The sequence below is a fragment of the Pseudoflavonifractor sp. HCP28S3_F10 genome (assembly GCF_052065415.1).
Classification (GTDB): domain Bacteria; phylum Bacillota; class Clostridia; order Oscillospirales; family Oscillospiraceae; genus Pseudoflavonifractor_A.
The window spans coordinates 1-54823 of sequence record NZ_JBQHUB010000011.1; the positions used below are offsets into that span (position 1 = coordinate 1).

Annotated in this window: 59 protein-coding genes and 5 tRNA genes; 19 read left to right on the forward strand and 45 right to left on the reverse strand. The window is 60.4% G+C overall.

Annotated elements, in window-relative coordinates; genetic code table 11:
- Positions 1-322: 322 nt before the first annotated feature.
- From ACTNBZ_RS06420 to ACTNBZ_RS06435, 4 genes are all read left to right on the forward strand, one after another.
- On the forward strand, positions 323-1327 hold the full coding sequence (locus ACTNBZ_RS06420) for an ornithine cyclodeaminase family protein (protein ID WP_441208846.1): 1005 nt from the start codon (positions 323-325) through the stop codon (positions 1325-1327).
- A 37-nt stretch (positions 1328-1364) separates the two neighbouring features.
- Positions 1365-2540, forward strand: coding sequence for a MalY/PatB family protein (locus tag ACTNBZ_RS06425; RefSeq protein ID WP_441208847.1), 1176 nt, complete (start codon positions 1365-1367; stop codon positions 2538-2540).
- Positions 2537-3451, forward strand: coding sequence for a DMT family transporter (locus tag ACTNBZ_RS06430; RefSeq protein ID WP_441208848.1), 915 nt, complete (start codon positions 2537-2539; stop codon positions 3449-3451). The genes ACTNBZ_RS06425 and ACTNBZ_RS06430 overlap by 4 nt, the downstream gene beginning before the upstream one ends.
- 150 nt (positions 3452-3601) lie before the next feature.
- Entirely contained in the window at positions 3602-4306 is a 705-nt protein-coding gene (locus ACTNBZ_RS06435; RefSeq protein ID WP_441208849.1) for an FCD domain-containing protein, read from the forward strand.
- A 330-nt stretch (positions 4307-4636) separates the two neighbouring features.
- On the opposite strand, the gene ACTNBZ_RS06440 is transcribed toward ACTNBZ_RS06435, so the two are convergent.
- From ACTNBZ_RS06440 to ACTNBZ_RS06455, 4 genes are all read right to left on the reverse strand, one after another.
- Complete coding sequence (locus ACTNBZ_RS06440; protein ID WP_441208850.1) at positions 4637-5743, reverse strand: threonine synthase; 1107 nt, start codon at positions 5741-5743, stop codon at positions 4637-4639.
- A gap of 47 nt (positions 5744-5790) precedes the next feature.
- On the reverse strand, positions 5791-6846 hold the full coding sequence (locus tag ACTNBZ_RS06445) for a threonine aldolase family protein (RefSeq protein ID WP_441208851.1): 1056 nt from the start codon (positions 6844-6846) through the stop codon (positions 5791-5793).
- Between the two features lie 65 nt (positions 6847-6911).
- Positions 6912-8468 carry an AbgT family transporter gene (locus ACTNBZ_RS06450; protein ID WP_441208852.1) on the reverse strand — a complete coding sequence of 519 codons (1557 nt, stop codon included), beginning with the start codon at positions 8466-8468 and terminating at the stop codon, positions 6912-6914.
- 33 nt (positions 8469-8501) lie between these two features.
- On the reverse strand, positions 8502-9809 hold the full coding sequence (locus ACTNBZ_RS06455; protein WP_441208853.1) for an amidohydrolase: 1308 nt from the start codon (positions 9807-9809) through the stop codon (positions 8502-8504).
- A gap of 173 nt (positions 9810-9982) precedes the next feature.
- Here ACTNBZ_RS06455 and ACTNBZ_RS06460 point away from each other — a divergent pair, with 173 nt between their 5' ends.
- A complete protein-coding gene (locus ACTNBZ_RS06460; RefSeq protein ID WP_441208854.1) occupies positions 9983-10927 on the forward strand; it encodes a LysR family transcriptional regulator in 945 nt (314 codons plus the stop codon).
- Positions 10928-11217: 290 nt separating this feature from the next.
- Here ACTNBZ_RS06460 and ACTNBZ_RS06465 read toward each other — a convergent pair whose 3' ends face one another.
- From ACTNBZ_RS06465 to ACTNBZ_RS06515, 11 genes are all read right to left on the reverse strand, one after another.
- The gene (locus ACTNBZ_RS06465) at positions 11218-12384 is read right to left on the reverse strand and encodes a foldase protein PrsA (RefSeq protein ID WP_441208855.1); all 1167 of its coding nucleotides are present in this window, start codon (positions 12382-12384) and stop codon (positions 11218-11220) included.
- Between the two features lie 73 nt (positions 12385-12457).
- A complete protein-coding gene (gene pgsW, locus ACTNBZ_RS06470; RefSeq protein ID WP_441208856.1) occupies positions 12458-13558 on the reverse strand; it encodes a poly-gamma-glutamate system protein in 1101 nt (366 codons plus the stop codon).
- 9 nt (positions 13559-13567) lie between these two features.
- Complete coding sequence (gene pgsC, locus ACTNBZ_RS06475) at positions 13568-13996, reverse strand: poly-gamma-glutamate biosynthesis protein PgsC (protein ID WP_441208857.1); 429 nt, start codon at positions 13994-13996, stop codon at positions 13568-13570.
- Positions 13993-15081: a poly-gamma-glutamate synthase PgsB gene (pgsB, locus tag ACTNBZ_RS06480; protein WP_441208858.1), complete on the reverse strand. Its 1089-nt coding sequence runs from the start codon at positions 15079-15081 to the stop codon at positions 13993-13995. The genes pgsC and pgsB overlap by 4 nt, the downstream gene beginning before the upstream one ends.
- Before the next feature lie 85 nt (positions 15082-15166).
- On the reverse strand, positions 15167-16339 hold the full coding sequence (locus tag ACTNBZ_RS06485) for a hypothetical protein (RefSeq protein WP_441208859.1): 1173 nt from the start codon (positions 16337-16339) through the stop codon (positions 15167-15169).
- Positions 16340-16355: 16 nt separating this feature from the next.
- The gene (locus tag ACTNBZ_RS06490) at positions 16356-16529 is read right to left on the reverse strand and encodes a hypothetical protein (protein WP_441208860.1); all 174 of its coding nucleotides are present in this window, start codon (positions 16527-16529) and stop codon (positions 16356-16358) included.
- Between the two features lie 3 nt (positions 16530-16532).
- Positions 16533-17870, reverse strand: coding sequence for a hypothetical protein (locus tag ACTNBZ_RS06495; protein ID WP_441208861.1), 1338 nt, complete (start codon positions 17868-17870; stop codon positions 16533-16535).
- 74 nt (positions 17871-17944) lie between these two features.
- Positions 17945-18625 (reverse strand): DUF6305 family protein, encoded by a 681-nt coding sequence (locus ACTNBZ_RS06500; protein ID WP_441208862.1) that lies wholly within the window; start codon positions 18623-18625, stop codon positions 17945-17947.
- Positions 18626-18735: 110 nt separating this feature from the next.
- On the reverse strand, positions 18736-20586 hold the full coding sequence (locus tag ACTNBZ_RS06505; RefSeq protein ID WP_441208863.1) for a dipeptidase: 1851 nt from the start codon (positions 20584-20586) through the stop codon (positions 18736-18738).
- Positions 20587-22011: 1425 nt separating this feature from the next.
- Complete coding sequence (gene feoB / locus ACTNBZ_RS06510; protein ID WP_441208864.1) at positions 22012-23418, reverse strand: ferrous iron transporter B; 1407 nt, start codon at positions 23416-23418, stop codon at positions 22012-22014.
- A 26-nt stretch (positions 23419-23444) separates the two neighbouring features.
- Positions 23445-23729 (reverse strand): FeoA family protein, encoded by a 285-nt coding sequence (locus tag ACTNBZ_RS06515; protein WP_441208865.1) that lies wholly within the window; start codon positions 23727-23729, stop codon positions 23445-23447.
- Between the two features lie 108 nt (positions 23730-23837).
- On the opposite strand from ACTNBZ_RS06515, the gene ACTNBZ_RS06520 reads away from it, so the two are divergent.
- The 8 genes from ACTNBZ_RS06520 (at position 23838) to ACTNBZ_RS06555 (ending at position 27253) form a co-directional block, all read left to right on the forward strand.
- Positions 23838-24272 (forward strand): metal-dependent transcriptional regulator, encoded by a 435-nt coding sequence (locus ACTNBZ_RS06520; protein WP_441208866.1) that lies wholly within the window; start codon positions 23838-23840, stop codon positions 24270-24272.
- Positions 24250-24921 (forward strand): C40 family peptidase, encoded by a 672-nt coding sequence (locus ACTNBZ_RS06525; RefSeq protein ID WP_441208867.1) that lies wholly within the window; start codon positions 24250-24252, stop codon positions 24919-24921. The genes ACTNBZ_RS06520 and ACTNBZ_RS06525 overlap by 23 nt, the downstream gene beginning before the upstream one ends.
- A 158-nt stretch (positions 24922-25079) precedes the next feature.
- Entirely contained in the window at positions 25080-26591 is a 1512-nt protein-coding gene (locus ACTNBZ_RS06530; protein ID WP_441208868.1) for a carbohydrate-binding domain-containing protein, read from the forward strand.
- Positions 26592-26724: 133 nt separating this feature from the next.
- Positions 26725-26798 (forward strand) — tRNA-Gly (locus tag ACTNBZ_RS06535).
- A gap of 3 nt (positions 26799-26801) precedes the next feature.
- Positions 26802-26878: transfer RNA gene (locus ACTNBZ_RS06540), tRNA-Arg, on the forward strand.
- A gap of 43 nt (positions 26879-26921) precedes the next feature.
- Positions 26922-26998, forward strand: a tRNA-His gene (locus tag ACTNBZ_RS06545).
- A gap of 65 nt (positions 26999-27063) precedes the next feature.
- Positions 27064-27138 (forward strand) — tRNA-Gln (locus tag ACTNBZ_RS06550).
- A gap of 39 nt (positions 27139-27177) precedes the next feature.
- Positions 27178-27253: transfer RNA gene (locus ACTNBZ_RS06555), tRNA-Lys, on the forward strand.
- A gap of 196 nt (positions 27254-27449) precedes the next feature.
- On the opposite strand, the gene ACTNBZ_RS06560 is transcribed toward ACTNBZ_RS06555, so the two are convergent.
- The 16 genes from ACTNBZ_RS06560 to ACTNBZ_RS06635 form a co-directional block, all read right to left on the reverse strand.
- Positions 27450-28211 (reverse strand): sigma-70 family RNA polymerase sigma factor, encoded by a 762-nt coding sequence (locus tag ACTNBZ_RS06560; protein WP_441208869.1) that lies wholly within the window; start codon positions 28209-28211, stop codon positions 27450-27452.
- Positions 28212-28229: 18 nt separating this feature from the next.
- Positions 28230-28421, reverse strand: coding sequence for a hypothetical protein (locus ACTNBZ_RS06565; RefSeq protein WP_441208870.1), 192 nt, complete (start codon positions 28419-28421; stop codon positions 28230-28232).
- 25 nt (positions 28422-28446) lie between these two features.
- Positions 28447-28713: a hypothetical protein gene (locus ACTNBZ_RS06570; RefSeq protein ID WP_441208871.1), complete on the reverse strand. Its 267-nt coding sequence runs from the start codon at positions 28711-28713 to the stop codon at positions 28447-28449.
- Between the two features lie 68 nt (positions 28714-28781).
- Entirely contained in the window at positions 28782-29627 is an 846-nt protein-coding gene (locus ACTNBZ_RS06575) for a hypothetical protein (RefSeq protein WP_441208872.1), read from the reverse strand.
- A 16-nt stretch (positions 29628-29643) separates the two neighbouring features.
- Complete coding sequence (locus tag ACTNBZ_RS06580) at positions 29644-30078, reverse strand: capsid assembly scaffolding protein Gp46 family protein (RefSeq protein ID WP_441208873.1); 435 nt, start codon at positions 30076-30078, stop codon at positions 29644-29646.
- 160 nt (positions 30079-30238) lie between these two features.
- Complete coding sequence (locus tag ACTNBZ_RS06585; RefSeq protein WP_441208874.1) at positions 30239-30421, reverse strand: hypothetical protein; 183 nt, start codon at positions 30419-30421, stop codon at positions 30239-30241.
- Positions 30418-30795: an ImmA/IrrE family metallo-endopeptidase gene (locus ACTNBZ_RS06590; RefSeq protein WP_441208875.1), complete on the reverse strand. Its 378-nt coding sequence runs from the start codon at positions 30793-30795 to the stop codon at positions 30418-30420. Before ACTNBZ_RS06590 ends, ACTNBZ_RS06585 begins: the two co-directional genes overlap by 4 nt.
- A 43-nt stretch (positions 30796-30838) precedes the next feature.
- Positions 30839-30979 (reverse strand): hypothetical protein, encoded by a 141-nt coding sequence (locus tag ACTNBZ_RS06595; RefSeq protein WP_441208876.1) that lies wholly within the window; start codon positions 30977-30979, stop codon positions 30839-30841.
- Complete coding sequence (locus ACTNBZ_RS06600; protein WP_441208877.1) at positions 30976-31158, reverse strand: hypothetical protein; 183 nt, start codon at positions 31156-31158, stop codon at positions 30976-30978. The genes ACTNBZ_RS06595 and ACTNBZ_RS06600 overlap by 4 nt, the downstream gene beginning before the upstream one ends.
- Positions 31155-31352, reverse strand: coding sequence for a hypothetical protein (locus ACTNBZ_RS06605; protein ID WP_441208878.1), 198 nt, complete (start codon positions 31350-31352; stop codon positions 31155-31157). Before ACTNBZ_RS06605 ends, ACTNBZ_RS06600 begins: the two co-directional genes overlap by 4 nt.
- Positions 31353-31582: 230 nt before the next feature.
- On the reverse strand, positions 31583-31849 hold the full coding sequence (locus ACTNBZ_RS06610) for a hypothetical protein (RefSeq protein WP_441208879.1): 267 nt from the start codon (positions 31847-31849) through the stop codon (positions 31583-31585).
- A gap of 13 nt (positions 31850-31862) precedes the next feature.
- On the reverse strand, positions 31863-32141 hold the full coding sequence (locus ACTNBZ_RS06615; protein WP_441208880.1) for a hypothetical protein: 279 nt from the start codon (positions 32139-32141) through the stop codon (positions 31863-31865).
- A 273-nt stretch (positions 32142-32414) separates the two neighbouring features.
- Positions 32415-32681, reverse strand: coding sequence for a DUF6291 domain-containing protein (locus tag ACTNBZ_RS06620; protein ID WP_441208881.1), 267 nt, complete (start codon positions 32679-32681; stop codon positions 32415-32417).
- Positions 32678-32968 (reverse strand): hypothetical protein, encoded by a 291-nt coding sequence (locus ACTNBZ_RS06625; RefSeq protein ID WP_441208882.1) that lies wholly within the window; start codon positions 32966-32968, stop codon positions 32678-32680. Before ACTNBZ_RS06625 ends, ACTNBZ_RS06620 begins: the two co-directional genes overlap by 4 nt.
- Positions 32965-33201 (reverse strand): helix-turn-helix domain-containing protein, encoded by a 237-nt coding sequence (locus tag ACTNBZ_RS06630; protein WP_441208883.1) that lies wholly within the window; start codon positions 33199-33201, stop codon positions 32965-32967. Before ACTNBZ_RS06630 ends, ACTNBZ_RS06625 begins: the two co-directional genes overlap by 4 nt.
- A gap of 3 nt (positions 33202-33204) precedes the next feature.
- Positions 33205-33405 (reverse strand): helix-turn-helix domain-containing protein, encoded by a 201-nt coding sequence (locus ACTNBZ_RS06635; protein WP_441208884.1) that lies wholly within the window; start codon positions 33403-33405, stop codon positions 33205-33207.
- A 146-nt stretch (positions 33406-33551) separates the two neighbouring features.
- On the opposite strand from ACTNBZ_RS06635, the gene ACTNBZ_RS06640 reads away from it, so the two are divergent.
- On the forward strand, positions 33552-34085 hold the full coding sequence (locus ACTNBZ_RS06640) for a helix-turn-helix domain-containing protein (protein ID WP_441208885.1): 534 nt from the start codon (positions 33552-33554) through the stop codon (positions 34083-34085).
- A gap of 422 nt (positions 34086-34507) precedes the next feature.
- On the forward strand, positions 34508-35680 hold the full coding sequence (locus ACTNBZ_RS06645) for a tyrosine-type recombinase/integrase (protein ID WP_441208886.1): 1173 nt from the start codon (positions 34508-34510) through the stop codon (positions 35678-35680).
- Positions 35681-36222: 542 nt separating this feature from the next.
- Here ACTNBZ_RS06645 and ACTNBZ_RS06650 read toward each other — a convergent pair.
- From ACTNBZ_RS06650 to ACTNBZ_RS06675, 6 genes are read right to left on the reverse strand one after another with little or no spacing between them, the layout of a single operon-like run.
- On the reverse strand, positions 36223-36942 hold the full coding sequence (locus tag ACTNBZ_RS06650; protein WP_441208887.1) for a GntR family transcriptional regulator: 720 nt from the start codon (positions 36940-36942) through the stop codon (positions 36223-36225).
- Between the two features lie 12 nt (positions 36943-36954).
- The gene (locus ACTNBZ_RS06655; protein WP_441208888.1) at positions 36955-38112 is read right to left on the reverse strand and encodes an NAD(P)/FAD-dependent oxidoreductase; all 1158 of its coding nucleotides are present in this window, start codon (positions 38110-38112) and stop codon (positions 36955-36957) included.
- The gene (locus ACTNBZ_RS06660; protein ID WP_441208889.1) at positions 38102-38380 is read right to left on the reverse strand and encodes a (2Fe-2S)-binding protein; all 279 of its coding nucleotides are present in this window, start codon (positions 38378-38380) and stop codon (positions 38102-38104) included. Before ACTNBZ_RS06660 ends, ACTNBZ_RS06655 begins: the two co-directional genes overlap by 11 nt.
- A 1-nt stretch (position 38381) precedes the next feature.
- Entirely contained in the window at positions 38382-38822 is a 441-nt protein-coding gene (locus tag ACTNBZ_RS06665; protein ID WP_441208890.1) for a 4Fe-4S dicluster domain-containing protein, read from the reverse strand.
- Positions 38806-39909, reverse strand: a complete 1104-nt coding sequence (locus ACTNBZ_RS06670) for an NAD(P)/FAD-dependent oxidoreductase (protein WP_441208891.1) — start codon at positions 39907-39909, stop codon at positions 38806-38808. The genes ACTNBZ_RS06665 and ACTNBZ_RS06670 overlap by 17 nt, the downstream gene beginning before the upstream one ends.
- Positions 39906-40223 (reverse strand): (2Fe-2S)-binding protein, encoded by a 318-nt coding sequence (locus ACTNBZ_RS06675; protein ID WP_441208892.1) that lies wholly within the window; start codon positions 40221-40223, stop codon positions 39906-39908. Before ACTNBZ_RS06675 ends, ACTNBZ_RS06670 begins: the two co-directional genes overlap by 4 nt.
- A gap of 299 nt (positions 40224-40522) precedes the next feature.
- Here ACTNBZ_RS06675 and ACTNBZ_RS06680 point away from each other — a divergent pair, with 299 nt between their 5' ends.
- Positions 40523-41461 (forward strand): helix-turn-helix domain-containing protein, encoded by a 939-nt coding sequence (locus tag ACTNBZ_RS06680; protein ID WP_441208893.1) that lies wholly within the window; start codon positions 40523-40525, stop codon positions 41459-41461.
- 60 nt (positions 41462-41521) lie between these two features.
- On the opposite strand, the gene ACTNBZ_RS06685 is transcribed toward ACTNBZ_RS06680, so the two are convergent.
- From ACTNBZ_RS06685 to ACTNBZ_RS06700, 4 genes are all read right to left on the reverse strand, one after another.
- A complete protein-coding gene (locus ACTNBZ_RS06685) occupies positions 41522-42937 on the reverse strand; it encodes an amidohydrolase family protein (protein WP_441208894.1) in 1416 nt (471 codons plus the stop codon).
- Between the two features lie 23 nt (positions 42938-42960).
- Positions 42961-43440 (reverse strand): hypothetical protein, encoded by a 480-nt coding sequence (locus tag ACTNBZ_RS06690; RefSeq protein ID WP_441208895.1) that lies wholly within the window; start codon positions 43438-43440, stop codon positions 42961-42963.
- The gene (gene brnQ, locus ACTNBZ_RS06695; protein ID WP_441208896.1) at positions 43433-44761 is read right to left on the reverse strand and encodes a branched-chain amino acid transport system II carrier protein; all 1329 of its coding nucleotides are present in this window, start codon (positions 44759-44761) and stop codon (positions 43433-43435) included. The genes ACTNBZ_RS06690 and brnQ overlap by 8 nt, the downstream gene beginning before the upstream one ends.
- A 153-nt stretch (positions 44762-44914) precedes the next feature.
- On the reverse strand, positions 44915-45085 hold the full coding sequence (locus ACTNBZ_RS06700) for a DUF362 domain-containing protein (RefSeq protein ID WP_441208897.1): 171 nt from the start codon (positions 45083-45085) through the stop codon (positions 44915-44917).
- A gap of 211 nt (positions 45086-45296) precedes the next feature.
- Between ACTNBZ_RS06700 and ACTNBZ_RS06705 the strand changes: the two genes are divergently transcribed.
- Both ACTNBZ_RS06705 and malQ read left to right on the forward strand, forming a co-directional pair.
- Entirely contained in the window at positions 45297-47795 is a 2499-nt protein-coding gene (locus tag ACTNBZ_RS06705; protein ID WP_441208898.1) for an ATP-dependent Clp protease ATP-binding subunit, read from the forward strand.
- A 162-nt stretch (positions 47796-47957) separates the two neighbouring features.
- Complete coding sequence (malQ, locus tag ACTNBZ_RS06710; RefSeq protein WP_441208899.1) at positions 47958-49445, forward strand: 4-alpha-glucanotransferase; 1488 nt, start codon at positions 47958-47960, stop codon at positions 49443-49445.
- Positions 49446-49513: 68 nt separating this feature from the next.
- Here the strand turns inward: malQ and ACTNBZ_RS06715 are convergent, their stop codons facing one another.
- From ACTNBZ_RS06715 to ACTNBZ_RS06725, 3 genes are all read right to left on the reverse strand, one after another.
- Positions 49514-50740 (reverse strand): aspartate kinase, encoded by a 1227-nt coding sequence (locus ACTNBZ_RS06715; protein ID WP_441208900.1) that lies wholly within the window; start codon positions 50738-50740, stop codon positions 49514-49516.
- 128 nt (positions 50741-50868) lie between these two features.
- Entirely contained in the window at positions 50869-52080 is a 1212-nt protein-coding gene (locus ACTNBZ_RS06720) for a homoserine dehydrogenase (RefSeq protein WP_441208901.1), read from the reverse strand.
- A gap of 39 nt (positions 52081-52119) precedes the next feature.
- On the reverse strand, positions 52120-52563 hold the full coding sequence (locus ACTNBZ_RS06725) for an ACT domain-containing protein (RefSeq protein ID WP_441208902.1): 444 nt from the start codon (positions 52561-52563) through the stop codon (positions 52120-52122).
- 173 nt (positions 52564-52736) lie between these two features.
- Between ACTNBZ_RS06725 and ytvI the strand changes: the two genes are divergently transcribed.
- On the forward strand, positions 52737-53789 hold the full coding sequence (gene ytvI / locus ACTNBZ_RS06730; RefSeq protein WP_441208903.1) for a sporulation integral membrane protein YtvI: 1053 nt from the start codon (positions 52737-52739) through the stop codon (positions 53787-53789).
- 71 nt (positions 53790-53860) lie between these two features.
- Here ytvI and ACTNBZ_RS06735 read toward each other — a convergent pair whose 3' ends face one another.
- Positions 53861-54538, reverse strand: a complete 678-nt coding sequence (locus tag ACTNBZ_RS06735; RefSeq protein WP_441208904.1) for a TVP38/TMEM64 family protein — start codon at positions 54536-54538, stop codon at positions 53861-53863.
- Between the last annotated feature and the right edge of the window lie 285 nt (positions 54539-54823).

A 54823-nucleotide genomic window follows, 5' to 3' on the forward strand; every position in this document is an offset into this window, starting at 1 on the left:
GTCTACGCAGCCTGACGGCTGCGGCAACCTCGCTCACGGATAGATCCTGCGGCTCCATCCGTGAGCAAGGTTTTTACCACGGGGTGTCCAACTTGTTATTGCAATTTGCGAACAGAAAAATCTGCTATTTTTCCTTTAACAACAGTTTCCGGAGAAGCAGCAGCCAGAATTGCTATGGGTGGTATTCCCGCAGATAATCTAGTTTGTCATGGTGATGGACCCACCTGTCAGAAATGATAGGTGGGTTTGTCCGCGCGGCAGGCTGCACATATATCCCGGGAGGGCCAGCCCCACGCCCGGACGAAAAGGAGATACTGACAGCATGAGCAATGTTTTGTGGTTATCCAGAGCAGATGTGGCCAGGACCGGCGTCTGCAGAATGGAAGAGACAGTACAGATCGTGGAAAAGGCGTTCCGCCTTTTTGACGCAGAGCAGGCCATCATCGTCCAGGAAGCCGCCCTTCGTCTCAAGGCCGACGGACAGGACCACGCCTGCTATTCCCTTCCCGCCTATGTGGGCGGTGACGTGAATATATGCGGCCTCAAGTGGACCGCCCACGGAACGGAAACGGATCCCCTGAACATGGAACAGTCCCGTATCCAGGCCACCGTAGTCCTCACCGACCCCCACAGCGGTCTCCCGCTGGCGGTCATGAACGGCACGGACATCGGCGCTGCCCGTACAGGCGCGGTGACGGCGGCGGCGCTGCGGCGCCTGGCGCCGGTTCATACCAAAAAGGTGGCTCTGTGCGGCGCGGGCGGACAGGCGGAGCGCCAGCTCCAGGCGGTCCTTTTTGCGCTGCCGCAGACGGAGGAGATCGCTGTGTGGAGCCGCGGAAACAGGCGGAACAAGGCCCTGACAGAGCGCTATCGCGGCACCACCGGAACTGTTCTTCGCGCCGCGCAGGATCTGGATGACGCGGTGGACGGCGCGGACGTCATTATCGGCGCCACCTCGGCGCCCGAACCCTATCTGCTCCCCCGCCATCTGCGCTCGGCAGCCCTCTACTGCCATATCGGCTTCAATGAGATCACGGCGGAGGCGGTGGACCAGTTCAGCCGCGTCGTTGTGGACACCTGGGAAGAAGCAAAGCATGTGAGCGGCCAGTCCCTTTTCAGGCTCTACCGCGAGGGCCGGTTCGATGAGGCCCGTATCACGGGCTCACTGGGCGCCATCCTCTCCGGCAGGCTGGACGTGCCTCGTGGGACCCCCGGGCAAAAGGTCATGTTTGACGCCTTCGGCCTGCCCATATTCGATCTGAGCGTGGCCAAAGAGGCCTTCGTCCGCGCAGGCCAAATGGGTCTTGGGACCAGCCTCACCTGGTAAGAATCTGTTATTTAACGGCAAAAGGATATGGATAAAGATGAATGTGAATTTTGATGAAGCAATCAAGAGGAAAAACACCAGCTGCTCCAAATATGACGGTATGACCGCCTCCTTCGGCACAAATGACCTTCTGCCTCTGTGGATCGCCGATATGGACTTTCCCGTCCCCGAAGAGGTGACCCAGGCCGTCAAAACGCGGGCGGAACATCCCGTATACGGGTACAATATTTTTCCCGATGGATATTACGAGGCCTTTCTGGCCTGGGTGGAGAAGCACCATGGCTGGACAGTGGAAAAGGACTGGGTGTGCCACACACCGGGGGTCCTGACGGCCCTGTCCACCGCCATCCTTACCTTTACGGAAAAAGGGGACAATGTGCTCATCCAGCCGCCGGTATACTTCCCCTTCAGCAGCACCATTGAAGCCCTGGGCAGAACGGTGCTGAACAACCAGCTTCTCTATGAAAACGGACGCTTCTCCATGGACTTCGCAGACCTGGAGGAAAAGGCGAAGAAGGCCAGGCTCTTCGTATTCTGCAGCCCCCACAACCCATCGGGCAGAGTGTGGACGAGGGAGGAGCTGGCACGGGTGGAGGAGATCTGCCGGAAAAACGATCTGCTGGTATTTTCCGATGAGATCCACAGCGATATCGTATACGCCCCCCACAAGCATACCGTTTTCGCCCAACTCTCCCCCTGGAGCGAGCAGCACAGCATCATCGCCATGGCCCCCAGCAAGACCTTCAACATCGCCGGCCTGCAGATGTCCCATATCACCATTCCCAATGAATCGCTCCGCAGCCGCTTCCAGTATCTGCTGCGCTATGGCCTGCATGTGGCCAACGGCAACTCCTGCGGCATCCCCGCGGCCCAGGCCGCCTATGAGCACGGCGAGGACTGGTACCGGGCGCTGCTGGCCTACCTGCAGCAGAATCTGGACTATCTCGACCGGGCGCTGGCGGAGCAGGTGCCCCAGGTCAGGCTGGTCCGGCCGGAATCCACCTACATCCCGCTGCTGGATATGAGCGCGCTGAACATGAGCAACGATGAGATGAAGGACTTTGTGATCGGCAAGGTCGGAGCGGCTCTGAATGCCGGCAGCACATTCGGCCCAGGCGGGGAGCGTTTTATGCGCATCAACGTGGCAACGCAGCGGGCAAACCTTGAGGAGTTCGTCGCGCGGCTCAAGCGCGCCGTCGATGCGCTGTCATGAACAAACGGCCCGGGATCCGGGATTATATCCCGATCATATTCGTCATGCTGTTCTGGGGCTCGATGGGCATCCCATCGACCTATGCGGTGGAGGAGTTCACTCCCCTGGCTGTTCTGTGCCTCCGCAGCGGCATTGCCGCCCTTGTGCTGTTTCCCTTCGTATGGCGCCGCCGCGGGAGCGTGCGCCCGGCGGCCGGAGAAGGAGGCCTTCTGATCCTTCTGTCCCTGATCGGCGTAGTCGTCTGCAATTACCTGTACTTTTTCGCGGTACAGCACACCGCGCTGACCCACGTGGCCACCCTCTATGCCCTGGGGCCCATCATCACCACCGTCCTGGCGGCAGTCTTTTTGAAGGAAAAAATACACCAAAGCCGGCTTCTGGGAATCATTCTGGCCTTCGCCGGGGTGGCAGTACTTATCACAAACGGGCACCCGGAGGAACTCTTCTCCAGCGGCTTCAGCAAGGGCGACGCCGCCGAGCTCGCCTCCTCCCTGTGCCTGGCGGTCTACACCGTTCTGAGCAAAAAGGTCCGGAAAACATCCGCTGACTGCGTTGTGTTCTGGCTGATGGCGGTCAGCTTCCTTACAACGCTGCCAATGGTGTATCTTCTGGAAGGGGGGCTCCCCTTTCCTGTCAGCGGACGCGCAGCCGCTTCCGTCGTTTATCTGGGCGTCCTGTGCTCCGGGATGGGCTATCTCCTGCAGCAGCGGTCCATTCAGCGCATCGGAGCTTCCACCTCCGCCGCATTTCTGAACGGGATCAGTCCTATCACCATTCTCACCGCGGCCGTCGTTCTCAAAGAAGAGCTCTCCCTGGTGCAGGTGGGCTGTATGGCCGTCGTATTCGCAGGACTGCTTCTGAACACCAAAAACTGTTCCCTCTGGAGCAGACCTCGAAAAGCGGCAATATAATATCAGGCAGCTGAACATTTTTCACGTTCAGCTGCTTTTTTATAGATTATTCTGTGGACTTATGCCCTGTTATCATGTATAATTTATTTATTAACAATGATTGACAGGGTGGCGTAAATGAGTTCTTTTTATTCCGAAAACGTTGAATATATGCTGCTTCGGATCATCGCTGAGCAGGAAGAACCTGTCGGAGCGGGCTTTCTTGCGGATATGCTTCAAAGTAACGGGAACTGTACAATGAGCGAAGCGACCATCGGAAGGCATCTGAGAAAATTTGAGAAACAGGGCTTTCTGAAAAGCGAAAAGTACGACGGACGGTCCAGAGGACGGATCATCACAGGTCAGGGCCGGGCAAGGCTCAAGGAGCTGGCCGCGGAACGGCGTCAGGCAAAGGCAATGCTGGATACCATGGAGATCTTCAATGACGGCTTCGGCGAGCAGCTGCACAACGTTCTGGTCACAAGAGAGATCATCGAGCCCGAGGTTGCGGCGCTTGCCGCACAGAATGCCACACAGGAGAACATCGACGCCATCCGGAAGATCGTGGAGCAGACCGCGCAGCTGACGGAAAAAGGCGAGAGCATGGCGGCCACCGACGCCCCGTTTCACATTGAGATCGCCAAAGCGTCCGGGAATCCCGTGCTCGAGGCCGTAATGAAAATGATCCGCACGGACCGGGATTACTCTCCGGAGATCGAGAGCATCATCAACGCCTCTTCGCTGAATAACCCCAGCGACCATATGAGCATCTACAAGGCCATCGCGGAGCATGACGCGGAAAAGGCCAGACAGATCATGAAACAGCACATCCACAATCTCATCGTGAAAAGCAGCCGCTATCAAGGAACGAAATAAGCTCAGCACACCTGGAGATATCCCCTGATACGCCATTTACGAACTTATCATACGCCCGCCGGACCTCTGTTTCCGGCGGGCGTATTTTCTTTTCCGCTGGCCGGACCTTCTGGTATGGCTGAGCATGGTGACCTGTTCATACCTGCTCCGGGCCCTACGCCCGCCGCCGGTGACCCACAGCTTCCGGGAGGACGCACTTTTTCAAATCACGGCAGGACCCGTAGCCATCGGGATGGAATCGTTCCTCCATCCACCGCAGGTCAGGCACTATTTTAAAAAGCGCCGGAGGCGCCGTGGACAGAAATGCCCACAGCGCCTCCGGCGCTTTTTTTACTTCTCCGGCCAGTGGCCGGACTTGAGTCCGGCTCCACACATGGGGATCAAGCAGTCAGCGGCAGGCCCATACTGCCGGCAGTATTGCCGGTACCCTGCGTAATTGGCCGCTGTCGTATACTCGCAATAGACACCGTGCCGGGCAAGCTCTGCTCTCGCGGCCGGAATCCATTCCTCCGGCGCGTGAATAAAGCGGACGCCGTATTTCCGGCTGAGCCGCAATATCTCCTCTCCGCGCATGGGCCTGCCGATAGCGATACCCTCCGCCATGGTGGGCCGGGATTTCACCTCCGCCGGGGCAGCAGAGCCCTGCTCATACGCCCGCAGGAGAGGATCGCAGTGCTCTGACTGTACGGCAATGATCTGCGGCATCCGCTGGATACAGCCGCTCTCCAGTAAATGTTCCAGCCCGCGGATCGCGCCGAGAAACAGTGTTCCGTTGCCCACCGGGAGCAGGATATGCTCCGGGATGCGCCCCAACTGCTCATAAACCTCGTAAATATAGGTTTTTGTGCCCTCATAGAAGAAGGGACTGTACACATGGCTGGCATAATAGAGCCCTTCCTGCGCCGCCTTCTCCCGGCACACATCCGCGCAGTGATCCCGGCTCCCCGGCACCACGGTACACACTGCTCCGTGGGCGCGGATCATATCGATTTTCTTCGGCGATGTCCCTTCCGGCACAAAAATCTCGCAGGCGATCCCGGCCCGGGCGCAGTAGGCCGCCACCGCGTTCCCGGCGTTTCCGCTGCTGTCCTGCACCACCCGGTCCACGCCGATGGCCCTGCAATGTGCGGCCAGTACCGCGGCCCCCCGGTCTTTAAAGGACAGCGTCGGCATCATGTAGTCCATTTTCAGCAGCACGCCGTCCTCCAGCGGAACAACGGGCGTCATGCCCTCTCCCAGGGTAATCCCTTCCCATTCTCCGCCCTCCAGCGCCATAAACCGGCGGTAGCGGAAGATATTCCAGCTCTCCCGCTCCACGGCGGAAAGGTCGAACTTCGGCGGTGAAAACTCCAGCTCCCAGAGTCCTCCACAGGCACATCGGGTGGCCCTGGTCCGGACGGATTCCCTTTTCCCGCAGTTTGAACAGATAAAATTCACGTGTTTTTTCCCTCCACAGACGCATGTGCCTCCGCCGGCCTCTCTGCTCACAGAAACATCCCCTGCGGCAGAGTCCGGTCAATTGCGAGGATCTGCTCTGCGGCATAGGAAGCATCCTCTCTGGTGATCCCCAGATGGAATACCAATCGGATCTCCGACGGGGACAGGACGTACCCCCGTATGCCCCGTTCCTTTAAAAGCGTGTTAAACTGTTCTCCGGTAATGCCTGCCCCGTTGAGATCCAGCAGCAGGATATTGCTCTGAGGTGCCGGATCGGCCCGCAGGGCTTTGAGGCCCCTCAGCCGCCCGGCCAGATATTGGGCATTTTCCCGGTCCTCCGCCAGACGTTCCACATTGTTCTCCAACGCATAAATACCGCAGGCGGCCGCAACGCCGGTCTGCCGCATGGTGCCTCCCAGCAGCTTTCTCCACTCTACGGCCCGGCTGATAAACGCTTTATTGCCACAGAGCAAAGATCCGATAGGCGCACCCAGCCCCTTGGAAATGCAGAACATGACCGAGTCACAGTTCTCCGTGATCTCCTTCGGGGAAACGCCCAGGGCCTCGGCCGCGTTGAACAGCCGCGCGCCGTCCAGATGGACATGCACCCCATGTCCGGCGCACAGAGTCTTGATCTGTCTCATGGCGTCCACAGGCATGCAGGTCCCGCCGGAAAAATTGTGGGTGTTTTCCACGCAGGCCATCTGGATCCTTCCCGTATCCAGCTGCTCTTTTATCCCGTCCAGATCAGGCGCTCCCTTTTGGTCGATCTGATAAAAGACAGGCACCATGCGGAAGCCCTCTTCCTGAAAGCAGATCTTCTCTACCTCCAGAATATGCTGCCGCTTTTCCACAAGGACGGCGCTGCCGGGGCTGCAGCAGGCAAGGATCGCGCAGGTGTTCGCCATGGTTCCCGTGGGGCAGAAGAGGGCCGCCTCTTTTCCCGTCAGGGCGGCGGCCAGGTCTTCCAGCCGGTTGGTGGAAGCATCTTCCCCGCGCCCGCCGGCGTCCAGCCTTCCGGCATCGCCCAGCTGCGCCTCAGGGATCGTCTCCAGCATCGCCCGGGTGGGCAGTGTAATGGTATCGCTCACTAAATCTATCATATATGCTCCCTCTGTCTGATACAGGTCCCCCCTCCGTGTCTGAAGGGGGAGACCCGAAAGTGTACTTAAGCGCCCAGGCCCAGCGGAATGCCGCAGAAATAAAATACGCAGAATAGTGCGATCAGGACTACCAGATAGGTCAGCGAAAATACGACCTGGCCGGACAGGAGCGTGCCCATGCCGGCCTCCTCCTTATTGATCTCAGGCATACGGTTCTGGTTCATCAGGGTAATGGCATAGACCAGCGCCGCGTTCAGCGGGGTGAGGTTATTCGTGCAGGAGTCACCCATGCGGTAGAGGCACTGGGTGACTACGGGATTGATCCCAAGGTTCAGGAACATGGGCACAAAGATGGGCGCCAGGATCATCCACTTGGCGGAGGCACTGTACATAAACAGGTTGGTAAAGGCGATCACGACAACGAAGGTGATCATCAACGGGAAACCGGTAAAGTGAATGGATGAGAGGAATCGCTCGCCGGAGACCGAGATCACAGTGGCCAGCTTGCTGTTGTTGAATACGTACAGCATCTCGGCCACCACGAAGAGGATCAGCACCATCGTCGCAATGCTTTTGACGCCATTGGCCATCATTTTGGGAACGTCGTTCTTGCTCCTGATCACTCTGGCGCCTACACCGTAACAGATGCCCACCACAACGAACATAAAGGAGATCAGGGGGACCAGGCCGGACATCAGAGGGGAGCTGGGGATGAGCTTTCCTTCTGCAGAGCGGAGGAAGCCGTTCCGGGGAACGCAGAAGATCAGCATCAGGACGATGAAAACCAGCGCGCCGTATCCGGCGAACTTCATACCGCGGTTCTCCTCCGGGGTCAAAGCCAGCGCCGCCCGGTCACCCATGACTCTCCGGGTGCGGTCCACGTCTCCGTAGAGAGGGACCAGAACCTTTTCCGTAATCACCGTAGTGACCAGAGCCAGCACGATACAGGCTACCGCCTGGAAAATGTAGTTGACCATGGGATTAACGGGATAACCCAGCGGCTCAGACACGCCGTTGGTGATGGAGGATACCACCACGTCGCCCACCGAGGGGAGCAGATTGCCCACATAGCCAGCGCCGGCGGAACCGTATCCCACCACAATACCGATCCAGGGGTTGCGGCCCACAGCCTTATAGACGACCGCGCCCAGCATAACGGCGAGAATGGTGCCGCCGTCCGAGCAGATGTTGGAGCAGACGCCTACCATGGCCAGGACAAAGGTGACCATGCTGTTGGGCGCGTTGCCCAGCAGCTTGCGCAGGCCCACTTTGAAGAAGCCGCTCTCGTCGCAGATGGCGACGCACATGGTAATGATCAGAACGGAGGTCAGGTTGGGGCTGTTGGTAAATGCAGTGACAAAGCCTGCCAGCCATTTTTGCAGTTCCTCTTTGGAAAGCATATTGACGACGGCGGCCGTCTGCTCTGTGATCTCGCCCGTTTTTGATGCGGACAGATAGGTAACGGATACCCCTGCCATGCTGCAGATCCAGGAGGCCGCCAGGATGATTCCAATCAGAATCAGAAAAATATAGAAAGGATGGGGTAATTTGTTGCCCACACGCTCAATTTCTTTGGCAAAACGGACCAGTACACCGGAATTCTTTTTTGTGTTGGTTTTCATAGTAAAGCCCCCTTTGCTTCTCTCTTCATCATTCTATCTGCGTTCGTTCAGTCTGCCCACCATCGTGCAGTAGAGCTTTGCGGATGTTAAAAGCACCCGCTCGTCGATGTTGAAGCGGCAATTATGATGGGGCGCCGGGACACTGGCGCCCAGCATCATGAAGGTCGCCTTCCCGCCCTGACGCTGTACCTCCCGCATCATAAAAGTCACATCCTCGCCGCCGCCGTTCGTGTCCAGGTACGGCTCCATGCTCATGCCGCTGTCTATCTCCCTCAGGCAGTCCGCGGCCAGGTCCATCATCTCCTGGTCGCAGGGACAGTCGATGGAATGTCCCATGATCCTGTAGGAGAATTCACACTCGTACATATCTGCCGCCGCCCGGCATACGCGCAGCATGCTCTGGAACATGTACTCGTTGAGCTCCTCGGTCAGCCCCCGGACCTCTGCCTTCAGAAGCGCGTGATCGGGGATCACATTCCGCCCCGGACCAAATTCTCCGGCGCCCACATTGACGCGGGTCCGCCCGCCGCTGTGGCGGGAGATAGCCAGCAGATTGAGGATAGCGGTGGCCGCAGCCGCGGCCGCGTTATGTCCCTTCTCCGGTGCCGCTCCCGCATGGGCAGACAGGCCGCTGAAGATCAGGTCCACTTTGTAGCTGAAGCTGCCGTTGGTCATTGCCGCCGCAAACTGGCCGTATTTCAGACCTCCTAAACCGATATGTCCACCAAACAAATAGTTGACACCGTTCAGGATCCCGCTTCTGGCGACCGATTCACCGCCCCGCGCCCCTTCCTCCGCTGGCTGAAAGATCAGCATCACCTTGCCGCAGAGCTGCTCCCTGCAGGCAGCGAGGATATTGGCCACGCCAATGCCAATCGTCGCATGTGCGTCGTGGCCGCAGGCATGCATGAGCATCGGGTGAATGGAGGCAAATCCCTCTTTTGCGGGGACATGGTCCGGGTCCCTGCTCTCGTCCACATCGTTGCAGTCGATGTCGAACCGCATGGCGGTAGTGGGACCGGGCCGGCCCGTATCCAGGATGCCCACCACACCGGTATAGCCGCCGCGCATATGTTCCACCAAAGCGGGGTCGGCGCCCTCCCGGATGGCACGCTGCATACATGCCTCCAGCACGTCGTCAGACGGCACGCCGTACCGTTCTTCCTTCATATGGATTTCTTTTCCATACACATAGGGGATACCGAGGCGCTGCAATTCGTGGATAATATCCGATGTTGTCAAGAACTCGGTCCAGGCGTTTTCGGGCATATGATGGCGGGTCCTGCGAAACTGGATTAATTTGCTTTCAAGCTGTTTGAAAGCGACGGCAGAAAAATCCATATCTGTTTTCCCTCCTGTTCAAGGTCCGTGGTTCGTGCACAAACCACAATAGGAACCGGAGAATTGCAATTCTCTTATGTAAAAATTAAACACCACACTTGACAAATAGTCAAATATGAATATAAATATGATTATATAGGATATAAACTATACTCTATCATGTGAGGTCCTCTATGTTTCACAATAAAGACTATATTTACTGCATCTATAAAGAAGGCAGCTTCAGCAAAGCCGCGGAAGTACTGCATATTGCGCAGCCCTCCCTGAGCGCGGATGTAAGCCGGCTGGAAAAGCGGCTGGGTGTCCAGCTCTTCAACCGCAAGACCAAGCCCATCTCCGTCACACCCTTCGGCTTGGAGTATATTCATGCCGTTGAGCAGATCTACGAAATCGAAGAACATCTTCAGACGCTGGCCTATGAAGTGCACAGCCTGCAAAGCGGCCATCTGGCCATCGGAGGAAGCAGCCTGGACAACCCGTATACCATCACCCAGACCATCGCGCAGTTTAAAAAACGCTATCCCAACATATATCTGCGCATCCATGACACCAACACGGTTCGTTCCAAGCAGATGCTCGATGCCGGTGAACTGGATCTGGTCATCACCAACCGGCCGATGGATGTATCAAAATATGAAAAACTGTTCTGCTACAGCGAAAGCCTGGTATGGGCGATCCCACAGGAATTCCCAATCAATGAATCCCTGCGGGGCCGGGAACTGCACAGAGCTATGCTCGGTAACCGTATTTTCGACGTACCGGACAGCAGGTGCGTCAGCGCCGCGGAATTGGCGGAGGTACCGATGATCCTGTTGGACAACACCAATTATCTGCGCACCTGCGTGGATATGATCTTCCAGGAGAGCAGGGTGGAACCCATCGTCGCGCTGGAGACAGAAAACCCATCTATTTCCTATAATTTTGCCATGCAGGGTGTGGGCGCCACCATAATCAGCAATCGGCTTATTGAGAATCTGAATCCGGGTGGAAAGCTGCTGTATTATAAGCTGCTGAGCCAATACAGCAAACGGAACGCCTATGTGTATTACAGCAAAGGGCGTTATGTTACGGCCGCCATGAAAAAGTTTATCGAGCTCTTACAGAAAGATGACAGGTAAGTAAAATGGCCCGCCCCACAGTCCATCCTGCGGGACAGGCCACTTTTTCCGGACAGAGCCGCCGGCGGGGAACATGCTGTAGAACCGGAACGTCTTGTCCACCACCATCCGCTCAGGGGCAGCAGGGCCCAAGCCGCCTCCGGCAAAAGCCCATCCATTCCGCTGCCGCTTCTCCAGTACTGTATTGCCGGTACCATGTTCAAAAAAACACCGCGGCCGGGGGTCTGAAAAACCTCCCGGCCGCAGTGTCTGTGTTTCTTGTCGGATGAAATTGAGATCTACATGTCCGCTCAGCTCTGAGCCGAGGGGGAGCTCTCCGCGCCCTGCAGGGTGTTGGTGGCATCCTCCACCGCCCGCTCGCTCATCTTTTCCAGATACTTCTGGTAGAAGCCGCCCAGCTCCATATCGGTCAGGGTGCCGCGGCGCTCCACCTCCATGCCGTCCTGATACTCATTCACCAGGCTCACCACATAGTTCTGGAGGAGCTCATCCTTCTCTTCGGGATACTGCTCCAATCCCTCCTCCAGGGACTTGCCAAGAATGATATACAGACCGTTGTCGGTCTCCACGATATCGCTGACCTCGCCGGGCTGCAGCGCGCCGGCCGCTTCCTCAAACACGTCGGGCATGGTCCCCGGCGCATAGAAGTATCCCACCTGCTCCTCACTTCTGGCCTCCTCGCTGTGCTCGCCGGCCAGCTGGACAAACAGTTCCTCCTTGTCGCCGCCGGCATTCAGCTGGGCAAGCAAGTCCTCAGCGGTCTGGCGCTTGGCGGCCTTTTCCTCGTCACTCAGGCTGCTGCCGGTGAAGAGGACAATGTAATCGGTATAGCGCAGGTACTCTCCATAGTTCTCCGCAGGCAGATAGAGGTCACTGCCCTCCTGACCAGCCTGCTCCATCAGTCCGTCCAGCAGACTGGTAGCCGCCATGACCCGCTCCAGATTGTCCCGGCTCAGACCGGTCTCCTCAAGATAATCCTCGAACGCCTCTTCGCCGCCCAGGGAATCCACCATGTTCAGCCGCTCTTCCTCAATGGCAGCCTTGTCCTCTTCCGTCAGCTCCACGCCGTACTTTTTGGCCATGTTCTCGATGGCGGCATAGAAGAACACAGTATCCTCCACCATGGACTTCGCGTACTCATTCAGCGTCATCTTGGAGGAGGGGAATTCCGCGTTCCAGTCGATCTCTCCGTCGTCCCCAAAGATCTCCTCATACATACCGTAATAGTCGTGGTACATCTTGAGCTGATATTCCAGGGCACTGCAATTGAACGCCGCCCAGTAGCAGTACAACTCCGCAGGGATCTCATTGCCGTCCAGCACCAGTACGGTCTCCTCCGGATCCACTCCGGTGATCTCATAATAGACGGTGGAAGGCTCCTCTCCGGCGGGCTTGCCGCTGCAAGCGGTCAGCAGCATGGCGGCAGCCATCGTCAGTGCAATGATTTTTCTTTTCATATCAAATCTCCTTGTGATCCTCGTTCTCCCCGCGCAGTTGTGCGAGGCGGGTCCTGTGGAACATATCAGTCTCTCAGGCGCCGTGGTCCGGCCGCCCTGTTTTTTGTCTTCTTTGGTCATGGAACGCGCTGCGGCCCAGGTAAAAGACCATGGCCGTCAGCGCAAGAGCGCCCCATGCGATCTCCTTTCGATATGCGTATCTGTAATAAACGCCGCCCTCCCCCGGCTGCGGCAGAGGGACAGGGTCGATGGGCAGCCCATAGGCGGAGGCCAGGCTTTTCAGGTTCAGCAGGTGGATCACCGGCGTTCCCTCTGCCAGAAAGAGCTGGACCAGACCGGTGGAGTGGTCGTTCTCCGGCAGCGCGGTCAGTATCCCGCCGTCGCTGTACACGATCACCTTGCTGTTGCCGAAGGAGACGTCGTTGCCGCCCACATTGATGAAGCAGCGGATATCGCCGTAATCCCGGTAGAGCTGATACCGCAGACGGATGTTCTCCAGCAGGTCCTCCTCATAGAAAAAGGAGTACCCATATCCGGTCAGCCGCTCCCTGATGGCTTCCACCGTCTCCGGCGCCATATCACCGCCCACGTCCTTCAGTCCTCCGATGGAGAAATAATCGCTCTTGTGGAACAAAAGCCCTTTCTCGATGAGGTCGTGCTCCATATCCAGGTAGGTCAGCTCCGGATCGTTGGCGCCGTGGGTGGAGGAACCGAAGGAGCTGATCAGAAGGGGGTCCAGCTCCATCACCTCCACCGCGCACATGACCGCGATGTTCAGCGCCGGGAAGGAGCCGGAGCAGTTGACCGCCACCTTGTCACCCGGTTCCAGGCCCAGCTCGTGGAACATATCCACCACCATAGCCGCCATATTGGGGTTGGTGGAGGTCCGCTTGGCCTCCAGGTTGCCCAGCGTGGTAGTGATGGCGGAATAGTCCTGCCCGATCACACCGGTATCGTTGATGTCGTTCATGCTGCTGATGGGGACACCCTTCTCCCCTTTCAGCCGCCGGATCTCCTCCAGGCAGGCCCGGGTCATTTCCGAGGCTCTCAGCTTCTGCTCATAGTCTCCGGCGGGGACCGTAGTCCTGGTCACGTTCAGGAGCAGCCAGCACAGAGCCAGGATCCCGGCGGAGAGCAGCATCACTGCCGTTTTTGTTATTTTTATCCGTTTCATCCGCATCGCTCAAGTCAGAATCATCTGGACCATTTTGATGATCAGTACCACTACAGCCAGTGCGCACAGGGTCTTGACGCAGCCCTGTTTTTCCATCTGTCCGCCCAGAATGCCGGGCACGAGGTAACCGATGGTCATGGACAGGTTGTAGAACATATAGGAATTGCCAAAATAGAGGTAGGTGAACAGGGCCTTTTCCAAAAGGCCAATGATGATATACAGCGCGAATTTCCGCCGTCCGTACAGGATGGTGAAATTCCCGATCAGCTTCACCGCGCCCACAGCGATGAGCGCCGAGAGCAGCGTGGCCAGGATCTTCACCGGCTCTTCCAAATACAGTGCGAAGTAGAAGGGCACTACGATCCCGCCGGGCACCAGCTGCGTCACCTCTGTGAAAATCAGCGTGACCAGGAGCGAGAGGATCGCCAATTCGTTCATGATATCTCCCCGCTTTCCAAATGTGCGATCATCTCATAGGCCTGGCCCTTGATGTTTCCGATGCCCGCAATGAGCGGCGTATCCGCTTTGTCCAGGGCGGAACGCCAACCGGCCGCTGTCTCCACACGCTCCACCCCGGAGCGCCGGAGCAGCAGCCGGGCAAAATGCCGTCCCTCCCCCATCACGATCACCTTACGGCAGGGCACATGGGGAAAGAAACAGCGGATGAAGAGCAGCAGCCGGTCCGGCCGGTCTGTCCGGTGGCCGTAGATCAGCGTCAGGTCCTCCCGGTCCGGAAAGTTCTCCCGCAGGAGCATCAGCGAGGATTCCGGATCGTTGGCGGAAAAGAGATCCAGAAACTGCCGCTCCCCCAGCGGATAGCATTTGCAGGCGCCAAAGTCCTCGTGACAGCGCTCCGCCGCCTCCGGAAAACGGTCCGGGGATATCCCCAGCCGCGCTCCGATGGCGCAGGCAATGGCCCGGTCCTCATCTCCGGCACTGTCCCCGGCCCGGCAGAGCACGGCCTCAGTACCCAGGGCCCGGCATTTTTCCGCAAAGAAGGGGAAAAACCGCTCATCGCCTGTGAACAGAACCCCGCCCCGAGGAATGGTGCCGCTCAGGCTTTCCGCGATCTCCTCCAGGCTCTCCCCCATCTCAAAGATGTGGTCATAGCGCACATTGGTGATCACATTCCAGTCGCCCTGCACGATCTTTTCCTGGGCCACCCGCTGAAGCTCCGGCGCCACCGCCATACATTCCAGGATCAGGATCTCCGCCCCCTCCCGGTATGCCTTCCGGATCATGGAGAGCTGTTCGATGATATTGGCCGCCCCCGGCCGCCGGATGGGATGCTCCATCCCGGCGGTGTCGATATACAGCGGAGCAGTCCCTGTAGTCTTGGTAAACACCTTGAATCCGGCCTGACGGAGGTGGGCGTCGATCAGGCGGCAGGTCGTTGTCTTGCCCCGGATACCATTGACATGGATGACATGCTGAAAGGAACGCAGCGCCCGCCGGTTGGCATAAGCCTCATAAAGCAGCCAGGCAAGATATCCCGCCAGCAGGATCAATGAAAAAACAAGCATAGCTCTCCCCTATGTCTCAAACCCCCGAAAAGCCCTTCGCCGCCAGACGAAGGGCTTTTCGGACATTCTTCAGATAGAGTCTGGATCAGTCGTAGTACACCCGGTCGGCAGAGGCCGTGGACGGATCATGATAATAACCGGCCAGTCCATTCTGCATCATCTCTTCATAGGTAGGGATGTTCTCGATCAGGATGGTCTGATCAGGATGGACGGTGTTGTTGACCTCCATGATGGTGGTGGCGGTAGTCACATGGCGGGCCACGCGCTTGTCGATGGGCCAGCCGTTCTCATCAATGGGAGCGTAGAGCAGCTTATGCTCGCCGGCCTTGATGACAAAGACGTCCTTGCCGCTCATCAGCAGCTCCTCGTCGGTGATGCCGCGGATGCGGTCCAGCATAGGCTCGGCCACTTCCACCAGATAGGAGGCCGCGTCGGTGTGGTCGCCCACCTCACGATGGCTCAGACCGTGAAGGGCTGCAGGAGAGAACTCCATGCCGATGGGCACATCGAAGGTCTGGGAGGTCAGCATCATGGAAACCATGGCGGCCACGGACTGGCCCTTCTCATGGACCACGATGGTGTTCTCCACGGTGTACTCCAACTCGGCCTCGTGGAAGTCCAGGGTCATGTCCACACCCTCGGCCTTGATGAGCTCGGTAACGGCATAGTTGGTCCGCTCAGTCAGCAGGCCGTCCTTCTTGCCGGGCCAGTTACGGTTGGTATTGCGGATATCCACATTGGCCAGCGTCTGTCCGCTGGGATAGTGGATGTAGACCTCGGGGTCAGGCCAGGAATCCAGCGGGCTGGCGTGACGGTCGCCGTACCTCCACACCTTGGTGCCCCAGTCGGTCTGGTAGGTAAAGAAACGGGGATAGGCCTCGCCCACGCGGCTGACGGTAGAGCCGCTGTTGTTCTCGCGGTCAATGACGATGACCTTGCCCTGATTGACCTTCAGGTTCTCCACCAGCAGGTTGGCCGCCATGACGCCGGCGGGCTCCTCAGCGTGGGTGCCGCCCCAGATCAGCATGCAGCCGCCGTCCACGCCGCTGTCAAAAATGTAGACGTTGCAGTCATTCACAGTGCCCTTGACCACATCGCTGTAGTCGCTGAGCTTCTTGACCTCGGTGATGTACTCGCTGACCACCACCGGCTCCTTATAATTACGGTGTTCCCAGAACAGATAGCCGGCGACACCCACGCAGAACGCGAGAATGATGACGCTGATGGCCTTTACCGTATCGATATTCAGCTTCTTCAACTGTATCCCTCCCCCTTTATTTCAAGCGCAGCAGCCGCAGTACGAAGGGGACCATGATAATGCAATACACCAATGCGTTCTGAACGTTCTTGGTCCGGATAAACGCACGGACAATCGCAATCAGGAAGAAAAGCGCGGTGGCATAGGTAAGGACCGTGAAAATGGCATTGATGATGACCAGAATATCCATACTTTACACCCCCAGCAGATTGCCCAGTTGGTTGTTGAAGATCATGGCCACCGTGCACAGCGCCAGGATGAACAGCATGGGGACCAGGGCGGCCTTCAGGAAGCCCTTATAGTAGTTCCCCTTGTAGTCCAGCTGCATGACGGCGGCACGGCCCACCACGGCGGTGGGGGGCAGGCAGTCGCCCACGGGCCACATGACGGACCAGGCAGCCAGTGCGATGACGGCGTTGTAGCCCTTCATGTTGAACAGCATGATCAGGGGCACGCCCAGCAGAGGCGCCACCGCGTACTGCAGGACGCCCTCCGCCACAGGCAGAATGAGCCACAGGGCAGCAAACAGCAGGCCGATGGGCAGGATAACCACGCCCAGAGAGATCAGGCCGCGGGCGCCGGTCAGGGTCAGGACCTGGTTGAGGATGCCGACCACGACCATGATGCCCACCAGTTCCTTCAGGTTGACCACGGTGGTCACGGCCACTTCCATGACGTTGACTTTCTTGGGGGCGCACAGAAGCACAGCGGCGGCGCTGAGCATGAAAATCATGGGCAGGCCGATGACGGGCCAGTAGGCGGGGATCACCCGGGCGCCCAGGATCAGGACCAGCATCACGATGAAGGGGATGAACGCCCGCAGGGCATTCCAGCCGTTGGGGGCCTCAGGCAGGGTAGAGAGCACCTCGTCCACGGGAGCATCGCTCTTGGTGCCGCGGGTCAGGTAGAAGGTGGCAAACAGCGCACCGGCGATGGACAGCAGGGCCAGCGGGGCGGTGAAGCCCACATAGGGCATGTTGGCGCCGGCGGCGGCCATCATGGTCCACAGGTTGATGGGCGGGCAGGCGGCGCTCATGGCGGCCAGCAGGAACACCAGCGCCACGCGGCGGTCCTCCTTCACGCCCATGGCGGCCAGGACGCTGCCCACCAGGCCGCCCACCGTCAGGACGGTGGTAGCGCCCGATCCGGTAACGGCACCGGGCACCATCATGACCACCAGGAGGAGCAGCAGGCACAGCACGCGGCGCTTATAGAACCGGCCCACGATCTGGCGGACCAGGTAGCTGACGCCGCCGGTCTCCTTATACAGGGTCATGAAGAAGGTGGCGGTCAGGAAGGTCATGCATACGTCGAAATAGTTGAAGGTGCCCTCCACCAGATGACGGATGATCTCCGTGAACGGAAGGACGGAACGCTCATCAACGCCCATCGGGAGAATAAGGTGGGCTACCAGAGCGCCCAGCGCGGCCAGCAGCAGCGTGATCTCGGTGTTGGCCTTCATCTTCTTTGCCACGGCGAAGACGACCACGATAACGGCGATGACCGCTAAGGAGTGCTGGAACATAGTCACAAGATTACCTCCTCAGGAAGGACCGCGGGGTGTCACAACACGCCCGCGGTCCTGAACAAGAATCGCGGGATAGTTTATTCCGCGGCCATGTACTCGCTCATGCCAAGGGCATCCTTGGCAGTAATGATGGGGATATTGTGCTCCTTGGCATAGTTGGAGAACAGGCCGTCACTGTCGCTCTCCTCCACCACCATGATGACGTCGGCCAGAGGCATGATGGCATCAATGGAAGCCTGGTCGTTGGCGTCGGTACGGCGGGACATGCCCTCCACATGGGCGCAGACAATGGTCATGCCAGCGTCCTTAGCGGCCTGAATCAGGGCGGTGCAGCGGTCGATCTCGTCGTTGACATCGGTGCCGGCAGCGCCCATACCCTTGCCGCTGGTACCGGTGGTGACGATCAGGGTCTTGGCGTCGCCAGCGGAGAAATTATCCACAGACAGGGTGTGATCGTCAGTGGAGGTGGCGCCGATCTGGCCAGCCACCATGTGCAGCATGACAGAGCCGGTGCTCTGTCCGCAGGTGGTCATCAGGAAGGGGCCATGGATCTTGCCGTCAAACTCAGCGCTGCCGCCGGAGGGGGCGGCGGGGGTGCTGGCAGCGGGGGCGCTGGCAGCGGGGGCGCTGGCAGCGGGGGCGGAAGCCTCAGGAGCCTTGGAGGCGGGAGCGTTGGAACCGCTTCCGCCGCAGGCGGCCAGAGACATGACCATGCCCAGGGCCAGCAGGGACGAAATCAGCTTTTTGCTATTCTTCATGACATAAATCTCCTCATAGGTCATAGGGATAGCCCTGTCTCCCCGCCGCTGTGCGGCAGGGAGACCAAGGCTTGGTTTTGATTTGCTATCGGACCGTCTTATGATTCCGATCAGTTCTTCTTTTTCTTCTGCAGGATGACGACCACGGCGATGGCAGCGGCGATCACGCAGATGGAGCCGATGACCAGAGCGGTGGAGTTGCTGGAGGTGGTGTTCACAGGAGCCTCAGAGGGAGTGCTGGGAGCGGTGCTGGGAGCAGGCTCCTCAGAGGCGGCGGGCTCCTCAGAAGGCGCAGGCTCCTCGCCGTTCAGCTTGGCCTTGTCGGCGATGCTGGTGGAACCGAAGCCAACCTCTTCCAGCCAGTCAGCGGGATAACCCAGAGTGGTGGAAGAACCGTCCTCTTCGATATGGATGCCGTCATAGTAGGTGCCGACCAGCTGCCAGGCAAAGGCCCACCACTCGTCGTTCAGCTCATTCAGGTTGGTGTTCACGTACTCAGTCAGGTAAGCGCGGGCGGCATCGGAACCGGAGGTGTTGTACAGCTCCAGAGCCTTGGCGTCCACGTCGGCCTGCTCGGCAAAGTACTCGGCCTCGATGGCGGCCTTCTTCTCACGGATGACGGGGTACATGGCGTCCCAGTTCAGCTGAGCATAGTTGCCGATGAAGTTGAAGGCCCACCAGGCGCAGCTCTGGTCAAAGGTCTTGCGGTCACCGGTGGACCAGGCCTCGGGGACCTCGGTGGTACCGGCGTAGATGGGGGTATAGACGGTGGTGTCGGGACAGTCCTCGCCGAACCACAGCACGCTGCCGATCTCACCGGGCATGTCGGGACGCAGCTCGGCCACGAAGCTGTAAGAGCAGCGGAACTGGGCGATCTCGCGCTCCCAGTCCTCACTGGCGAGCTCCTCGGGTCTCATCTTGCCGGGGACCTGCCAACGGTGGGGGTTGCCGAAGGGACCGGCGGCCAGACCCTCGGTCATATCATACTCGGTGCCCTCCAGGTGATCGCTGTAAATGTCCATGATATCCTGGACGGAGACCAGCTCGTCGGGGACGATGGTGAAGTCATAGTGGGTCTGGCGGTCCACCACAGGGAAGTCCTGGGAGGGAGCCAGCAGGCTGAACACCCGCCACTCGCGGCGGCTGGCGTAGAACTCATAGCCGTAGGGCTCGGGGTTGAATATCTTGGTGAAGTTGAACTCCTCGCCTTCGGACCACCAGCCCATCTGAGCAGGCAGGGCGGTGATGTCGGTGGACCACATGAAGTTCTCGGTGTCGTTAAAGTCGATCACGCCGATGCGGGAGCGGTTGGCGCCGGTATAGACCTGGTCGTCAGGCACTCTGCGGGCCGCCCAGTGGGCGCCGGGAGCTTCGCTGCCCTGAGTCCACAGGGGACCGCCGCCGCAGACCTCAAAGATCCACACTTCGTTCTGGTCGGCCACCAGCAGGCACTCGCCGCCGTCACAGTAGCCGTACTTCTCCGCCATGGCGCCCATGACCTCAACGGCCTCACGGGCGGTAGCGGCGCGCTGCAGGCCCAGCATCTCCAGGTTGGCGATGACCATCATGCCGTCAGCGGTACCGACCTCGTCGCGGCCGCTCCAGGTGAACTCGCTCATGACCACGCCCTTCTCGTTCATGAAGGGGTAGCCGGTGTTGAAGTAAGTATAGGTCTCCTCAGCCTGGGGGATCTGGCCCACCAGAGTGGGCTCGTTCTTGGTGGCGGTGCAGGGATCGTTGTAGATGTCCACCATCTCGCCGGCGGCATGCTTGCCGCCCTTGACGATCTGGATCCGGTGGTCGTACCAGCCGTCGCAGGTATGGGACACCAGAACAGCGCCGGTATCAGAGGCGTCTTTGCCGACCGCCAGGGTCGTACAGGCGCTGGCACTTACCGCGGTACCAAGGGTGATCACGCAAGCCGTTGTCAGAGAAATCACTTTCTTGAAAATGCTTTTCATGTTTTCCTCCTTCGCGTTATAGGCCTTTACAGTATTTCTTTGCGCGGAAATCGTGTCGTCTGCTTTTCCTCACCATCCTTCCTGCATCGTCGAACCTTATGCATTGATCATTGTGATCAGATCTTTGGGGTTCCCCTCTTTCCCTTCTTCATGCATACTTCAACTTGCATTTCATTTTCTGGTTTTGTAACGTTTCCGGGGATATATCGTCAGCCCCGCAAAACAGAGATGATTCCCTGTTTCACGGGACAGATCGATCCGCTCAAATACTTCAGGACTTGTCAAAAAACAAAAATTCCGCTAGCCGGTCCGTACCGGCAAAGCCTGCATCATCTAAGGATATTCATACTCTATTGAAAATAGAGCATGAATCAGGGGCGCCCCTGATTCATGAAATTTTGCGTATTTTTTGTTTTAGCAAATCACTCCTCAGTGTTCCCATCTGAGAAACATGATGCCTGCCCGTCAGCCGGAAAATCGCAGCCGTCCTGCATCCGTCAGGACATCTATTTGGTTTCCCACATATTATCACAAACCAAATTTCCAATTTATGTTACTGTAATTACTTTTTAAGCATACCACTTTTCCACAAAAAAGGCTAGCCCTAATTGCGACTTTTTCTATAAAAAACTGTTGATTATAAAATCTCTCCTCTTTATATTACATTTAATTCCTTATTAACTAGAATTTATATCACAATATTCCTCTTTTTGGAATTTTTATAGATCATCAAAATCACGCAAAAGGTCACACCTGTTCCATGCACTGCTGAAGGCCCGGCCTCCCCGCTCTTCATGGCGTGGAGGCACGCGGCGCCGGCACCGAAACGCCGCAGGATGTCCGCCAGTGGTGAATATTCCGTTTCATCCGATACCGTTCCATACGAAACGATACAGGCAGCGGATCTCTTTCCACGCCTGCATAAACCAGGTACCGATGCTCATATGTTCTCCAGGCCAGGCAGCAATATTTGGCCGCTGAGGAGGAGGGCATGAGGAAAAGCTGTATCCAGCACGTTGTCATACATCTTCCGGATCATCCCTGTCCTGGTTCACGCTCCGGCAAAGTCAATGAATTTCATGTGGAGGTAATCGGGCGGAAGCTGCGGGAATCATCTTTGAGCAGCAAACAGCAGGCGGCTGTTATCGACCGGATCCTGGGATCTCTCCGTGAAAGGGAACACGATGGGATCATCAAATAACCTTCCCCGCAGCCGCCGGGCCGGCACGGCCATATCCGTCCGGCAGAACGTATCCCTGAAACAAGCAGCCCCTTTGCCGCTCCATCCGGCGGCAAGGGGGCTTTTTCCTGCTCATATGGCTTTATAGACGCCCGCCGCAAAGGCCTTACGGCCTCCATGCGGCCGCAATCCAGAGCTTCGTTTCTCTTTGAGATGACTGCGCCTGGCCAGTTTCCACACGGATCTCAGCACATGCTTTGTTGCCCTTTGCGCGGTTGCGCAAACCGCCCGTTGCAGGGCACAAAGCTGTTGGTCAGCATGGCGATGAGCTGCTCCCGGGGCGAATCGATGATCCGGCAGCCCACCACCCCCGCCGCGTTGCATCCAAAGCCCATGCACATGGTCAGGGCCTGTTTGCCGCAGGCATGGGCCTTTTGAAAGGCGTGGTCCAGCACAAAGGCTACCCGGGGCAGATACCCCAGGTCCTCCAGCAGGGTGAAAAGGGGAAAGAAGATGGCCATGGGGGGCAGCATGACGCTGACCACCCAGGCCAGGGTGCGCCAGACCCCCAGCACCAGCGCGCCGTGGAGCCACTCCGGCGCGCCCAGAGCAGCAAAGACCTCTGTCAGCACGTCCTGCACCCGGAACAGCAGGCCGGACAGGAGCTGGGAGGGATAATTGGCCCCGGCAATGGTGAGCCAGAACACCCCCGCCAGCAGCAGGAGCATCACCGGGATGCCGGTAAGCCGGCTGGTAAAGAGCCGGTCCAGCCGCCGGTCCCTCCGGTCCCCGGCCCCCTCCTCCCGGACGGCGGCGTGGGCCAGGTCCTCTGCCGCCCACACCAGGCAGGAGACCAGCCGGTCGCCCAGGGCCTGGCCCTCCAGCCCCACCGCTGCCAGCTCCGCCCGGGCCTGGGCCAGACACTCCGCCGTCCCCTCTTCCTCCCGGAGGTCCCGGCCCAGCCGGTCCGCCAGGGTGGAGAGTGCTTCCTCGTCCCCCGCCAGCAGCCGCAGGGCGGCCCAGCGGGGCGGCACCGGGCCGCAGCGTCCCGCCAGCTGGGCGGTCAGCGGCTCCAGCGCCCTCTCAATCGGGGGAAGGTAGCGGGGCGGCCGGCCCCGGACTTCCCCGTCCGCCGCCCGCTCCACCGCCGCCATCAGGGCGTCCGTCCCCTCTCCCCGGCCCGCCGCCGTCCCCACCACCGGCACGCCCAGCCGCCGGGACAGCTCCTCCAGATCCACCGTGATCCCCCGGCGCCGGGCCTCATCCATCAGGTTGACGCACACCACCGTCCGGGGCTGGAGCTCGATGGTCTGGAGCACCAGGTTCAGGTTCCGCTCCAGGCAGGAGGCGTCGCACACCACCACCGCGGCGTCTGCCCCGCCCCAGCACAGGAAATCCCGGGCCACCATCTCCTCCGCCGAGTGGGCCAGCAGAGAATAGGTCCCCGGCAGGTCCACCAGTACGTACTCATACCCGCCGTATTCGCACCGGCCCCGGGCGGTGGCCACCGTCTTGCCGGGCCAGTTCCCTGTATGCTGCCTCAAACCAGTCAGGTAGTTGAACACGGTGGATTTGCCCACATTTGGGTTGCCGGCCAGGGCCACCACCCGGTCGCCGGGCCGCCCGCTCCGGGGCTCCCCCGTTCGGTCCACGGCCCCCGGTCCCGTGGACGCCCGGGTCAGTCCCATCCGATCAGCACTGCCGGGCCCAGCCGGTCCGGGCAGCCCTCCCCGCACTCCAGCCGCACTCCCGCCGCGTCCGGCCCCCGCAGCGCGATGACCGCGCCCCGGATCCGGTAGGCCGCCGGGTCCCCTGCCGGACTCACCGCCACACAGGTCACCCGGGTGCCGGGCACCAGTCCCAGGTCCATCAGCCGCCGCCGCATGGAGGGCGAGCCCTCCACCCGCTCCACTCTTCCGCCCGCTCCCACCGGGAGGGCGGCCAGACTTCCTTCTTTCCGCATATCTCAGATCCTCCGGACATACATGTTAGAGTCGGGAAACTTTGTTTCCACACCCTCATGTTATTACCGCGCTCCCGCGGGGGTGACTGCTGTTCAGGAGGACTTGCCATGGCCGATACGCCCGTTCCCGCCTTCTATACCCAGACCGGCTATCAAAAACGGAGCCATGCCCCCCTCACCGCCGCCATGGAGGATTATCTGGAGATGATCTGCCGCCAGGCCGGCAGCGAGGGCTACGTCCGCATCAATTTTCTGGCCGGGCTGCTCAACGTGCGGCCCTCCTCGGCCTCCAAGATGGTCTATCAGCTCCGGGACATGGGGCTTGTCTTCTTTGAAAAATACGGGCTCATCCAGCCCACCGAGCCTGGCTGGGAACTGGGACGCTATCTTCTCCACCGGCACGACGTGCTCCACCGGTTCTTCTGCCGTCTCAATCATTCGGACGACCAGCTGGAGCAGGTGGAGCGGGTGGAGCACTACATGAGCCGGGAGAGCGTACACAACTTGGAGCGCTGGCTGGATGAGACGGCAGAGAAGGGATAGACGCCGCCCCCGCGCCCCGGTGGCCTCCTTCTGGGCCGGGCTGTTCCTGCTCCTGCTGGCCATGGTCCTGCTCCGCCCCCCTGAGGAAACGCCCCCGCCCGCGCCCACGCTCCATCCCCGGGCCGCCGCCCTGCTCTCCGCCCTGCCCGGGGATCTGGAGCCCTCCCGGCGGGCCCTGGTAGAGACTGCCTGCACCCTGGTGGGCCGGGTGGACTATTTCTGGGGCGGGAAATCCACTGCCCTGGGGTGGGACAGCCGCTGGGGAACCCCCGCCCGGGTCACCGCCCCCGGCTGCGGCGACACCGGCCGGATAATGCCCTTTGGTCTGGACTGCTCCGGCTATCTCACCTGGATCGCCGTCAACGCTCTTGAGGACCCGGAGGGCTCCGGGCGCATCGGTAACGGGGTCCGGGACCAGTACACCCACTGCACCCCCGTAGCGTGGGCGGAGGCCCGGCCCGGCGACCTGGTTTTTTTCCCTGACCTGTCCCATGTGGGACTGGCGGCGGGCCGGAACGGAGACGGCGCCCTGGCCGTGCTCCACTGCTCCCGCAGCCTGGGGGGCGTGGTGGTCACAGAGGACGCAGCAGCAGCCGGTTTCACCCTGGCCGGCCGTCCTGCCGTCCTTTTGGCTGCCATGGAGCGGTAAGTTTTTCCGCCCGGAGCAGACCCTTTGTTTACAATTCGTTTTCCAGAATTTCAGATTATTTTCAGGTTTCTCCGGTATCCTGTTTCTGACAGCCGGGGACCCGCACTCACGTGGGAAACCCCTCCCGGCTCATCCCATTTCCGGAAAGGAGACCTCCCATGAAAGCAAACTGGCTATCCGTGCCGCTCTCGGCGGCACTTGTACTATCCCTGGCCGCCTGCGGCGGCGCCCCCGCCGCGACTCCCACCTCTTCCCCCTCCGCCGGGGCCGCCGATGACGCCGCCGTGACCCAAGTGGTCCTGTCGGACAGCGGCATTATGGTGGACGGCGCTTCCGCCTCCACCGACCCCGCCTCCGCCGTCTACACCGGCGCCGGTATCGTCTACTACGAGGACGGCCATGACGAGACCTACGGCGAGGGCGGCCAGGAGGACGCCCACACCGCTGAAGAGGCCGCCGCCCACACGGTGGTCACCATCACCCAGCCCGGCGTCTACCGGGTCAGCGGCACGCTCTCCGCCGGCCAGCTGGCCGTGGACCTGGGCGAGGGGGCCGAGGAGGACCCGGAGGCTGTGGTCACCCTGATCCTGGACGGGGCCGACATCACCTGCACCGTGGCCCCGGCAGTCATCTTCTATCGGGTGTATGAGTGCGCCTCCGCCGACAGCGAGACCGCCTCCGCCACAGTGGACACCTCCGCTGCCGGCGCCAACGTCATCCTGGCTGACGGTTCCGAGAACAACATCACCGGCTCCTATGTGGCCAAAATCTATCAGGAGGGCACCGACAAAAAGCTCCACAAGTACGACGGCGCCTTCTACTCCAAAATGAGTATGAACCTGAATGGTGGTGAGGAGGGCACAGGCACGCTCAACATCATCGCTGACAATGAAGGACTGGATTCTGAGCTCCATCTCACCATCAACGGCGGCAATATCGCCATCCAGTCCCAGAACGACGGTATCAACACCAACGAGGACGGCGTGTCCGTCACCACCGTCAACGGCGGTAAGCTGTACATCAACGCCGGCTTGGGCGAGGAGGGCGACGGCATCGACTCCAACGGCTGGCTGGTCATCAACGGCGGTGAGATCGTCTCGCTGGCCAACGGACGCACCGGTGACGGCGGCCTGGACTCCGATCTGGGCATCGTGCTCAACGGCGGCCATATCCTGGCCCTGGGCAGCCGGAGCGACCCCATCGACAGTACCTCCGCCCAGGCCTCTCTGAATTGGAGCCTCGCTGACGTCCAGGAGGGCGGCTCCATCCTGGTCATCAACGACAGCGAAGGCAAAGAACTGCTGTCCTACACCACCGAGAAGGAGTACAGCTCTGTGGTCTTTTCCGCGCCTGAGCTCACCGCCGACGGCTCTTATACCCTCACGGTGGACGGCGAGGAGCAGCAGAATATGGGACAGGGCGGACGTGGAGGCCCCGGAGGACAGCCGCCCCGTGATTTGCCTGAGGGTGCACAGCCCCCGGACGGCCAGCGTCCGGAACGGCCCGACGGCGCCCAGCCGGGTGAGCGCCCCCAGCGCCCTGACGGCGCCCAGCCGGGTGAGCGCCCCCAGCGCCCTGACGGCGCTCAGCCGCCGGAGGACATGAAGGGACAGACGCCTCCCCAGTCCACTGGTGAGGTCTCCCCCGCGCCTGTGGAAGAGCAAAGCTGACCCCCCTTGCGGTGGGGCGGGATATCCCCCGCTCCACCGCTTTTTTACAGGTTTTTTTCAAATCCTTCTTGACAATGCGGGCGCTTCATGCTATCATATGCAAGCTGACATCGCTAAGACGTCCGCAGCCCATGCGGGTGTAGTTCAATGGTAGAATCCCAGCCTTCCAAGCTGGTCGCGTGGGTTCGATTCCCATCACCCGCTCCATATGCGCCTGTAGCTCAGGTGGATAGAGCAACTGCCTTCTAAGCAGTGGGTCAGGGGTTCGAGTCCCTTCAGGCGTACCATGGACCGTCTTTACGGTCAGAAAGTCCCTGCGTTGTCAATATGGTGGGTGTAGCTCAGTTGGTTAGAGCATCGGATTGTGGTTCCGAGGGTCGTGGGTTCGAGTCCCATTACCCACCCCATACGACTCAAGGCGGAAGGGGGGGGGGGGCCGCTCCGGCCCTTCGCTTTTGAAGCGCCTCCCTATTGGGGTGTAGCCAAGTGGTAAGGCACGGGACTTTGACTCCCGCATTCGCTGGTTCGAGCCCAGCCATCCCAGCCAGCTTTTCCGGAGGTTTCTCCTCCTTTAGATATATCATATGACTCGTTAGCTCAGTCGGCAGAGCAACTGCCTTTTAAGCAGTGGGTCCGGGGTTCGAATCCCCGACGGGTCACCAGATAAAGTCTTAGAGCCGCAATGGTTCTAAGACTTTTTCTTTCTCTTGACATATCCAGTATTCGGAAAATTGAATGGAAAATAAACGCATTTTTTGGGGCCGTACAAGTCAAAATGCAAGTCACCCAACACCCCATGTTGGCGGATTTTGCAATCGCATTTCCGGTTTAACTGTGGTGGAAATGACGGTGGAAAATTCACTCCTCCCAATCCCGGTCAATGCACCTCTCCGCCAAGCGCTCCCGGAGAATGGACAACCGCTCCGGCTGACTGCCGCCACGCCGAAACGCCCCAAGGCCCACACCGGAATAATAGGGCGTCTTTAACTCGATGAACTGCGCCAGCTCCCGGCCCATACTGGAGCGGCGGATGGACCGCAGCCCTTTGTTCTCCCTCTGCCGAACTGTTTCGGGATATACCCCGTCTTCCTCGCAGATCTTCGCCAGGGTTTTCCCGTTGTAGAACCTTCGGCGCAGTGTGGCCGCCTGTTCCGCCGGAATGAGCATAAGCGCTCGCTCCAGGGCCTCATGGAGCTGTTCCCGCCACTCCAGTTCCCCCACGTCCTCAAACGGCGCCTGGGCGGCGTGGTCCTCTATGCTGTCCGCCGCGGTAAGGTCATCTGTGCCGGGGATTGGGTCATCCAGGCCGGAAGCGTAATCCAACATATCCCTCCGGCTCCCCCGATAGCCTGCGGCTTCCGCGAAGTAAGAGCGCAGGCGCAGAGCCAGGAAACCAATGAAGGAGCTACCGGCGGATGAGTCAAACCGTTCCGCCGCATCCACCAGGGCCAGGAAACCGGACTGGTACAGGTCTTCCTCGTCCACTCCGCCGAAACCATCAAGCCGGCGGGCGCACTTCCTAGCCTGCATTGCCACGAACTTCTCCACCTGCTCCCACAGAGCAGGCAGCTTGTCCCGCTCCCCGGCCTGGGTGCGTTCTACCAGTTCTTCATTGCTCATAGCTCAGAGCACAACCTTTCATTTCTGCATCCCGTTCACGATCTTCTCCAGCTCGTCAATCTTGGTCTGCTGCTCATCGGTACGGATGGCCCCAAGTGTCACATTGGCAGCATACAGAATGGCGTTGGCCGTCTTGGCGTCGATTTCACCGTTCAGCAGCATATTTGCGATTCGGTTAACGGCCTTCCGGGTCTCTCTGGGCGTGGTCATCTTTAGCCGCTTCCGTGCCATATCATCACCCCGGAATATCGTCAACGATGACCACCACGTCCCGGCTGTTTGGGTATTTCTCCGACAAAGCGTTGATATACTCCATGGCGGCCTCCTCGGTGGAGTGTGTGGTGGTTTCAACGGTTGGTCTATGTCCTTGTACCCGGTCCCACAGATGGACCGTAGAGGTCCATAAATGGCCATCCTGCCATATCATTGCAAGGGTCAGCTCCTTCTCGATGTACCCGGCCATTTTTTTCGCCTCGATCAGGAGGCGGTCAATCTGTTTCATATATCGTCTCCCTATACAAAAAGGGGGCGCGCAGGCTGCCGCCAACACGTCCCCTGCTGGGTCACATATTAGCCCTCGGTGGGCACGGCCTGGTAGTAGATGGCCTTGACCTTGTTGTCCAGAATGAAGGCATCATAGCAGATACGGCCCTCCACCAGAGCGCCAGAGATTCCGGGCGGGTCCTGGTGCACCTTGTACTCCTCCAGCTTGGTGGGGGCCACACAGGCGCAGGGATGGGCCACCATAAAGCCGAAGCCCGCGGGCAGGCGGTTGGCGGGGATCTTCTGCACGTTCATGCCGTCAACGATGGCGATCACGCCCTTCAGGCGCAGCTCGTTGCCCACGTCGGTATCCATGGTGATGTCCTTGCACTTCTTCATCAGCTGATAAGTGGCAGGAGTCACCACCAGAACACGGCCAGTCTCGGGGACCTCGGCGTCATCCATGACGGTGGAGGCCTTGATGATCTCCGTATAGATGTTCTCGGCCGTCAGGGCCACGGCGGCGGGCTTGTTGCCGGCTCCGGCGCACATGACGCCGTAAGTGTAGGCGTCAACCTCGGGGATCACAACTTCCCGATTCTGTCGGGCCAGAGCGGAGGCTGCAGCCAGCTGCTGGGCGGTCTCGTCGGTGTCCAGCTTGTCGATGGCGAAGGTGAAGGAGCGGTCCTTCTTCAGCGTGAACTCCTCGGTGGTGGCATCCAGGGCTTCCACAGCGCCGTAGCGGCTCCAATTGCCCTCGGCGGGCCCCTTGCGTCCGTAGTCGTTCATGCCGGCGGTGGTGACCTTGTAGACCTTAATCGTGTGGGCGCCGGTCCAGTCAAAGTCCTGGTTGGTCAGGAGGGCCTTCCTGCTCTCCGTGGAAAACTGTTCGTCCACATGGGGCGAAAACTTGGTTACTAAATCAACTGCCATTTGTCAGGCTCCTTTCTTACTTGTGCCTGAACGCCTCCGCGATCCGATCAGAGAGGGAGCCCCCGCCGGATCCGGTTCCACGAACGATGACCGGGGTCTTTGCCTGTACGGCCGGGTTCAGGTCCGGGAACAATTCCAGCATCTTGTCAACCTGGGTCTTGAATTTATCGGCATCGGAAGTGTCAAACACGTCCACAAGGGCGGCCGGGTATCCTTTCTCCCGGATATACTCCTTGCAGGACATGGCAGCTTCACGGGCGGACAGGTCCTTTTCCCTCTGCTCCAGCGGATCCTCTTTGGCACGCTCCAAGGCGGCTTTGTCGCGCTCTCGCGCCAGGCGTTCAGATACGATTCTGTTTACATCTTCTTGGGTGAATGTCTTGCCGGCTACGGCCCCGTTGTCCTCCGGGTGAGTGGTTTCCGGCTGGGTAATCTTGATGTTTTCGCTCATGTCATACCTCCGTTTTACGCCGTGAGTTCGGCTGAATAAAAAACAGGCATGAGAACAGCGGTGAAGCTGTTTCCCATGCCTGTCTGTTGACGGCTAACCCCTCGGGGCGGTACTCATGCCTATTTCATTGAAACAATTGTACCACACCATGGGCCGCTGGTCAAGTGCTTTTCCATGTGTCCGTAGGCATTCCGGGTTTCGGAATGGTCAAATAGATGTGCTTAAAGGGCGGGTGAGCGTCGCTTTTGTGTACCTTCAGGCGGGGGTGGAGCTGCCGGAGGGCCACCAGATCAGCGGCGGCCTCCTCCTGCTCCTCTGGTAAGTAGGCAATGGTGATCTTCATGTGGTTTTCTCCTGACCATACCGGAAGAGAATATCGTTCGCCGTAAGCACAGCGGCAAAGATATTTGCTTCTGTTTCTGCGAAATTTGGCATCTTTTCTTTGACGTCTGTCCTGAATCTCAGGTGTCCGAGCAGGATGTGCCCCAGCTCGTGGGCTATTGTGTAGCGGATCTCCAGATCATCCAGGTCAGCGTCAAAAACAATTACAGGATGATTTCCGCCAAAGGCGAAGCTGAATCCGGAACTCTCACGCATAACGGAATCTATGTCCTTGTGGCTTTCGAGAAAGCCGTTGTTCTCTTTCCGCAGGCTTTGGTAGGAGAATATACGGATACCGTACTCTTTGCAGATTTTATTAAAATCAATTTTTTTCATATTGACAACTCACTTTTCTGTCCCCTAAAATAGGGGTGGTCAGTTAGTTGGTAGCTCTCTGATCCTCTTTGCCGTCCTTGGTGTTGGTAGCACCCTGGGCGGCTTCTTTTTTGTCCGGGCAGTCGCAGCGCTCGCCCGGATCCAGGTTGGCGCCGCAGTAAGGGCATGTTCGGTAATAGCTCATTCGCCCATCCCTCCATGATAATCAATCATGTCAGCCACGTTCTGGATGTCGCCGGTGTTCATTGCTATCTCCATAACGGCACAGTGGTCACCGTAGAACCATGCACAGCGGTCGCCCTCGCATGATATAAAATCATATTCGGAACCGGCCGACAGCAGCGGGCAGATCGGTTTATTCATCGGGTGCTTACCTCATCATCCCGCTTCACGCTGCACTCGTGGCAATAGACATTTGTACCGTACAGATCAGCATCACCGCCGCCGAGAATATCACAAATATCCACCTTGTGCTCCTTCCCGCACTTAGGGCAGGTGGTGTAAACGTTATCCTCGCCGATCTCAAGCCTGGTGCCTTTGTGCTTCAGATAAAACATGTTCAATCTCCTTTCGTTCTCACTGTCCATTACATATCCGCTTATTTGGGAAAGTTGAAGCAAAGTCTTGCGGCGCAAGCGGTTTAAACTTTCCATGAACTTTCTCCGTGGAAAGTTCAAAAGAAGAAAATTCAACATTCTTAAATAAGACTTATTCCATGGAAAGTTCAGAAAGCCTTGCGGCGCAATGGATATACTCTACTTTCCAAAATAATAATAGTTGTAATGAACTAAGTTGATATCTCAGTTTGTTCCGGTGGCGGGGTATGATCAAATCTGAACTTCTCAGCGTCCCGGATGGCCTGTGCCATTTCCTCGCCCACGTTCAGCCGCTCCGCCCACTTACACTCGATATGTACGCCGGGCAGGCCGGTCAAGTCCGGCGTGGCTCCATAGCTTACGGCCTGTCCAGGCTCAACAGGGTATCCGTAGCCCTGAAGGATCCGTGAAAGCTCCAGATCACCGCCCCGGCCCTTTGCTTGTGATTTACGACCCATATTTATACCGTCCTTACTCATACCCGGCATCGGCTTCATGCATTCGCAACTCCCGGATTCTCCCGGAAAAGAAGTGGTTGATGTTGTAATCACAGTGTCGGTATTTTGTCTTAAAATGCAAGTTGATTAGATATTTATAAACACATGGGAAAATATCACCAAAAGGCAAGCTATGATCAGCATGAAGCCACGGCATATCCTGCATAATCCGGGCAACCTGTGACACACGAATAGGCGGGTGAGGGTGACCCATATACTCCTCGTATTTCTGGAAATACAGGCGAAATACCATCAGGCAATCCTCCAGGCTGTACGGGTTTCCCTGTGTGTAAACGCTGGCCGCGATCTTTGAAAACCTGTCAAAATCAAAAAGCAAAATATCTGTCCTTTCAAAATGGCGGAGGTGGTCGATGCGTCAGCATCCATTTTATAAGGGTGCGCGGGGCGCACCGCCCCCGCCCTTTTATATTTTGGACTTAGAGTTTTTGTTTATAGTTTATAGTTTAGGGTTTATTGTTTGTATTCGGTTGGTTTACCAATGGAATACGAATGGAAAGCAAATGTGTTATGTATTTCCCCACCTCTTGTTTATGTTTGCTTTATTCCGATCAACAATCTTCTTATACTTCTCGTTGTTTCGGTCTATGTCAGCTTTCATAATGTCGAACACTTTCCCAGCCACGCCCTCAAGATCGGTCACCGTTCCATAGAGATAGTAATTGACGGTTGCCTTGATTGCTTTGGCGGCTTCCACGTCCGGCATAAGTGAAAACATTAGTGCCGCTTCCCTGTACGTCATGTAACCAGGTGCTTCTTTTTCTTTTTCGCTCAAACTTCCACCTTCTCCCGCTTTCCAAGCTGGTGCAGAGAATAGGCCTTGTACAGCTCTTCCAGGTTGAGGGATACCGTCCGGTGCTCCGGCTTTCCGATCTCCAGCACGGAGCAGCCAGCGCGCTCACAGATACGATGGATGAGCTCCTTGCTGCTCTGGCCCACCAGCTGGGCGGCCTGAAGGTGCTCTTTGGTCAGGACAATGGTTTCTGCCCGCTCGGTGCCGGCGCTGTGGTCGTGGATACGGACCGGGAACGCCCGGACCTGGATATCAAGAGTGGTTTTCATTGCACTACCTCCCCGCAGAAAAGCTTGTCCATGTACTCTACCAGGTCATCCCGGCGAAAGTACCAGCTCTGCCCCTGCTTGGCGCCTTTCAGAACGCCGTCACGGGCCATCTTTGCCACTACCTCGGGATTCCGCCGGAGCAAGAGCCCGGCTTCTGCGCAGTCGCAAAGGACAGGAAGCTCATCCACGCTGTGGATCACACGGCGGGGCTTGTTGGGTCGCCTTTGCATCATAAATCAGTCAACTCCTTCCAGAATGTCGGCCGGATCACAGCCCAGGGCGCGGGCAATTTTCCCCATCGTACCGGGGCGCACACCCTTTCCGACAATAGCGTTGTTCAGTGTCGGACGGGGAAGCTGAGAGGCCTTTGCAAGATCTTCGGTGTTCATACATGCCCGGGCCATTGCCAGCTCCAGCTTTTGACGGTTTACTTTCATATTTTAACCTCCATTAAAGACCTGTTTGGGTCTATCAATACTGTATCACAACCCAAACAGGTCTGTCAATACCGAAAAAAGATTTATTTGGGTCTGTTCAAAAGCGGATCAATGTGATATTCTATTTAGTGTTAGGAGGTGGATAAATGAAAATTGGGGAAAAGATTCGGTTTATTCGCCTTGAAAAAGGTATGACCCAAAAACAGGTGGCCGAAAGGTGTGGAATGGCTGATTCTGCAATACGAAAATATGAATCCGGTACCCAAACACCAAAAATTGAAACTCTTCGGCGTATAGCAGAAGCTTTAGATGTTTCTATTTATGAATTGTTAAGCAAAGAAGAAAAAGAAGTTTATGATGCTGGAATTAGTGATGGTCAAACAGCAATGGAGTGGGTGTACCACAAGCTTGATGGTTATTCTTTTACGAAGGCAGAACACTTTTTAATTGGTGCATTTTCAAAACTAAATACAGATGGACAGTCTGTGGCCGTGGAGCGCGTTGAGGAGTTAACAGAGATACCAAAGTATACAAAACGGTTTGAGGCTTTGACACCGGAGGAAAAGCACCTTGCGGAAACAGGCCAGTGGAGCAAGATGATTGAGCTTCAATTCGGAGCGCATGATCCTCAGACTACTGTATCAGATCCCGATGACAGGCCAACAGAGGACAAAAAATAAGCCCCAGGCCGAAGCCAAGGGCAGTTGACAATTTATCATGTGACGGCTATAATAAGCATAGAAAGGGCGCTGCGACAAGCGGTCGGCCCCGATCAGTTAAGAGTTTATAGCAAAGCTATGAAACCGTCACCGGCCAGGGTGGCGGTTTCTGCTTTTTACCACGATCGTAACGGTGAACCGCCCGATATGTAAGGTAATCCGCATGAGCCCCACCCCCTTTCGGGTGGCGTGGGCCAACCGCCTGCCGTTGTGCAGCGCCACACACAGAATACCATATCGACCGACAGAAAGCAATAAAAAACCTCTCCCGGCGCTACCAACACCGAGAGAGGCGATGCACAAATACCAGACGATCAAATCATAGCACCAGTGCGCCCATTATTGTACCACAAGCGCGCGCAAGGTGCAAGAAGGGAGTTTATATGGCCAAAGCAAAAAAGCGGGCAGACGGGCGTTATTGCGCTCAGATCTACCTTGGCCGGGACGAGAACGGAAAGCGGCAATATAAGAGCGTCTATGCCAGATCCCCCGCGGAGCTGAAGGAGAAGGAGACCGCCGTCCGCCTCCAGCTGGGCCGTGGCCTAGATGTACTTTCCCAGCGAGACAGCTTCAGCACCTGGGCGGATGACTGGCTCCGTCTGAAGGAGCGGGAGAATATCACCTGCCGCCAAATGGACAACTACCGCCGCGCCGTCAGGCTCTGGGAGGACGAGCTGCAAGGCTATGAGATCGGCCAGGTGAGGGCCGACGATATTGAGCGGGTACTTATTGCCCTTTCCGATCAGGGTCTTTCACAGCGCACGATCAGCCTGTACCGCTCTGCCATCCGCCAAATCATGCGGCGGGCCGTTGGCCGGGTCATCCCTACAAATCCGGCGGAACAGGTGCAGCTGACAGCGGTAGGCCGCAAAGAGGAGCAGCGCCGCGCCCTGACGGATGAGGAACAGCAATGGATCTGGGACACGCCACACCGGGCGCAGCCAGTAGCTGTCATCATGATGCTGTCCGGCCTTCGTCGCGGGGAGTTGGCCGCGCTGACCTGGAATGACGTGGACCTGAAGGAGCGGACGATCACCGTCAACAAGGTAATAGAATACGATTCCAACGGCGTGCCAAGCCTGCGGCACATTACCAAAACCGCCGCTGGTATGCGGACCGTGGATATCCCGCAGAGGCTTGCGGACTATATGGCACAGATGCCCAGGGACAACGTGCTTGTGATCCACAGCGCCCATGGCGGCGTCATGACAGAATCCGCCTGGGTCAAGCTGTGGCGGTCTTACATGCGGGAGCTGAATATCAAGTACGGGACCAGGACACACGCTGATCTTGAGCGCATGAAGTCAGGAAAGCCCGGCCCGAAGGTCTTTGATATGACCATCCCGCCCATCACAATGCACTGGCTCCGGCACACCTTTTGTACGCTGCTCTATTTGGCCGGTGTCGATGTGGTCCAGGCCTGCGCCCAGATGGGACACGCCGACGTATCTACTACACTTCGGATTTATACACACCTGGATGCTATCCATAAACGAAAGTCCGTAGACAAGTTGGATTCCTATCTATCAGGACAATCAAAGGTGGAGAACGAATAGGCGTGCAAGTCAGATGCAGGTCAAAAACTCCTGTATCCATTGGTATTACTTGTTTTTACTGTGCCTTTTAAGCAGTGGGTCCGGGGTTCGAATCCCCGACGGGTCACCACGTCGGAGCAAGCTGCATATCGCTTGCTCCGACTTTTTTACAAAAAGTCAGAGTGCGCTCATTCCGCTGCTCCTCCTCTCCAACCGCGATCCGCTTCGCTGGGTTCGCGGTTGGTTTTGGGTGCAGACCTGAAAGCCTCTACCTCGAAAGTGATCACGCTTTCCACGTCGTCGCGGACTGCATATCATTCGCGACGACTTTTTTATAAAAAATCGTCTCTCACTCGTTCCGTCGCTCCTCCTTTCCGAATCGAACCCGCTTCGCTGGGCTTCGATTCGGTTTTGGGTGCGGACCCGAAAGCCTGTACCTCGAAAGTAATTATGCTTTCCAGCTCAGAAAAAGCCCAGCGGGCTTTTTCCATATTATCCCTGTATCATTTCCGGAATAAAGTACCCTTTTGCGGTTCTCTTATCCCGAAGCTCTGCCCTTTTGCTCACGGCCGCAGGACCATGGACAGGTCCATATGCTCCGGGTGAAAGAACACATCGCAGAAGGCCACCGGCCGGTCGGACAGGTCGTATACGATCTCCTGCCAGTTTTGTACCACGGTTCCGGCAGGCAGGCCCAGGGCCCAGTTGGCATCCTCATCGGCTTTGCACCGCAGATGGGCGGCATAGTAGGCAAAGTCCCGCCCGCAGTACCGGGCCATCCAGTCCGCCAGAGTCTCGTTCTGACGGGGCGGCTGAGGCTCTTCCGTCAAGACTTCCTCCGGGAAAGAGATCTTGCAGAAGATCATATCCTTTTCCCCCAGGGAATAGCGCCAGAACAGCTCATACACCGTCCCGCACGGGCCGGGGAACACAGCGCGCATGGTCTCCCCCGCTGGGGCGTAGCCGCAGCGCAGGTTCCGGCACACCGGCTCTTCCCCCGCTGTACGAATGAGCTGCAGGAAATCGGCAGTCAGGTCGATGCGGTGGCGCAGGCCCATCACCGACGGGTGGGCGAAATTCCCCTTCCCGTGCCGCCGGGTGATATACCCCTCCCGCACCAGGGATTGCATGGCCTCCCGCACGGTGGCCCGGCTCACCGACAGGCTGCGGGTCAATTCCTCCTCCGGCTCCATCCGGTTCTCCCCCGGCTTCATGGTCCGGATTTTGTTCAGCAGGACCTGATAGGTCTGGTTCCACAGCCGGGAACGTTTCTCATTTCCCATGGTCGTCTCCTTTCAGGGAGCCAGAGGCTTTACCTTCTGCATAAAAGGACTCAGGTCCCAGGGGCAGGAATCCCCGCTCACCAGCCCGGCCACGCACTCTCCCACCACCGCCGAGAGCACCGCCGCGCTCTTGAAGCCGGCGGCGATGATGAGCCCCGGGACGGGACTGCGGCCAAAAACCGGCTTGTGGTCCTCGGTAAAGGGGGACGCCACCGCCCAGCTGCGCAGGACCTGGACGTGTTCCAGCGCTGGGAAGAAGTGGAGCAGCTGCTCCCGGACGCCCCGGCAGTGCTCCAGGGAGGTGCAGTCCTGCCGCTCCTCCGCCACCCAATTATGGGGCTTGGTGGTCTCGGCCACCAGCAGATTGCCGTAATGGCTCTGTCCCACGCACAGGGAGATGGCGGCGTGCTCCTGGCTGTGTGCCTCGGCAAAGAAGGCCGCCGAGGAATAGTAGGTGTGGATGAAGGGGGCGATGGCCTCGGTGACAAACGCCTCCGCCTTCACCGACAGGACGGGCACGTCCAGCCCCGCCGTGGCGCACAGCTTCCGGGTGCCGGAACCGGCGGCCACCACCACCTGCTCGGCCCGCAGGGTGGTCCCGTCCCGGAGCATCACGCCGGTGCAGCGCCCGCCCTCCAGCAGCAGGCTGTCCACCGCGGAAAACTCCCGTACCTCCAGGCCGTACTTTCTTCCCTGGCGCACCAGGGCGTAGAGGTAGTGGAAGGGGTAGATCCGCCCCTGCTCAAAATAGGTGGCCGCCACTGCCGTGCCCGGGGCCAGGTTGGGCTCCAGGTCATAGAGGGCCTGCCCCTCCAGCCAGCGGATGTCCAGCCCCGCGTCCTTTTTCTCCCGGTAGAGCTTTTCCAGCTCAGGCCGGTGGGCCTCCCGCTCGGCCACGATGATGGAGCCGTGGAGCTGAAAGCCGATGTCGCTGTCCAGCTCCCGCTCCATGGTCTTCATCCGCCCAAAGCCCGCCAGGGTCAGCTCATAACTCAGGCCCATGTCGGAGTCCTGCACCTGCACGTTGCCGAAGTTGGCCCCCGACGCCCCCCGGGAGACCTCCTTCTCCTCCAGCAGCAGGGTCGGCACCCCTGCCTTGGCCAGGAAATAGGCGCTGGCGCAGCCGAAATAGCCTCCGCCGATGACGATGGCTCCGTATTTATCTCTCATGCCCGTCTCCTCCCAGCGCGTCCACATCGCAGGGCACGATGGGAAAGCGCGGTTTGTCTGCCCGGATGGTCTCAGGGGTCTGGAAGCCCCGGCTCATCAGGATCTGCTGGATCAGCCGGCCGCAGGTCCTGCCCTGGCAGGCCCCCATGCCCGCCCGGGTGGCCCGCTTGACGCTCTCCACCGTGTGGCAGCCCTGGTCGATGGCCCGGAGCACATCGGCCCGGGTGACCTCTTCACAGCGGCAGATCAGGATATCGCGGTCGTCCATCTCACTCCACCTCCCGGCCAAGCCGTTTCATAAAGCGCACCTCACCGGCGTGCCCCGCCGGCACCTCCAGCGTCACCAGCACGGTGCGGTTATAGGCCTTCCGCGTCTCCACCGAGCGCACCTTCGCCGGGCACACCGGCTGCCCCATCCGGTCCACGGCGGTGACCTCCTGCCCCACTTCGGGCAGCGGCAGATACTCATAGGGGAAGGTGACCCCCACCATCCCGTTTTCATCCTCCGGCTCCAGGAAGAAGATGGCCTGTCCCGGACAGGCCGCCACGCAGAGCTTGCAGCCCACGCATTTCTCCGGGTGGAACACCGGGCAGCTGTTCAATGTTTCCTTGGTGATGGCCCCTGTCTTGCAGACTGTGGCGCAGGGGTTGCAGGGGATCTCCTGACAGCACTCCAGCAGCACTGTGCCCTTCTTATTCCCGTCCGGCATAGCAGGCCCCTCCCTTCTCCATGATGCGCTTCTTGGCGTCCAGCCGGCGGCGGGCATGCTCCCCGCCCCGGAGTGAGCACAGGCTCTCCTGCAGCTCTGCCATGCGCCCCTCGTCTCCCTTTTGGGCAAACCCCAGGCTCATGGCGCTGTGGACTCCGGCCAGCCGCCCTTCCTCCAGGGCGGTACTGGCCTCCTCCACCCCCGCCAGGTCCCCGCAGACATAGACCTGGGGGTTGCTGCTGCGCATGTACTGGTCATGGATGGGCATGAGCCCGCCCAGGCCGCCCTCATAGGCCGTCTCACAGCGGAACATGGCGGACAGGTCGGCCCGGGGATTGAGGCCCACCGCCAGCAGTATGGTGTCCACGGCGACGGTCTCTTCGGTGCCGGGGATGGGCCGGAAGCTCTCGTCCACCCGGGCGATGACCGCTTCCTCCACCCGCTTGTCTCCCCTGGCCTCCACCACGGTGTGGGCGGTGCGGATGGGCACCCCCGCCCGCTGGAGCTTGCCCGCGTGGACCAGATAGCCGGTGATGCGGGGCGCGGCCTCCACCAGCGCCCGGATCTCGGCTCCCGCCTGCATGAGCTGGTAGGACACGATGAGGCCCACGTTGCCCGAGCCCACCGTCAGGATATTCCGCCCCACCAGGGTACCGTGGACATTGCTGAAGGTCTGGGCCGCGCCGGCGGTCATGACCCCCGGCAACGTCCAGCCGGGAAAGGCCAGGGCGTTCTCCCTGGCGCCGGTGGCCAGCACCACTTTCCCGGCATATACTGCCTCCAGCTTTCCCTCATGGAGGATGGACACGCTGCCGTCGTCCATCAGGCCCAGGGCACGGGTGTCCAGCAGGGTCTCCACCCCCAGCTCCGCCGCCTGGGAGAGCAGCAGCTCCGCGATCTGATACCCCCGGGTGCCCGCGTAGTGGGCTCCCGAGCCGAAGAATTTGTGGATCTGCTTGTAGAGCTGGCCCCCGGCGGTCCGGTTCTCGTCCACCAGCAGGACCTTCGCCCCACGGCGGGCCCCCTCGATGGCGGCGCCCAGACCGGCCGGACCGGCGCCCACCACCAGAAGATCGACCTGTCTCATGCCTTTCCCACCTTTCCAAGTCCCATCTGGGTCTCAATGACCATTCCCGCCTCCAGCGGCGTCACGCAGGAGCGCACGTTGGGCCGGCCGTTGACCACCACCACACAGTCGCTGCACTGGCCGATGCCGCAGAACAGCCCCCTTGGCTGGCCGCTCTTGTGAGTATGGCGGAACACGCTGACGCCGTTCTCCAGCAGGGCCGCCGCGATGGGCTGGCCCGCCAGGCCGGTCATGGGCCGTCCGTCAAAGAGGAAGGACACCCGCTCCCGCTCCGGATAGTCCGCCACAGGATGCTCGCTGATGTGCATACACATGGTTTTCGCCTCCCGGTTTCTAAATTTGTACGTACAACTTTATTTCAGTATACATGATGCCGACGCAAAAGGCAATCCCTGAGTGGGACTTTTTGCGAATATCCTGGTTCTTTTGAATATTATCCGCTCTCTTCCGTGCTTCCCCGCCAAATACATGGTACTTACAACCTTTTTGACCTATTGTGCGGTCATCCGCGTATTATGGCCCGCGCAACCGCCAGTTGCGCGGATATCAAGTCCGCTTGATAGACAACCGCCTCCCTATCCGGTATACTGGCGGCAAGACAGGAGGTATGATCATGGATCTGGGTACTCATATTTATCAGCTCCGCCGGGCCCGTGGGCTCTCGCAGGACGATGTGGCGGAGGCCCTGGGAGTCTCCCGGCAGTCGGTGTCCAAGTGGGAGAACAACGCCAGCGTCCCGGAGCTTGAAAAGCTTCTGGCCCTGAGCGGGCTTTTCGGCGTCTCCCTGGATGAGCTGGTGACCGGGGATACGCCCCCCGCCGCTGAACCTCAGGCCGTCCCGGCCTCCCCTCCCGCCCGCCGGGGACGGACCGTGGCCGGCGGGGTACTGCTCGCCTGCGGGCTTCTCCTCTCCCTGCCGCTCTGCCGGACCACCCTGCTCTACGGCACGGTGTGGCTCATCCTGGCCGGTATGATCTGCCTGGGAGACCGGGATCATCCGGGACTGTCCCTGGGATGGTCGGCCTGGTGCTTTGCCTGGCTCTTCTGCCGGGTCTGCACCTCCTGTTCCCTCCGGCTGTGCCTGCACCCCGGCCGCTGGACCAATTATGCCCCCGGCGCGGTTCTCATCTCCCTGTTCCTGATGGGCTGGCTTTTGCTTCTCACCGCGCTCACACTCCGGGCCCACTGGCCGGAGGAGCCCCGGACGTGGGCGCTGCGGCGGCTCCCCCACGGTCCGCTTTTGCTGCTCTATGGGCTGCTGGGCCTGTTTTTCCGCCTGGATCCCGCCCTGTGCTGGTCCCGCCAGCTTCTGGGGCTGCCGCTGCTCCTCTCCCTCCTCTGTCTGCTGAAGGGCTCCTTCCGGGCGGCCTGGCTCTCCTTTGCCGGGTACCTCCTTACGGTCCTCCTGGACGTTCTGTTCCTGGGTCTGCCCCTGCCTGCCGACCACCTTCCCAGCAGCACGCTCTACCTCTACTACGTGCCGCTCCTTTTCCTGCTTGTGGATATGGCTCTCTGCGGCCTGGGTGAACTTCCGGACCGAAAGGCCCCGTGAAGTGTCCCCGAAATAACAAAAAGCCGTCCCCGCTAATACCGGGGACGGCTTTTTTCGTTCTCAGTTCTCCTTCTTCTCCTTAAAGCTCTCCCACTTGTGGCCTTCCCGGCGGTTGGTGATGCCGCCCCGGCGGCAGAGCGCCTCGGCGCAGTGCTGGCCGTTGGCGATGACGCTCTCATCGCTGACCCGGGTCAGGCGGCCGTTCTCCAGCACCAGCGCGCCGTCCACCATGACGGCGGAGATGTTCTGGATGCTGGAGGAGTACACCAGGGTGGACACCGGGTTGTGCATGGGGGTGGACTTCTGGCTGGCAGCCGGGTCGAAGAACACCAGGTCGGCCTTCTTGCCCACCTCGATGGAGCCAATTTCGTCCTCCATGCCGATGGAGCGGGCGCCGTCGATGGTGGCCATCTCCAGCACCTTCTCGGCGGTGATGGCCATGGGGTCCAGGGTCTTGGTCTTGTGCAGCAGGGCGGTGCACTTCATCAGCTCGATCATGTCCTGGGAGTTGTTGCTGGCCGCGCCGTCCAGGCCCAGGCCCACGGTGACGCCCTTTTTCAGCATCTGGGGCACGGGAGCCACGCCGTCGGCCAGATACATGTTGGCGCAGGCGTCGTGGGAGACCTTGATGTCGTGGGCCTTGAGCAGATCGACGTCCTTGTCGCTGATCCAGCAGCAGTGGACGGCCAGCACGTTGGGGCCCAGGATGCCCAGCTTCTCCAGCAGATCCACGTCGTTGCAGCCGTGGACCCACTCGGTGGCCATGCGGGCGTACTCGGTCTCGGACACGTGGACGGTGAAGCCGCCGCCGCACTCGTTGACCACCCGCCACTGCATCTTCAGCATCTCGTCGGAGTTGGACCACATGGAGGAGGGGGCGGCCCAGATCTTCAGTCTACCGTTTTCCGTGTTATGGTAGGTCTTGAACAGGCGGCGCAGGTCGGCCTCCACGTCCTCCACCTTCTCACACAGGTCGGGACAGGTGCCGTACTCCACGCCGGTATCCATGGTGCCCCGGCCTACGATGCCCCGGACGCCCAGATCCTTCACCGCCCGGCAGATTCCGTCGGTAAGGCCGGGCTTGCTGTGGCAGTGCATGTAGTCCACCGTGGTGGTCACGCCGCTGTGCAGCGCCTCGGACAGGCCCAGCATGGCGGCATGGTAGGTATCCTCCGGCTCCAGGTAGACGGCGGCAGGGAACATCATGTGGGAGAGCCAGTCTCCCAGCTCCATGTCGTCGCCGATGCCCTTGAGCAGGGTCTGGAACAGGTGGGTGTGGTTGTTCACAAAGCCGGGGAAAATCACCTTTCCGGCGGCGTCCAGCGTGCGGTGGGGAGCTGGATACTTGGCCTTCAGTTCCTCCGTGGAGCCAATATCGGCGATCCGGTCGTCCCGGATGAGCAGCGCGCCGTCCCAGAGGACACGGCGCTGGGGATCTACCGTCACCACGACGGCGTTGATGATGAGCTGTTCCATGGGTATTCCTTCTTTCCTGTCCGTTACTTCTCAGCGGGCGCGATGCTGCCCAGCTCCAGGACCGGCGTGTCGCCCAGGAAGCCGTTTTTCTCCGCCCCCTCGGCCACCGTCCTGCAAAAATAAGCGTAGAGTTTGGATTCATTATACTCTTTATAAGAGTATCCCGCAAGAGGATAATCGTAATCCAGGGTGAGATATCCCATCTCCTCCAGGGCCAGCAGCATGGCGCCGGTCTCTTTTACGCAGGCCATGTCCTCGTCGGGGGAGCGGAGGTACACCGGCGCCAGGGCCACCGAGCAGAATTCCTCCTCCGCGCTGCTCTCCACCAGGAAACGGGCCACCGGCAGATAGTGATGGTGCTCCAGGTGGTGGAGGAAGTCGGCCATAGCGGGGGTCAGCTCTCCCTCCCCGGGGCGGTGATGGTGCTCGCAGCAGTCGTGGTGATCGTGATGGTCGTGGTGATGGTCATGGCAGCCGCAGCCGCAGGAATGGTGTTCATGCATGGGGATCGCTCCTTTTTTCATTGTGGCAGCCCTGCCCCCGGGAGAGGAAAAGGCCCAGGATCAGCCCGGCCAGGGCAGGCAGGACCCAGCCCAGCCCGGCCTCCGCCAGAGGGAAGGACTGAAGAAAACCGATACCGGCGAGACGTCCGGCCTCAAAGAGGAGGCTGGCCGCCCCGGTGAAAAGGATGGTCACGGGATAGACCCGGTCACGGCCCGCCAGCCAGCGGTCCGCGAAGGAGAGCAGGATGAGGACGATGGCCACCGGGTAGATGGCGTTGAGCACCGGCACGGAGAAAGCCAGGATCCGGTCCAGTCCCGCGTTGGCCAGCAGCAGGCTCACCGCCGCGAAGACCACGGCCCATTGCCGGTAGGACAATTTGGGGCAGATCTGGGCAAAATACTCCCCACAGGAGCTGATAAGCCCCACACACACATTGAAGCAGGCAATGACGAAGATGGCGGCCAGCAGCACGCTGCCCATGGGCCCGAACAGGGCGGACACGATCCGGGTCAGCACTCCGGCGCCGTTGGCCGCCCCGGGAAAGGCCCCGCCGGACAACGCCCCGATGTGGGCCAGCATGGAATAGATGACCAGGAGCATCCCCCCGGCCACCACGCCGGCGCGGGCGGTCGTCCGCACCACCTCATTCTCATCCGTCACGCCTCTGGCGCGGACGTTCAGGCTGATGACAATGCCGAAGACCAGCGCGGCAATGGTGTCCATGGTCTGATACCCCTCCAGGAAGCCGGCCGCCGCCGCCCGCCCGGCGTTCTCGAACCCGGCGGAGGGCGGACCGTACCCCGGCAGGGGGGCCGCCAGACACCCGGCGAAAGTGACCACGATGAGCCCGATGAGCACGGGACACATGATCTTTCCCAGCCGGTCGGTGAGCTTCTCCGGACGCAGGGCCAGGCACAGGGCAGCGGCGAAAAAGACCACCGAGTAGACCAGCCGGATCAGGCTAGGGGAGCGCGCTGCGTCCCCGACCAGCGGCAGCACCGTCTCGAAGGAAGTGCTGGCAGTACGCGGGATGGCCAGACAGGGGCCGATGGACAAATAGGCCAGAATGGTGAATATCCGTGCAAAGGCGGGATGGACCCGTCCGCCCAGGGCGTCCAGCCCCCCCGAGCGGGCCACTGCCACCACGCCCAGCACCGGCAGGCCCACCGCGCTCACCGCCAGGCCGGCCATGGCCGCCCAGGTCATGGTCCCCGCCCGGGCCGCGATGCCCGGCGGGAAGATCAGATTGCCCGCGCCGAAAAACATGGAAAACAGTGTGAATCCGATGAGGAGCAGCTCTCTCCCCTTCCGCCTGTCCACCGGTCATTCCTCCCTTTTGTCTGAATGTATTTTTCCATCAGTATACCGTATCTTCCGCCGGTTGTAAATGGCCGCCCGCTTCCCCGGAGGCGGGCACAAAAAACGGGGACCTGTCGTAAGGACAGGTCCCCGTTTCCGTATGTCCTGGATCAATCAGCCCTGGGAGATCGCTCCGACGGGGCAGGTGTCGGCACAGGTGCCGCACTCGATGCAGGCGTTCGCGTCGATCTCGTAGTGCTCGTCACCCTCGTGGATGGCGGACACAGGGCAGGCGCCGGCGCAGGAGCCGCAGCTCACGCAATCGCCACCAATAACATAGGCCATAGGTAACACCTCCAAATTTAAGCTAGTCACATTGTAACACGAATTTTCAAAAATGCAATGCTAAATTCACTGAAATGTGGGTATATTTTCTTTTGTTGGAAACGCGGCGGCACAGTCCGCCTTTACTTTACCGCAGAAAAGAGGCATGCCTATGGGGCCCGTCCGGCGAAAACAGAACCGATTTCACACCTTTCGGAAACGAGGTGAGCCGTTGAACGAGACGAAATTCACCCAGCGTGCTCAGACCGCCCTCCGCCTTGCCCAGGAGAGCGCCGCCGAGCTGGGACACGGATATGTGGGCAGCGAGCACCTGCTGCTGGGCCTGCTGCGGGAGGGGCACGGTGTGGCCGCCCAGGTGCTCCGCGCCGCGGGGCTGGACACGGAGGCCCTCCGCACCGCCATCGTCCGGGCAGTGGGCCGGGGCGCGGCGGGAGACCTGCCCTCCCAGGGGCTCACGCCCCGCTGCAAACACATCATCGAGCTGGCCCTGGAGGAAACGGTGCGGCTGGGCCAGCCCTGTGTGGGCACCGAGCACCTGCTGCTGGGCTTGCTGCGGGAGGGAGACGGCGTGGCCCTCCGGGTGCTCGCCGCCTGCGGCCAGGACCCCCGGCGCCTCGCCGCCGACCTTACCGCCTCCCTGGGAGGCGATCCCCCTCCGCCCCACCACGCCGCCGGACGGCCCCGGCCGGAGCGGGAGTACGCCGCCAACGACAGCAAGCTGCTGGAGCAGGTCTCCCGGGACCTGACCCGCATGGCCGCCGCCGGGCGGCTGGACCCGGTGGTGGGCCGGGAGGAGGAGATCGAGCGGGTCATCCAGATCCTCTCCCGCCGCCGGAAGAACAACCCCGCCCTCATCGGCGAGCCCGGCGTGGGCAAGACCGCCGTGGCCGAGGGGCTTGCCCGCCGCATGGCCGCCGGCGACGTGCCCGAGGACCTGCGCGCCAAACGGCTGCTCTCCCTGGACCTGTCCGCCATGGTGGCGGGCACCAAATACCGGGGCGAGTTCGAGGAGCGGTTCAAAAATATCCTCTCCGAGGTGACCCGGGCGGGCAACATCATCCTTTTCATCGACGAGCTCCACAACATCGTGGGGGCCGGCTCCGCCGAGGGGGCCATTGACGCCGCCAACATCATCAAGCCCGCCCTGGGCCGGGGGGAGCTGCAGATCATCGGCGCCACCACCACCGACGAATACCGCCGCTACGTGGAGAAGGACGCCGCCCTGGAGCGGCGTTTTCAGCCGGTGACGGTGGCCGAACCCACTGAGGAGACCGCCCGCGCCATCCTTCGGGGGGTACGGGACCGGTATGAGAGCCATCACCGCCTGCGCATCACCGACGAGGCGGTGGACGCCGCCGTCTCCCTCTCGGTGCGCTACCTGGCCGACCGGCGGCTGCCTGACAAGGCCATCGACCTCATGGACGAGGCCGCCGCCCGGGTCCGGCTGGAGCGCCAGGCCGCCCCGCCCGTCCTGCGCGCTCTGGAGGAGCGGGTGGCCGGCGCCCGCCGGGAAAAAGAGGAGGCCATCCGGAACCAGGACTTCGAAAAGGCCGCCATGCTCCGGGACGCGGAAAATGACTTCCGCCGGGAACTGGACCGGCAGCGTGCCGTCTGGCATACCGGTCAGATGGCCGGCCAGGTCACCGCCCAGGACGTGGCCGCCGTTCTCTCCCGCTGGACCGGCGTGCCGGTGACCTCCCTCACCCGGGACGAAAAGGACCGGCTGCTGGCCCTGGAGGAGGAGCTCCACCGCCGGGTGGTGGGCCAGGAGGAGGCGGTGCGCGCGGTGGCCCGGGCGGTGCGCCGGGGCCGGGTGGGCCTGAAGGAGCCGGGCCGCCCCACCGGGGCCTTTCTCTTTCTGGGGCCCACCGGTGTGGGCAAGACCGAGCTGTGCAAAAGCCTGGCCGCCGCCCTCTTCGGCAGCGAGGAGGCCCTCATCCGCTTTGATATGTCCGAGTATATGGAGCGGCACACGGTCTCCCGCCTCATCGGCTCGCCCCCCGGCTACGTGGGTCACGATGAGGGGGGACAGCTCACCGAGGCGGTGCGCCGCCGCCCCTACTCGGTGGTCCTCTTCGACGAGTTGGAAAAGGCCCATGAGGACGTGTGGAGCATCCTGCTCCAGATCATGGAGGATGGTATGGCCACCGACGCCCAGGGCCGCAGGGCGGATTTCCGCAACACTGTCATCGTCATGACCTCCAACGTGGGGGCCGGGCGCATCACCGCCGGGGGACGCCGCCTGGGCTTCTCTTTTTCCTCCGGCGGGGACACACGGCCTCTCTCCGAGCTGAAAGAGGCCGTCATGGGGGACCTGAAGCAGGTGTTCCGGCCGGAATTTCTCAACCGGCTGGACGAGATCATCGTCTTTCGTCAATTGGAACGGGAAGAGATCCGCACCATCGCCCGGCGGCTGCTGGACGGCGTGGCCGGCCGTCTCAAAGCTCTGGGCGTGACGCTGGAGGTGACGCCCCCGGCGCTGGACGCCCTGGCTGAGCTGGGCTTCGATCCCGAATGCGGGGCCCGCCCCCTGCGCCGGGCTATCCGGGCCCAGGTGGAGGACCCCGCCGCCGAGGCCCTGCTCTCCGGCGCGCTCAAAGCCGGGGATACCGCCCGGCTGGAGACCCGGGAGGGCGCGCTGGTCCTGCGGACCGGCTCCCCCGGTCCCTCTCCGGCACTGCCGCCCGCCGGATTCCCAGGTGAGGAGTGACACGCCGATGGGTGGTGCAAGGTTTTTGCCCGAAACTGAGCAAAAACCCTGCACGTGAACAAAGCCGCAAGACTTGGTTTTCAAGGCTTGCGGCTTTGTTCCGTATGCATTATAATAGACAGGACTCGCGGCCCTTGCGCCGCAATGATCGGAGGTCTTTTCATGCTCAGCTACCGTTCCAGCGGCATCCTCCTCCCTGTCTTTTCCCTCCCCGGCCCCTATGGCATCGGGACCCTGGGCGCAGGAGCCCGCCGCTTCGTGGATTTCCTGTCCGACGCCGGGCAGCATTACTGGCAGATCCTTCCCCTCGTTCCCCCCGGCGGCGGGGACTCCCCCTATATGTCCCCCTCCTCCTTCGCCGGTAACCCCCTCCTTCTGGATCTGGACGCCCTGGCCGAGGAGGAGCTCCTCACTCCCGAGGAGCTGGAGAGCGCCAAATGGCCCGACCCGGACCGGGTGGACTACACCTGGCTCCATAAGACCCGTCCCGCCCTGCTGCGGAAGGCCTGGGAGCGGGGCCGGGACAAGTACGCCAAAGAGCTGGAGCAATTCCTGGCCGACGAGGCCCTCTGGCTCCCCGATTTTGCCTTTTTCCTGGCCCTGCGGGACCACTTCGGCGGCGCCAAGCTGGAGAGCTGGCCCCACGCCGTCCGCACCCGCCAGAGTGAGGCCCTCTCTCCCCTGCGGGAGGAGCTGGCCGATGAGATCGAGTATCACGCATTCCTTCAGCTTCTCTTCTTCCGCCAGTGGGAGGCGCTGAAAAAGTACGCCAACGACCACGGTGTGCGCATCATCGGCGACCTGCCCATCTATGTCTCCCCTGACTCGGCGGAGGTGTGGGGCGAGCCCGGCCTGTTCCAGGTGGATGAGGATTACCGCCCATCGGCGGTGGCCGGCGTGCCTCCCGACGCCTTCAGCGCTGACGGCCAGCTCTGGGGCAATCCCCTCTATGACTGGGAGCGTCACCGCGAGACCGGTTTTGCCTGGTGGAAGCGCCGGGCCGCCCATATGGCCCGGCTCTACGACATGGTCCGCATCGACCACTTCCGGGCCTTCCACACCTACTGGAACATCCCCCTCACCGCCGAAAGCGCCAAGGAGGGACACTGGGAGCCCGGCCCGGGCATGGAGCTGCTGCGGGCATTGGAGACCGTCCCCGGCCTGGAGCTCATCGCCGAGGATCTGGGGGATCTGGACGCCGACGCCCGGGCCTTCATTGCCGAGAGCGGCCTGCCCGGCATGAAGATCCTGGTCTACGCCTTCGATCCGGCGGGTGAAAGCGCCTATCTCCCCCACAACTGTCCCCGCAACTCCGTCGTCTACACCGGCACCCACGATACACCCACCTTTGTTCAGTGGCTCTTTGACGAAGCCACGCCTGCTGAGCGGGAGTATGCCTTTGACTACCTGACCCTGCGGGAGGACGAGGGTTTTGGCTGGGGCGGTGTGCGGGGCGCCTGGGCCGCCCCCTCCCTGCTGGCCATTGCCCCCATGCAGGATCTGCTGTGCCTGGGGGCCGACGCCCGGATCAACGCCCCCGGCACCATGGGTCCCCAGAACTGGAGCTGGCGCGTGCGGCAGGACGCCTTCAACCCCGACGTATCCTCCCAGCTGCGGAAGCTCACCCGCACCTACCGCCGCTGCCTGTAATCAGCATAAAGAGGCCCCGACGGCGCACTTCATGCGCAGGCGGGGCCTCTTGTCATTTTCATCCCGGATCAATTGTTGCTGCCGAACATGTTGAAGAAGTGGTCGTGGATGGCCTGGACGGCGCGGTCGGCGTCCTTTTTGTCCACCAGCACGGAGATCTTGATCTCAGAGGTGGAGATCATGTTGATGTTGACGCCCGCGTTGCACAATGCCTCGAACATACGGGAGGCCACGCCGGCGCTGTTGACCATACCGGCGCCCACGATGGAGACCTTGGCCACCGAGTCGCTGACGTCCACATGGTCGAAGTGGAGGGCTTCCTTCCGCTCCTCCAGCAGCTGTCTGGTGCGCTCCATGTCCTGGATGCCCACGGTAAAGCTGATGTCCTTGGTACCGTCGCGGCCGATGGACTGGAGGATGATATCCACGTTGATGCGCTCCTTGCCCAGCATGGAGAACACCTTGAAGGCGATGCCGGGCTCGTCAGCCAGGCCGATGACGGCGATGCGGGCGATGTCCTTATCCTTGGCCACGCCGCTGACATATGCTTTTTCCATGTTCTTTGTAACCTCCTTGACTTTCGTACCGGGCCGGCCGGAGAAGCTGGAGAGGACCTCCAGATTGACGTTGTATCTCTTTGCCATTTCCACCGAGCGGTTGTGGAGCACCTGGGCGCCCAGGCTGGCCAGCTCCAGCATTTCGTCAAAGGTGATCTCATCCAGCTTCCTGGCGCCCTTGACGTGGCGGGGATCGGCGGTGTAGACGCCGTCCACGTCGGTATAGATCTGACACAGGTCGGCATGGAGGGCGGCGGCCAGAGCCACAGCCGAGGTGTCCGAGCCGCCCCGGCCAAGGGTGGTGATGTCGTCGTACTTGTTCAGGCCCTGGAAGCCGGTGACGATAACGATGCTCCTCCGGTCCAGCTCAGCCAGGATGCGCTCGGGCTCCACGCGCTTGATGCGGGCGTTGCCGTAGGCCGAATTGGTCTTTACCCCGGCCTGCCAGCCGGTGAGCGAGACCACCGGATAGCCCATACCCTCAATGGCCATGGCGCACAGGGCGCAGGAGACCTGCTCGCCGGTGGACAGGAGCATATCCATCTCCCGCTTGGAGGCCTTGGGGTTGATCTCCGCGGCCTTGGCGATCAGATCGTCGGTGGTATCGCCCTGGGCGGAGAGGACCACCACCACATTGTGGCCCCGGCGGTAGGTCTCGGTGATGATGCGGGCCACGTTGCGGATCTTATCCGCGTCAGCGACGGAGGACCCGCCAAATTTTTGTACAATGAGTCCCATGGTATCTATGTACCCCCTAAAATCAGAGTGGAGAGCCATTCTCCCATAGCAAGGGCGCAGTCCGGGGGACTGCGCCCTCGTTCTCTCTACATCTTATGACGGCCCGGCACGGCCGGTCCGTCCCGGCCTTACAGCACCCGCAGCACGGACTGGGCCTCGCCCAACTCCGCCAGCTTCCCATTCAGGGCGGGCTCGCTCATGGACGCGGTGAGGAAGGCGATCTCCCCCTCCGGCGCGCCGGAGCGGGCCAGGAAGGATACCTCTCCGAAGGCGCCCTTCACTGCCTCCACGCTGCCGGTCATGCGCACGTACCAGCTGTTCTCCAGCACGTCGGTGGACACCACGGCGTCCTCGGCGCCCGCGCCCCAGTGAAGGTACTTCTTGGTGTTGCGGTGCTTGGCGGCATCCACCACGTCGGCCACCACGGCGGAGGCGGTGGGCCGCTTGCCCGCGCCCCGGCCGTAGAACATCACGTCGCCCACGGCGTTGCCCCGGACGGTGATGGCATTGAACACGTCCTCCACGCCGGCCATGGGATTCTCCCCGTTCACCAGGTGGGGGGCCACATAGATGCACAGCTTTCCGCCGCTCTGGCGGACGCTGCGGCCCAGCAGCTTGATCTTGTGCCCGCAGGACTCGGCATAGGCCACATCGGCCAGGGTGATTTTGGTGATGCCCTGGGTGGGAACCTGCCGGGGATAGATGTGACGGCCGAAGGCCAGAGAGGACAGGATGCAGATCTTGCGGCAGGCGTCATGGCCCTCGATATCGGCGGTGGGGTCCTGTTCGGCATAACCGTTGCGCTGGGCCTCCTTCAGCGCCGCCTCAAAGGACAATCCCGCGCGGATCATGCGGGTGAGGATATAGTTGGTGGTGCCGTTGAGGATGCCGCAGATCTCCTCGATCTCGTTGGCGGCCAGGCACTGGTTCAGCGGGCGGATGATGGGGATGCCGCCGCCCACGCTGGCCTCGAAGAGATAGCTGACGCCATGCGCCTCTGCCAGCTGGAGCAGATCATAGCCGTGCTCGGCCACCAGCTCCTTGTTGGAGGTCACCACGCTCTTGCCCGCCTTCAGGGCCCGCTCGGTAAACTCCTTGGCCACCCGGGCGCCGCCGATGGTCTCCACCACGATGTCCACTTCAGGATCGCTCTCGATAACGGAAAAATCATGGACAAACTTGTCCTGGAAGGGGCTGTCGGGGAACTCCCGCACGTCCAGGATGTATTTCAGGCGGATATCCTCTTCCGCCTTCCGTCCGATCTGATTGGCATTCTCGGTGAGTACCTCGGCCACGCCGGAACCTACCACGCCATAGCCCAAAATCGCCACATTTACCATAATGCTCTCTCCTTTGTTCCGTCTTTCAGGGCGTCTGCATCAACCTGCCAGAATCTCGCAGCGCACCACGCCATCCACGTTCAGCGCCCGGGCCAGCAGCTCCTCCAGTGAGACCTCCAGTCCGGAAGTCTCTGCGCCGATGGTCACCGCCGCGCAGCCGTTGACCGGGATAGCCTGGTTGATGGTCAGAATATTCCCGCCACTCTGGGCAAAAATATTCAACGCTGCGGACAGCACCCCGGGCTCGTCCTTCAGCAGGATCTGGAAGGTAACGATCCGCCCGTGGAGCATGTCGTTGAAAGGCCGCACCGCATCCTTATATTTATAAAAAGCGCTGCGGCTGATCCCGACCCGGCGGGTGGCCAGATTGACGGTGTTCACCTCGCCGATCTCCAGCATCCGTTTGGCCTCTGCCACCTTGAGAAAGATCTCGGGCAGCGCCTTTGCGTCCACGATGAAATAGTTTGGTGTCTTGCCCAACATGTTCCCCTCCAATGTCCTTGCCTGAAAGTCATTTGTTCATGTGATGTACTCCATTTTAGCACAGTAAATTGCGCGATGCAACCTTGGAATTGATGACGGAATGGCCAATATCCCAGCAGTCCGGCCTGTTTTTTCCGTCGAATCCGCCAGATGCTCAGAAAGGAGTCCCCGTTTTGCCCGAAAAAAGGTATATCCGGGCCGCCCTCCGCCTGGCCCTGACCGTACTGGCGCTGGCGGCGCTCCGATGGCTTGTCCCCTGCTTTCTCCCTCTGCTGCTGGCGCTGGCCTTTTCCTCCCTGCTGGAGCGCCCGGTCCGTTTTCTCTCCCGGCGCCTCTCCCGCCGTGTGGCCGCCGGGATCTGCACCCTGCTCTCCACAATACTGCTCACCGGCGCCCTGGCCGCGCTCCTCTGGCGGCTGGGGCTGGAAGGGGCCGCCCTGGCGGGCCGTCTCCCCGCCCTGGTCTCCGGCCTGGACGGGCTGTTCTCCCGTTTGCGGCGGGTGGCAGAGCGGTTGTCGGTGGCCGTCCCCATCTCCCTCCGGGCCCCGCTGGACCAGGCTCTGGAGCAACTGTCGGCACAGGCACTGGACCTGGCAGGCCGTCTCCCTGCCCGTCTTGCGGAGCTGTTGGTCCGCTGGGCGTCCGCGCTGCCCTCCCTGGCTCTGTTTCTTTTCACCACCACCCTGGCCACCTTCTTCGCCAGCGCCGGCCGCCCCGCCCTGCTGGCCTTTCTGGGCCGCCAGATCCCGGAGGCGTGGCGGCCCTTTCTCACCCGGGCCGCCGCCATCCTGCGCGGAGCCTTTTCCGGCTGGCTGCGGGCCCAGGGGTTGCTGATGCTGGTGACCTTCGTCATTCTGAGCGCCGGCCTGCTTTTGCTGCAGGTGGACCTTGCCCTGCTGTGCGCCGCTCTGACCGCGGTGCTGGATGCGCTGCCCGTCCTGGGTGTGGGCATTGTCCTGATGCCCTGGGCGGCAATTTCTCTGCTCCGGGGCCGATTTCTCTTCGCCCTGGGCCTGCTCCTGCTCTATGGTGTGCTGGCCCTGGTCCGCAGCCTGCTGGAACCCCGGCTGGTAGGCCGGGACGCGGGTCTCCCGCCCCTGGCCGCCCTCACCGCCATGTACGCCGGCTTCGTCTCCTTCGGTGCAGCAGGGATGCTCCTTTTTCCCCTGGCTGCCGTCCTGCTCAAGGGGCTCCACGACCAGGGTCTCATCCATCTTTGGAAGTAAAGGAAAACCGCTGTATATCCTTTGTACAGCGGTGCTTTCCATACGCATCTCATATGACAAGCCATTTCACTTTACTGTTTGAACCGTTCCAACAGCACGGCCTCCCACTTGTCCCCGTACTTCAGCGTCACCAGAAAAAGGGACACCCCGGCCAGACCGATGAGGAGCATGCCCCAGAGGGGGATATAAATGGCGGAGCCCCCCAGAGCGCAGGCCACCAGCAGTCCCCAGGGCCGGGTCAGAGCCACCAGCACCAGGAAGCGCCTCAGAGGGATATCGGTGAGCCCCGCCAGGATGCAGATCAGATCGTCCGGGAAAAAGGGGAAGAGAAACACCAGCGCCAGAAACACATCCCGCTTGCGCCGGATGATCTCCAGATAGCGCTCCGACACCCGCCGGCTCACCAGCCGGTCGGCAAAAGAGCGTCCCAGCACCCGGGCCAATGTAAATACCAGTACCGAACCTGAAATCACAGCGGCAGCCGTCAGCGTGAAGGAGACCCACACGCCGAAAAGCACACCTCCGGCCAGGGCTGTGATGTTGCTGGGGATGGGAGCCAGGATCACGGAGGAGAGCTGCACCACGAAATAGATCAGATGGGAGAAAGGCGCAAAGGCCTGGATGTAATCCCGCATCCCCTCCAGCGACCGGGCCGCGTGGAAAAAGCCGGTGCCGTACAGAAAGCCCAGGCCCCCGCCTACCAAAAGCAGGGTCAAGAGCAGTGTCAGTTTCCATCCATGCTGTTTCATGCCGTTTCGCTCCCATTCGTGGATTTCTCTCTTATGCTAAAACCTGATAAAAAGCTGTACAGCTTTTTATCGCGCAAAGCGCGTCAGGTTTTTATGAGACGCCGTGACGCACGCATGTGCGGCACCAGCGTGCGCAGCACGCGGGATTTCAAATAAAGCATTTTATTTGAAATTAGTATTAGACTAACACGCATGAAAAAAGGAATCCATAGGATTCCCTTAAGATTTTTTGAATATTGGAGGAAATACAGCAAAAAGCGGCAAGGCACCGGGACCGCTCCCGTT

Bases quoted from the DNA above. Each gene is read 5' to 3' on its own strand.
- ACTNBZ_RS06420 (WP_441208846.1), top strand. From the start codon at position 323: ATGAGCAATGTTTTGTGGTTATCCAGAGCAGATGTGGCCAGGACCGGC.
- ACTNBZ_RS06425 (WP_441208847.1), top strand. From the start codon at position 1,365: ATGAATGTGAATTTTGATGAAGCAATCAAGAGGAAAAACACCAGCTGC.
- ACTNBZ_RS06430 (WP_441208848.1), top strand. From the start codon at position 2,537: ATGAACAAACGGCCCGGGATCCGGGATTATATCCCGATCATATTCGTC.
- ACTNBZ_RS06435 (WP_441208849.1), top strand. From the start codon at position 3,602: ATGCTGCTTCGGATCATCGCTGAGCAGGAAGAACCTGTCGGAGCGGGC.
- ACTNBZ_RS06445 (WP_441208851.1), bottom strand. From the start codon at position 6,846: ATGATAGATTTAGTGAGCGATACCATTACACTGCCCACCCGGGCGATG.
- ACTNBZ_RS06450 (WP_441208852.1), bottom strand. From the start codon at position 8,468: ATGAAAACCAACACAAAAAAGAATTCCGGTGTACTGGTCCGTTTTGCC.
- ACTNBZ_RS06455 (WP_441208853.1), bottom strand. From the start codon at position 9,809: ATGGATTTTTCTGCCGTCGCTTTCAAACAGCTTGAAAGCAAATTAATC.
- ACTNBZ_RS06460 (WP_441208854.1), top strand. From the start codon at position 9,983: ATGTTTCACAATAAAGACTATATTTACTGCATCTATAAAGAAGGCAGC.
- ACTNBZ_RS06465 (WP_441208855.1), bottom strand. From the start codon at position 12,384: ATGAAAAGAAAAATCATTGCACTGACGATGGCTGCCGCCATGCTGCTG.
- pgsW (WP_441208856.1), bottom strand. From the start codon at position 13,558: ATGAAACGGATAAAAATAACAAAAACGGCAGTGATGCTGCTCTCCGCC.
- pgsC (WP_441208857.1), bottom strand. From the start codon at position 13,996: ATGAACGAATTGGCGATCCTCTCGCTCCTGGTCACGCTGATTTTCACA.
- pgsB (WP_441208858.1), bottom strand. From the start codon at position 15,081: ATGCTTGTTTTTTCATTGATCCTGCTGGCGGGATATCTTGCCTGGCTG.
- ACTNBZ_RS06490 (WP_441208860.1), bottom strand. From the start codon at position 16,529: ATGGATATTCTGGTCATCATCAATGCCATTTTCACGGTCCTTACCTAT.
- ACTNBZ_RS06500 (WP_441208862.1), bottom strand. From the start codon at position 18,625: ATGAAGAATAGCAAAAAGCTGATTTCGTCCCTGCTGGCCCTGGGCATG.
- ACTNBZ_RS06505 (WP_441208863.1), bottom strand. From the start codon at position 20,586: ATGAAAAGCATTTTCAAGAAAGTGATTTCTCTGACAACGGCTTGCGTG.
- ACTNBZ_RS06515 (WP_441208865.1), bottom strand. From the start codon at position 23,729: ATGCGGAAAGAAGGAAGTCTGGCCGCCCTCCCGGTGGGAGCGGGCGGA.
- ACTNBZ_RS06520 (WP_441208866.1), top strand. From the start codon at position 23,838: ATGGCCGATACGCCCGTTCCCGCCTTCTATACCCAGACCGGCTATCAA.
- ACTNBZ_RS06525 (WP_441208867.1), top strand. From the start codon at position 24,250: ATGAGACGGCAGAGAAGGGATAGACGCCGCCCCCGCGCCCCGGTGGCC.
- ACTNBZ_RS06530 (WP_441208868.1), top strand. From the start codon at position 25,080: ATGAAAGCAAACTGGCTATCCGTGCCGCTCTCGGCGGCACTTGTACTA.
- ACTNBZ_RS06560 (WP_441208869.1), bottom strand. From the start codon at position 28,211: ATGAGCAATGAAGAACTGGTAGAACGCACCCAGGCCGGGGAGCGGGAC.
- ACTNBZ_RS06565 (WP_441208870.1), bottom strand. From the start codon at position 28,421: ATGACCACGCCCAGAGAGACCCGGAAGGCCGTTAACCGAATCGCAAAT.
- ACTNBZ_RS06570 (WP_441208871.1), bottom strand. From the start codon at position 28,713: ATGAAACAGATTGACCGCCTCCTGATCGAGGCGAAAAAAATGGCCGGG.
- ACTNBZ_RS06575 (WP_441208872.1), bottom strand. From the start codon at position 29,627: ATGGCAGTTGATTTAGTAACCAAGTTTTCGCCCCATGTGGACGAACAG.
- ACTNBZ_RS06580 (WP_441208873.1), bottom strand. From the start codon at position 30,078: ATGAGCGAAAACATCAAGATTACCCAGCCGGAAACCACTCACCCGGAG.
- ACTNBZ_RS06585 (WP_441208874.1), bottom strand. From the start codon at position 30,421: ATGAAGATCACCATTGCCTACTTACCAGAGGAGCAGGAGGAGGCCGCC.
- ACTNBZ_RS06590 (WP_441208875.1), bottom strand. From the start codon at position 30,795: ATGAAAAAAATTGATTTTAATAAAATCTGCAAAGAGTACGGTATCCGT.
- ACTNBZ_RS06595 (WP_441208876.1), bottom strand. From the start codon at position 30,979: ATGAGCTATTACCGAACATGCCCTTACTGCGGCGCCAACCTGGATCCG.
- ACTNBZ_RS06600 (WP_441208877.1), bottom strand. From the start codon at position 31,158: ATGAATAAACCGATCTGCCCGCTGCTGTCGGCCGGTTCCGAATATGAT.
- ACTNBZ_RS06605 (WP_441208878.1), bottom strand. From the start codon at position 31,352: ATGTTTTATCTGAAGCACAAAGGCACCAGGCTTGAGATCGGCGAGGAT.
- ACTNBZ_RS06610 (WP_441208879.1), bottom strand. From the start codon at position 31,849: ATGGGTCGTAAATCACAAGCAAAGGGCCGGGGCGGTGATCTGGAGCTT.
- ACTNBZ_RS06615 (WP_441208880.1), bottom strand. From the start codon at position 32,141: ATGGTATTTCGCCTGTATTTCCAGAAATACGAGGAGTATATGGGTCAC.
- ACTNBZ_RS06625 (WP_441208882.1), bottom strand. From the start codon at position 32,968: ATGAAAACCACTCTTGATATCCAGGTCCGGGCGTTCCCGGTCCGTATC.
- ACTNBZ_RS06630 (WP_441208883.1), bottom strand. From the start codon at position 33,201: ATGATGCAAAGGCGACCCAACAAGCCCCGCCGTGTGATCCACAGCGTG.
- ACTNBZ_RS06635 (WP_441208884.1), bottom strand. From the start codon at position 33,405: ATGAAAGTAAACCGTCAAAAGCTGGAGCTGGCAATGGCCCGGGCATGT.
- ACTNBZ_RS06640 (WP_441208885.1), top strand. From the start codon at position 33,552: ATGAAAATTGGGGAAAAGATTCGGTTTATTCGCCTTGAAAAAGGTATG.
- ACTNBZ_RS06645 (WP_441208886.1), top strand. From the start codon at position 34,508: ATGGCCAAAGCAAAAAAGCGGGCAGACGGGCGTTATTGCGCTCAGATC.
- ACTNBZ_RS06650 (WP_441208887.1), bottom strand. From the start codon at position 36,942: ATGGGAAATGAGAAACGTTCCCGGCTGTGGAACCAGACCTATCAGGTC.
- ACTNBZ_RS06655 (WP_441208888.1), bottom strand. From the start codon at position 38,112: ATGAGAGATAAATACGGAGCCATCGTCATCGGCGGAGGCTATTTCGGC.
- ACTNBZ_RS06660 (WP_441208889.1), bottom strand. From the start codon at position 38,380: ATGGACGACCGCGATATCCTGATCTGCCGCTGTGAAGAGGTCACCCGG.
- ACTNBZ_RS06665 (WP_441208890.1), bottom strand. From the start codon at position 38,822: ATGCCGGACGGGAATAAGAAGGGCACAGTGCTGCTGGAGTGCTGTCAG.
- ACTNBZ_RS06670 (WP_441208891.1), bottom strand. From the start codon at position 39,909: ATGAGACAGGTCGATCTTCTGGTGGTGGGCGCCGGTCCGGCCGGTCTG.
- ACTNBZ_RS06675 (WP_441208892.1), bottom strand. From the start codon at position 40,223: ATGTGTATGCACATCAGCGAGCATCCTGTGGCGGACTATCCGGAGCGG.
- ACTNBZ_RS06680 (WP_441208893.1), top strand. From the start codon at position 40,523: ATGGATCTGGGTACTCATATTTATCAGCTCCGCCGGGCCCGTGGGCTC.
- ACTNBZ_RS06685 (WP_441208894.1), bottom strand. From the start codon at position 42,937: ATGGAACAGCTCATCATCAACGCCGTCGTGGTGACGGTAGATCCCCAG.
- ACTNBZ_RS06690 (WP_441208895.1), bottom strand. From the start codon at position 43,440: ATGCATGAACACCATTCCTGCGGCTGCGGCTGCCATGACCATCACCAC.
- ACTNBZ_RS06700 (WP_441208897.1), bottom strand. From the start codon at position 45,085: ATGGCCTATGTTATTGGTGGCGATTGCGTGAGCTGCGGCTCCTGCGCC.
- malQ (WP_441208899.1), top strand. From the start codon at position 47,958: ATGCTCAGCTACCGTTCCAGCGGCATCCTCCTCCCTGTCTTTTCCCTC.
- ACTNBZ_RS06715 (WP_441208900.1), bottom strand. From the start codon at position 50,740: ATGGGACTCATTGTACAAAAATTTGGCGGGTCCTCCGTCGCTGACGCG.
- ACTNBZ_RS06720 (WP_441208901.1), bottom strand. From the start codon at position 52,080: ATGGTAAATGTGGCGATTTTGGGCTATGGCGTGGTAGGTTCCGGCGTG.
- ACTNBZ_RS06725 (WP_441208902.1), bottom strand. From the start codon at position 52,563: ATGTTGGGCAAGACACCAAACTATTTCATCGTGGACGCAAAGGCGCTG.
- ACTNBZ_RS06735 (WP_441208904.1), bottom strand. From the start codon at position 54,538: ATGAAACAGCATGGATGGAAACTGACACTGCTCTTGACCCTGCTTTTG.